The organism is Blastocatellia bacterium (assembly GCA_035573895.1).
In the GTDB taxonomy this organism is placed as follows: Bacteria; Acidobacteriota; Blastocatellia; order HR10; family HR10; genus DATLZR01.
Genome location: DATLZR010000040.1, coordinates 1 through 57,671 on the forward strand (window position 1 = coordinate 1; position 57,671 = coordinate 57,671).

A 57,671-nucleotide genomic window follows, 5' to 3' on the forward strand; every position below is an offset into this window, starting at 1 on the left:
TCCTTGGGATTGACGCGCACGCCTCCCTTCGCCCCGCCATAGGGAAGATTGACGGTGGCGCACTTCCAGGTCATCCAGGCGGCGAGCGCCTTCACCTCGTCCAGCGTGACATCGGGGTGATAACGAATCCCCCCTTTGCCGGGACCGCGGGCGATGTTGTGCTGCACCCGATACCCTTCAAAGACACGCAGCGATCCATCGTCCATCTTGACGGGAATCGAGACGATCATCTGGCGCTTGGGCGACTTCAGCAGCGCCTGCATCCCCTCATCCAGGTTGAGATACCGAGCGGCTCGGTCAAACTGAATCTGCGTGATCTCAAACGGATTGAGATTCTCTTCGACCTGCATGGCGTCCTTTCTCCTCCCCTCATGAAGGTAAGTATGATGCCCGATGAAACTCACTTCTTCCGCGATGGAGGAAAGGAGAGCACCATTTCATCCGGTCGAATCATGTGCAATTCTTCTCGGGCGATCCGTTCGATCACCTGCGGATCGTTCTTGAGGGCGTGGATTTCCTCCCGAAGCCGCTCGTTTTCTCTTTGCAGCCGTTTCACCTCGGCTTCGATCTGTTCGTACTCGGCGCGGGCCTCCCGATATTCCGCCCGCGTGCGCAGGATGGCCGTGCCACACAGACCCACGACCAGGACGATGATGAGAGCCCAGCCCAGTGTATGCAACCATGATGATGAGGACCGTTTCCGTGCGGGCTTAATCGAGCGCGAATGTCCGACCGTGTTCAAGGAGCACCTCCAGATCCGCTTCTGATGTCGCTTCCGCATAGCAACGAGCCACCGGCTCGGTGCCTGAGATCCTGAGCAGCAACCACGACTCGTCCTCGAAAACGAACTTGACCCCGTCGGTCCGATCAATTTTCACCACGCGCCGTCCGAAGACGTCTTCCGGTAAATCCCCCGATAGCTTCTTTCTCAATCGGCGTTTTGCTTCTTCATCCAGTTCAATCTCGATGCGTCGGCTGACCAGCCGTCCATCGGTGCGGTAGAGACGCTCGAGTAAGGAAGTGAGACTCATCCCGGTTCGCGCCACCGCCTCGACGGCCAGCAGACAGGCGAGGATGCCATCTTTCTCGGGGTAATGTCCGTGGATTGACAATCCGGCGCTTTCTTCGCCGCCGAGGATGATTTTCCCCTGCCGGAGAAGTTCTCCAATGTACTTGAACCCCACCGGCGTTTCATACACGGGACGCTGGCGGCGACGGGCCACCCGATCTACTTGATGAGATGTCGCCACGCTGCGGGCGACGCCCCCGGTCCAGGGTCGCGTCTCGCACAGGTAGTCAAACAGCAGGGCGATAAGTTGATTGGGCGAGATGAATTCACCCTGATGATCCACGATGCCGAATCGGTCGGCATCGCCATCGGTCGCCACACCGAGATGGCACCGATTGTCCCGAACGCAAGAGGCCAGCTCGCTGAGTCTTTCTTCAGATGGCTCCGGAGCCCGGCCTCCGAACAGAACGTCACGGGAGTCGTGAAGAACGATGACCTCCGCGCCAGCCTCGCGCAAAGCCTGATCCAGGTAATGGCGAGCCGTTCCCCACAACGGATCCACCGCGACCCGCAACTGCGCCCCGGCGATGGCGGTATAATCAATCTTCGCGGCGAGATCTCGCAGATACCCCTGGCGCGGGCTGTACTCGGTGATCCGACCTCCCGATCTCGATGGCGGGGATGATTCGCCCGCTTCCAACCGTTCAACCTCTTGTTCGATCTGGCGGGTCACCTCCGGCAGAGCCGGAGCGCCCGTCGCCGTCGAGAACTTGATCCCCTGATATTCCGGCGGATTATGGCTGGCGGTGATGTTCACCGCCCCGAGTGCGCGTTCGGCCAAAATCGCATAGGCCACTGCCGGCGTGGGAACCGGCTCCGTACAGAGAAGGACCTCAAACCCCGCGTCGGCCAGCACGCGGGCGGCGTGCGCGGCAAAGTCTTCGGCGAGAAATCGCGTGTCATAGCCGACGATCACTTTTCCCCTGCCCTCTTGCCGCTGGAGATAAACGGCGATAGCCTGGACGACCCGCGCGACGCGATCAAATGTAAAATCCTCCGCGATGATCGCGCGCCAGCCCGAGGTCCCGAATGCAATGCGGCTCCGGCTCACCGCGTCTCCTCCCTCAACAGATTGCCCTTACGGGGCCCTATGCCCCACACCGTAGGCCTCCTCGATGACCGTCATGAATCGCCGACTGATGATATGTCCTCATCTTACGGTCGGAAGCCGGGAATATCAAACGAGACGCCGAAGACGATGCCCGCGGTCGGGCTGAAGGACGTCAGTCCTTTGACGCCGGCAACGTCCCAGCGAAGTCCTCCGGCGCGGAGTCGAAGGCCGAGTCGCGCCTGTCCCTGCGATTCGGTGCCGAGCGGAGCGCGCTGTCGCGTGTTGGCGCGACCGTTGACTTCGCCGACCAGATCAACTCGATTCGTTACGGGATAGAGGCCGGCCAGACCGTAGACCAGCACGTCGTTTTGTTGAAATCGTTCCAGCGGCGCCGAGAGAATGCCCACGCCCAGATTCCCCCATATTTTCCCGCGACCCATTTGCTTCCCCACTAACAGGGCCGCGATCACATTGGTTTGATTCGTCCCGATGCCTCGGGATTGATCGGTGGTGGGCAGCTCCACACCGGCGCGAATGCCCAGAGCCGGCACGCGCGCCGTCTCGCGCCGGAGCAAAATTTTCGTCCAGAAGCTGAAATCACCGACATCATTCGTGCTTCCGGGTGAAGGGAGCCGCAGGGGAATAGCTGACGGACGGAATGACTCCTCGATGCCGAGAAAGTTCTGAATCGTTCCCTGAAGCTCAACTTCGACGTTGGATGAGAGTCCCCAATTGAGAGCAATCACGCCCAGTGCCGAGAGGTCTCCGCGCAATCCTGAGAGAGAGAACCGCTGATTCTGGAGAAAGTCAAAGCCGAGATCGAGGCGAATTCTCCCCGCCGGAACGATCTCGACATCTTCGGTGAGAAGCGGACGTTGCTGGGCACCGGCCGCACGAACCCCGCTCAGGAGCACGCCGATGAGGAGACCGAGAAGCCGACGTTGTCTGACGGGCTGCCTCATAGAGTTGCGTCCGCACCGTCCACCCGCACATCAGATCGAGCTCTCGCCTTCGAGCCCGTCGCGCCGTTGACCCTCATCACGGCGGCGGGATTCTACGCCACTTCGGTCAGCGAATCAAGGTTCCCGTTCGTCGCCAGCGGACGTGACGAAGTATGCTACTGAGGGGATTGCGGGAAAGCGCTGCCATGCGCTCGTCATAAGACCAATAGACGACCAAGGCTCGACCGACCACATTCTCTCGCGGAACCGTTCCCCAGAAGCGGCTGTCCTCGCTGTCATCGCGATTATCTCCCATGACGAAGAAGGAACCGTCAGGGACCGTGAACGGTTGCGTCACCGCATAGGTTCCACTCTCGTGAGCGCCGGACGCAAGATCGCCCGTCTCCAGCCGATAGGCGTCCCAGTAGACGCGGTACGTCGCCCCCGGTGGAGGCGGTTCATCCTTGACCAGCATCAAAGCGGAATCGGTCGCATCAATCCCGGGATTGCGGGCGAACACGCGATGTTCCGGCAGCTCCTGTCCGTTAATGTAGACGCGAGCGTTCCGCACCAACACCGTGTCCCCCGGCAATCCGATGACCCGCTTGACATAGTTGACTTCCGGGTTCTGGGGATATTTGAAGACGATCACGTCGCCCCGTCGCACTTCGCGGTAGGGGAGGATTTTGCCCCAAATGCCATGGGGCGCACCGGCAAAGATAAATTTGTTGACGAGCAGATGGTCCCCGATGAGGATGTTATTCTGCATCGAACCGGTGGGAACTTTTACCGCCTGAACGATGAAAGTCATGCCGAACAGAGCCATGATCACGGTGACGACCGCCGATTCGAAGTATTCTCGAAGAGTGGATTTCGACGGTTCGACCGAGGGAGGGGCTTCGGGAAGTGGCGGGGGCGTGTCGGGAGGAGTCTCAGATCGAGGGTCAACGATGCTCTCTTCGGTCATAGCGCGATTCCTTCCTCTTGTTTCCACTCAACATCTCGGTCGTTCGACGTCCGTGTCAGATGCGGGGACAGAGAGCGATGAAGGGAGCAACTCCTCGGTTACCACTTCGGGAGCGGCTGTCACCTGACCCTGAATCAACCATTGCTCGATCTTCTCCAGTTGGGCGAATGCCAGGCGGGCCGCCTGCTGATGAGCGACCTTCAGTGAGCGCCCTCGTCCGTAGGCGATCACCCGATTCCCCACGCTCAGGCTGATGTGAAACGTGCGGGCATGAGCCGGACCTTCGACGGAGAGGACCTCATAGGCCGGAGGCGGCAAACCCCGCGCTTGCAGCTCTTCCTGCAAGGCCGTCTTGTAATCCAGCCGCTCCGTATCTTCAGGACGGAGGCTCAACATGACCTCCTGAAACTGCTCGCGCAGGAATCGCTCCGCTGCTTCGATCCCTCCATCCAGATAGATCGCGGCGATCAATGCCTCATAAGCATCCACCAGCAAGGTGCGCTTGCGCCGCCCGCCGGTTTTTTCCTCGCCCCGGTTCAACCGCAGATAGTCGCCCAGATGAATGCGCTCGGCATGAACGTGAAGGTTGTCGGCGCTGACGAGGAAAGCTTTCGCCTTCGACAGCCGGCCTTCGGATAAGGTGGGGAAAAGTTCCAGCAACCAGGCACTAACGAGGAACCCCAGAATTGCGTCTCCGAGAAATTCCAGGGCTTCATTATCGGCGAGCGCCGTCTGTCCCATCTCATGGGCGTAGGACCGATGGGTCAACGCCCGCTCCAAATACGTGCGATTCTTGAACCGATAGCCGATGATGTTCTCCAGCTCGCCGAGGTCTGGTCGCTCACCCGTCATGATCACTCACACGGAGAGGGAATACGACAACGCCGGCCCTATGTCGTTGGCTTGTACTTCTTGATCAAATCCTCAAGACCATCAGTGGTGTTATTGTGCCGATACTTGTAGAACCCTTCGAGCGTCGCCCGGGCCACCTGCCCGAGGGCTTGAAACCGTGCATCGCTCTCGGAGAGGGCCACGACACGGGCATAGATCTCAATCATCTTGTCCACGACCTGATCCACTTCCTCCAGGAGTTTCTTCCCCGCCTCGGCTACTTTCTCCTCTGCCGTGAGCTTGTCGTAGCTTTCCTGGAGCCTTTTATATTGTCCCAGCTTATACGATTCGGCGATAAGGAACGGCGTCACCGGATCCTTCGGATCAAGTTCAGCAGCTTTGGTCAACGACTCGATGGCTGCCTCATACTCCCCCTTGTTATGCTGGAAAAGACCGAGCCCCTGATAGAGCAGGCCGAGGACTTTGGGTTTTTCTTGCTCCCATCGAGCCGGGTCAACACCGGGAGGCGCGGAACCGCCTTTGACTACATCGAGCGCTTTCTGAGCGTACAGAAGCCCCTGTTCATCGTACTTTTTGTTCCCCCCTTTAGAAGCCTCCGCTGCGGTCACGGCCAGATAGTAGGTGACACCGAAGTTATTGGGATCCGCCTTCAGAACGTCAGCGCCGATCTCAAAGGCTTTATCCAGATTGTTCGTCTGGATATACCAGAAGACCAGTTGCTGCTTGGCCCGCGGAGCCAGGACGCTGTTGGGATACTTGGCGAGAAATTCCTCAGCAATGCGAATGGCTTCGGCCAACTTCCCTTCGCCTGCCGGACGGAACATCGCGTTGAAGGCCTCGGCTTCCTCTCGTGTATAGGCGGGCTGCTGGCCACTCACACTACCGACCAGGAGCCCAACAAGGAGTAGACTCGTGACCACTGCCAGCCAAGGGTGTTGTCCCCATCGCTTCATTAGACAGTCCTCCTGCTGGTTAGGATTGGTGCAACTCTCAATGCTGTTTTTGATCAAACGCTCCCAAGCGAATGCCATTGATTCAATCGGCGGTCGGAATCAGGCACTTCATGGACCCTCTTCTGACCAACCCGGCCTGATTTTAAGACAAACCTCCAGCGAGCACAAGGGTAAGGCCGCAACCGCTCGAAGGCAGCAAATCCTGGGTAGGAATGGCCCGAGAGCGCGACAGGAACAGGCGGCAGTTTGTGTTCGCCTCCATCGGTCATCCCTCCTGCCTCTCCTGGCACAGGTCACCAAGGAAAGCCGGTACAGACCTTTCTCTCGCATACCCCTCTCACTCCACAAGATAAAAAAGCATCAGGTCTCCGCTCTGCTCCGATGCAAAACAATCGCGGTAACGACAAGCAGCAGCCCCAGGATGACTCCGGCTTCAAACCCCATATCGGTCAGGGTGAGCATCGAACGGGCGTATTGAATTTGACCCGTTGCCCCGCTGGTGGTCGCTCGTGCAAGTGCTTCCTGATAGTGGTGACTCGCGGCCAAACTGACAAAACCGAGGATGATTGTGGAAACGCCGCTCAAGACCATTCGCAAGGTTCCTCGGCGCTTCTGCGCCTCCAGCAGACGGCTGTGGCTCAGGCCATACCAGGCGTAGATCAACAATCCGACGGCGAGCCATACCCCGAATCGCACCCAGGTGATGCGGGGGAGGCTGATCATCAGATAGAGGCAACTGAAAATTCCCAGAAGCGGCACCGCGGGCACCAGAGGAGCCTTGAACGGGCGCGGCCGCTCAGGATCGGTGTGGCGAAGGATAATGACACCCGCACAAACGAGCACAAAGGCGAAGAGTGTTCCAATATTGGTCAGTTCCGCGGCATCGCCGATGTCCACGAACGCTGCCGGGACTGCGACGAAGATTCCCGTCAGGATGGTCGTCAGGTACGGCGTTTTGAATCGTGGGTGAACCGAAGCAAATCGCGCGGGCAACAATCCGTCACGGGACATGGAAAAGAAGATGCGCGGCTGACCCATCTGGAAGACGAGCAAAACTGACGTCGTCGCCATCACCGCCCCAAACGCCACAATCCCCGCAGCCCAGTTCAAATCCAGCGTCCGCAGCGCCAGCGCGAGAGGCTCGGCAACCCCAAGTTCCTTGTAGGAGATCAACCCGGTAAGAACGGCGGCGGTGACGACATAGAGAATCGTGCAAATGGCCAGCGACCCGATCATCCCCAGCGGCAAATCTCGCTGGGGATTTTTCGTCTCCTCGGCCGTGGTCGAGACGGCATCGAAACCGATGTAGGCGAAAAAGACGAGCGCTGCCCCCGTCATGATCCCCTCCCAGCCATTCGGAGCAAATGGCCGCCAGTTCTCCGGCTTGACGTAGACAAAGCCCACGATGATGAAAAACACAAGAACGAGCAGCTTCACTCCCACCATGATGGCATTGAAGCGAGCGCTCTCCTTGACTCCGATGACCAGGATCACGGTGAGCAGGGCGACGATGCCAAATGCGGGCAGATTCACAATGAGCGGCACTCCGAAAAGCTTCGGCGCATGAGCGACGATCTCCGGCCGATGGATGCCGACATTGTAACTGACCGTGAGCCACTGCCAGTTGGGGGGGATCTCCAGACCCAATCCCCGCAGAAGCTCGATGAAATACCCCGACCAGCTCACGGCGACAGCAATATTGCCGACGGCATATTCGAGAATGAGATCCCAGCCGATGATCCAGGCGACCAGCTCGCCGAGCGTCGCGTAGGCATAGGTGTAGGCGCTCCCCGAAATAGGGATGAGCGAAGCGAATTCAGCATAACACAGCGCACAAAAGCCGCAGGCGATTCCCGTGAGAATGAAAGAGACGATCAATCCCGGACCGGCTCCCGGTCGGAGGACTTCGCCCGTCACAGGATCAACCGTCCCGGCAGCCGCCGTGCCCGTCAGGGCAAAAATTCCCGCTCCGATGATGGCTCCCACGCCCAGCGCCGTCAGATCAACAGCCGTCAGCGCCCGTTTGAGCGAATACTCCGGCTTCTCGCTCTCGCGGAGGATCGAATCAACGCTCTTGACGCGAAAAAGCTCCTTGAACATGCATCCTCCAAGAGTGTGCCGCAGGCCGTCCAGCATCGCGCCGCCACGGCGAGCTGGAAAGTCTGCGCCCTCGTTTTACTGCTCCCGGACATGCCTGCACACCACGCGATGGGGCGAAAAGGAACGCTCCTCAAGACGAGTTATCGCGCTCCTCATCGCTTCCCCTCCGTCGGGACAGCGAGACGATAGCCGAGTCCATGCCACGAAGTCAAACATCCTTCCACCACTCCGTGAACACCCCCGCCTCATCCCCTGGACGGGCTGATTTCTTGTAACCAGCGCTTCCCCACGTCAGGCGCTCAACCCGATGGTGCCCCGACGCCCCTCGGGCAAAGGGAGTATTACCGGTGGCGTGCAATTCGTATCGGCTTCCCCCGCATGAGAAGGCGCGAGAATTTTTCAAACTCACGCTCGATGGAGTGTGTCTCAAATGGTGACGAGTTGCTTAGAACGAGGGGGGCGGGCCATAAGATCGGGACGATGCATGTCGGCGTTTATTCTGAGCGACCTTTCAGAGTGGGGTTTGCAGCCTGCTGACACACGCCTTCCCGTAGCATCGCCCTTCGGCCATGCGAGGGATCAGCAGCAGGGCGGACGGACATGCTCAGAAGCATGAGCTACATTTTCGGGGGTGACGATGAAAGGCCTCATTAAGCGCGACGCTGCAACACGGAAGGTCGGCTCCGGGATACTTTTTCTGTTCCTCATCGAGAGCCCGCTGGGTGGAGAGACCTTGCTGCCTCCGGGAGATGCATACGCCTTCGGCGAGACCACGGTCAACCGGCAGGGCATTTCAACGATTCATCGAGCAGAATATCGGATCTGGGCGAGCAGTATCCGGAGCGGCTGCAACCAAAGAAAGAGTCCCCCCGCCCATGAAAAGCGCCCACTGATGATTGATCGGTGGGATCCCTTCATCCCGCGTCAATTTTCTGAAGAGTTGGTCATGGTGCCGAGCAATACCAAGAAACGATTGAAAAATTCGGGAGCGCGCATTTACAGCGGGTCCGGCTTTCTCTCCCGCCGAGCACGGGAGACGTCCGCTACCGGGATATTTCTTGAGGAATCGCCCATATGCTCATGCGCGCTGCGAAGAAGGAAAAGGCGTTTACTAACGGATGAAAAGGCCAGCCGAAGAATGATCCATTGAACCCTTTCATCCGCTGGAGATGATTCCCAAGGGAGGACATTTATGAACACCCTCATGCGAATCGGTTGTCTCACGGCAACGGTCTTGTTGGGAGTACAAGCTCCGATTGTCAGCACGCGTGAAACGGGTCGCGCCGAACCCGTCTTACTTTTCGGCATCGGGATGCACATCGAGCCGCTGGGTCGAACGGCTCAAGGCTACGGCAGCGGCGGAGCCGATTATCGCCAGGGGTCGCTCTTTGAGCGCCACGTGCAAGACATTCTCACCGTAGCGAGGATGATCGAAGCCCACGGCGGGCGCATGACCGTTCAGGCGCAATCGCCGTTCACCCAGGTTGCGACCGAACGAGGCAACACCATTCTCGCCGATCTTGAGGCCCGGGGCCACGAGATCGGTCTGCACTTTCACGAGGATGCCCATCTCGGAAGGAACCCGGAGCAGCTTGCCGTCGAGACCTGGTGCGCCGTGATGCAACAGGAGATCGGACTCATTCATCAAGCGGGCGTGAAGAATCGCATTCGCTACTGGAGCGGGGGCAATCTCTATCCGGGACTGCTGGGAGCGGCATCTTGCGCCGGACTTGAAGTCAACAGCGACTGGAAGAATCCGAGAACTCAACGTACAGACCCTTCGCTTTTGGGAGTGAATCCCTGGCGTCCGACGGGCGGCCCGAGCGAGAACGACCTCTCGGCCTTTGCCACGCACAATCCCAACGGGAAGATCGTCTTCTTGCCCGAGGGCATGTATGACCCGGAGGAGTTCGCGCGCAAGCGCGAGATCATCGCTCAGGGAGGAGATCAGGCGTGGTTCGAGGTGCTGCGCGAGGCATTAGAAAGCTCGCTCGCATCAGCGAGAGCCGATCGAGTCAACGTCTTTCACTTCACGGTCCATCCGGGAGAATTTCGCGGTGATTCCAATCGTCCCTTTGGCGCCATCGAGGATTTTCTCACCCGCGTCGTAGACCCGCTCGTCGAGCAGGGACGTGTGCGCTGGGCGACGTTTTCGCAGATGACCGATGAGTTCATCGAGTGGGAAGAGACGCATCCGGGCGTTGACCCACGCTCTTCATCAGCAGCGATGGCCGCCACCGTATCCACAACCACGAACATACGGGCCACCCCCCGTGCTGTTCAGAAACAAGCCTCACCCTCACCGGCAGGCTACATAACGTTTGCCATCAACGTGCATGACTGGCGGAACATTGACGAGAGCGCCAACACGTTGCTGCGATTGATCAGCATCTTTGAAAAATACGGCGTGCGTGGGGATTTCTATCTGACCGAACCGATGGTCTACGCCTATGCTGAACGTCGTCCCGAGGTCATCACCCGGCTCAAAGAGAGTGGCATGACCATTAGCTATCACGTCCGCCCGCCGCACGCGCTTTACGTGGGGTTCGATCAGGCGTTGCGTGGGCTGAGCGGGCAGGCGTTGACCGAAGCCCTGCGAGAGTATGAGACGTACAGGCTCGATCTGGCCACCGGCGGATTACTGCGCGACCAGCCCGGCGGCTACAGTTTCGTGGCGCAAACGTTCGGTCGCCCACCGGTGGTCGTGGGCGCGCCCAACAACAATCCCACCATCAAGACGGCGGCCTTGCGAGTTTACAAAGAGCTGGGCGCGCAGATGGCCGTGATTTATCACGAATGCTGCGCTGATCCCGATCAACCGTTTGAATATCGGGACGGATTGCTTGTGCGACCGAGCGATTTCAGCATCACGCGCTGGTCGGTGTCAGGTGGGCCACAAGAGGCCTTCTGGTGGAACATGCTCCAGAGCCGCTATGCAGCCGAGTACAATCCGACGAACTATTTGAAGAAGAAGCTGAGTGAATGGAGCGGGTCGCGTCCCCCATTTATCACCGCGCTCATTCACGAGAATAATTTCTCGCGGCAAGGCCCGGAAAGCTGGACGCTCGTCTACTACGCGGATCGAGAGCGAACCCGGCCGCTCATCCCCCCGTTTGATTTGAATGCGCCGGACCTGTCTCGCCCCCGATCGCCCGAGGAACAAGAAGCAATCTGGGCGGCATACGAGCAACTGGTCGCCTATGCTGCAGCCAACCTGCGCGTGGTCACTTCGGAAGATATCGTAGCGATGGCCGATGAAAGTATGGTCAACGAGAATACGAGCAACGAGCAGGCGTTGAGCGCCCCTGCCCCTGCAAACAACGCCGCGACCGCCTCATCGAGCCAGACTCAAGCGGGCCGCGTTGATCGAGATGTCACCTATTGCACCGTGGGCGATGTGGCCTTGAAGATGGACATTTACTATCCTGCGGCCAGTCGTGGTCCGGCGCCGGTTGCCGTCTACGTCCACGGCGGCGGCTGGACGACCGGCGACAAAGCCCGCGGCGAGGGCGTGCGAGACATCCCCGAGCTTGTTGCTCGCGGTTATCTTGTGGCCGCCGTCAACTATCGCCTGGCGCCGCGCTACAAGTTCCCGGCGATGATTCAAGATGTCAAGTGCGCTGTGCGATTCTTGAGAGCGAATGCCAGGCGATACAACATCAACCCCGACAGGATCGGGGCGTGGGGTGGCAGCGCCGGTGGGCACCTGGTTGCGCTCCTGGGAACCGCCGACGAAACGGCAGGCTGGGATGTCGGGCAATATCTTGACTACTCCAGCCGGATACAAGCCGTCGTTGATATGTTCGGCCCAACAGACCTGACGGCGATTTTCGACGGAGCGAACCCGCGTCTGCTGGAGCAGGTCTTCGGCACAACGGACCGCACTTCTGAGGCGGTCCGACGCGCCAGCCCCGTGACGTGGGTTTCTCGGGACGATCCGCCCTTTCTCATCTTACACGGCGAGCGTGATCCGCTGGTGCCGCCCAGCCAGTCACAGATCTTTTACGACAAGCTTGTCCAGACGGGTGTGCCCGCCACGCTAGTCATGGTGAAGAACGCCGGCCACGGGTTCGTCCCGATGGGCGGGCCCATCAGCCCGACTCGCGATGAGCTGACCAGGATGATCGCCGACTTCTTCGATCGGTATCTGAAGAAAATGCCAGCCAGCAACGATCGGTACGGCGTCAGTCAGGGAGCCCATCGCGATAGCGTTCTCATGCCGCGCTCATTCGAGCTGGCGGCTCAGGCGGGTATCGGCTGGGTGCGCTTTGGCATCTGGTACAGCCTTGTCAATCCTAGCCCCGGCGTCTTTCGCTACGAGGAGTCGGGGTTCGATGCTCAGGTAGCAGGGGTTCGACAACGGGGCCTTCAGATTCTGGGTCAGCTCGGTTTCGCGGCTCCCTGGAATACAACGGCTCCATCCGGTTTGCCTCCAGGCGCTGACCCGCTTCACTTCCCGCCCCGCGATCTGCGAGCCTGGGCCGATTATGTCAGTCAAACCGTCTCGCGCTACAAGGACGAGATTCAATACTGGGAGGTCTGGAACGAGCCGGACCTGCGCGGATTCTGGGCGGGCACAGCAGCTCAGTACGCAGAACTCCTGGCCGTGACCTACGATGCCATCAAACGGGCCAATCCCGATGCCAAAGTGGTCCTGGGAGGGCTCGCTCTCGGTGGACCACCTCAACAGCTCAATCGAAATTTCCTGACCGAAATCCTCAACGACGCTCGGTATCCGGCTGCCCGATACTTTGACATCATGAATTTCCACCACTACGGGTCGCGGGAGGAAGCGCGACAGAGGATGGACGATGTGCGCGCGGCCCTGCGTCAGGCAGGCGCTTCAAACAAGCCCATCTGGATCACGGAGACGGGCTATTCGAGCGATCCCTCCCAACAGAACGATCCCAACTATCGGGGATTAGAGGGACAGGCTGAATGGCTTCGTGACATGATTCCCTATTTGCTTGAACTCGGGGCCGAGAAGGTCTTCTGGTATCGGCTCTACGATTACCCTGCCGACTTCAACCAGGATGTCGGCGCGCGCTACCACGGGCTGATTGACAACCAGGGGAATCCTAAGCCGGCCTACTTCGCCTACAAGGAGTTGATTCAAGCTACTACCTCGGTAACCGATTCAACAGAATCACCGCCTGGCGAGCGTCCAGGCGTTCATAATGTTGAGGGCTTACTCAGTGGAGAGGATTTTCGACTGCAGGCTGGAAGGCTGTCCAACAAAGGAAAAAGGAGGTGGAAAAAATGAGGCGGTTATTTTTTATCACGGTTGCGTTCCTTGCTACAGGGATGGTGGCAGGGTTTGCTGGCCGTGATGGATTTGCAGGCAGTGAACTGGTGCAGAGTCCCTCCTTTGCGGCCGATCGCTTTGCCATCCACCCCTTCATTCACGTGAGCTATCCGAGAGAGGCCAAAGTGTATCTCTTTGATGCGGCGCAGCGCACAGGCAAGCGGCTGATGCGGCAGGATTTTGCCCTGTATGATATTGAGCCAGAGGAAGGTCACTTCCAGTGGCGTAATCAGGATGAAAACGTGCAGATGGCCACAGAGCGAGGGCTCGAACTTCTGGGCACGTTGGGCTATGCCGCACCCTGGATTGCCGATCCGCGCAGTCCCAATCGCTACCACGCGCCCATTGATCCCGCCAAGCTTGAGGCTTTTGCCACCTACGTCCGGGAAACGGTGAAGCACTACCCGCAGGTGCGCTACTGGGAGATTTGGAATGAACCCAACCAGGAGCGCTACTACCGGAGCACACCCCAAGACTATGCCAAACTCCTCAAAGTCGCCTACCAGGCAGTCAAACAAGCCAACCCGAATGCCAAGGTGCTCTTCGGAGGTGCCTACGGGCTTGAGGTGGGAGGCCCGGACTGGGTGCGGCGGGTGCTGACCGATCCGGAAAACCCCGGACGAGAAAACTACGACATCGCCAATTTTCACCTGCGCGGTTCTTTGCAAAAAGTGGAGGCGGAACTCAACGCCATCTTGACCGTCTATCGAACCTATGGGAAGCCAAACGCCCCACTGTGGATCACGGAGTTCGGCTACCCGGCTTCCCCTCGTCATCAACAAGACCCGCAATACCGGGGGACGGACCTAGAGAGCGGCGAGCAGGCGCAAGCCGAATACTACAAGGTGGCCTTGCCCATGCTTCTTGAAAACGGCGTGGAAAAGGTCTTTGTCACCCTGCGGGATTTTGAAGCCGATGGCAACACTGTGTGCAGCATGGGCGATGTCAGTCCGTTTTGCAGTGAGGGCCTGGTGACGTTTTCGCTGCAAAGCGCTTCGGGGCGAGACCGCCCAGCCATGGCCGTCTATCAATCCTTCGGTCGAGCAAGCGAGGAGAGCAGCCCTTACGGTGTCAGTCTCGGAGCCGTGCGGGACAGTGTTATCATGCCCCAGGCGATCCGACTTGGTGCCCAGGCTGGTATCGGCTGGTTGCGCATGGGCATCTGGTACGCCTTGCTCAAACCCACGGTTGACTCGCCCTACCGATTTGAAGAAGCTGGCTACGACGCGCAAATTGCCGGGACGCGGTCTGCGGGTCTCGAGATCCTGGCCACCCTGGCTTTTCCGCCTCCCTGGAACAGCACCGCACCGCCCGATCCTCCGCCAGGCGTGGATCCTACACATTTTCCACCCCGGAACCTGCGAGCCTGGGCCGATTACGTCTTCCAAACGGTCTCGCGCTACAAAGACCAAATCCATTACTGGGAAGTCTGGAACGAGCCCGACCTCCAAGGATTTTGGCACGGCACCCCAGAGCAGTATGCGGAGCTTCTGGCTGTGTCCTATGATGCCATCAAGCGGGCAGATCCACAGGCTAAGGTCCTGCTCGGTGGGATCGCCATGAGTGAGACGGAAACTGAACCTTTCCTTACGGGGATCTTAAGTGACCCCCGCTATCCGGCAGCCCGATACTTCGACATCATGAACGTGCACAGCTACTCTCCCAAGGAGATCGCCAAGCAGAAGTTGGAAGCTGTACGTCGAATCCTGGCTGAGCACGGTGCCGCCGACAAGCCCCTGTGGATGACTGAAACGGGCTATTCGAGCGATCCGTCCTTGCAAAAGGACCCACGCTATCAAGGGCCGGAAGGTCAGGCCCAGTGGCTGCGCGATATGATTCCTTTTGCACTCAACGAACTGGGGGCTCAAAAGGTCTTCTGGTTCCAGCTCTTTGACTATCCCGATGATTTCACCGGTGACTTCCAGTTCCGCCACCACGGCCTGATTGACAACCGGGGCAATCCGAAGCCAGCGTACTTCGCCTACAAGGAGCTGATCACTGCGGGCACCGGCACGCAATCTCACAGAGAAGAGCACCATGGACGAGAGCGACGATGAAGAGACATGACGATGGCACGTGTCGCCAGCACTTGTCCCGTCCAGGTTGCGGCAACTGCTAGCACAGAGACTTTGGGAAGAAACGTCCTGCAAGTTAAAGGCTGTGCCACATCAATTGCAGACGAGGAGGTGCAAGATGATGACAAGCATGATGAAAAAGTTTCTCAATCGCATCATCCTGGTGGCGATGGTCACAACGGGAGCGTTTGGCGGGGTGCCGCAGACTTTATCCCAGTCTTCGGAACCCATCACGCCTCCGCCATACACCTACACGACCAGCCAGATTAAGCTCGAACGCACTGTCTCTGCCAATGGCTACGTCCTCGAGTGGTATCGCAACATGGCCTACACCTGTTCGCGCCGGGGCTATTACACCTTTGTGATTGCTTATCGGCAAGGAGTTCCCCCTTCGATGCCACAGGCGCTATGGGTTCGGCTGCACGGCGGCGGGCTGGGGGCCTATGGCCCTGGCGGCACGTACTTGCCAACGGCGTACTGCGCCGGACCCGGCACACCCTGCTACCTCGACGAAGAGAACCTGGAAAGCCTGGCTAGTCACCTGCAAGAACGGGGCCTCATGAAGAACGTGGCCGCGCATGGAGGCTTCCGCTTCTTAGTCCCCTCGATGTGCGATCACGACATGTACATGGGCATAGGAGATGTCGAAGAGCCGTACAATCCCAACACCGACGCCAACGGACAGCGCCCGCGAGCCGATGGCTTTCTCGCATTGCGCTCGGCGCTGGAGTACACGCGACAAAAATATGCGACGACGCACATATTCGTGCACGGGACGAGCGCCGGATCGGTGGGCGCGCTCAACCTCGCCAGTATGCTCGCCGCCGCCGAGCATCAAGCGATCAGCGGCGTGATCGCCGACAGCGGTGCAGTCAGCGATCTCTCGGACCTCTTGGCGCAAGCCGGATGTGGCGACAAATACGATCCCCAGGTGCTGGAGCTGTTCCGGGCCAAAATGGGAGCAGTTTCTGAGGCGATGATCACCCCGGATCGAGTGATCAACGCCGGGATGATGCGGACGCCCATCTATGCCTTTTTCAATACGCACGATCAGGTCTACGACTGCCCTCCCGATGATCAGGTGACGATCACCGATGCCCAGGGGCGGACCTACACGGGCAGCGGGGCGCAGCTCACCTACAGGAGACTCACTGATGCGATCAAAGGAGCCTCCACCGAGTACAAAGCAGTGGCGCGGGTGCATGAGGTCTGTGCGGGTCAAGATCGCGAGTCGTCGCTGCCGTGCAGCGTGCACATCCCGACCTTCTTCGCTAGCTCTGAGCTTGGGGGCGACCGCTATAAGAACGGCGAAGACTACAATGCCGTGATCATGCGGTGGGTAGAAGAGCGACTCCAGGATCCCATCCCGGCCAGCAACGATCGGTATGGCGTGAAGCTAGGGGCGTCGCGCGATGCTATCGTCCTGCCCCGTGCGATCCAGCTCGCAGGGCAGGCGGGCATTGGCTGGATTCACTTTGAAATCCACTACTCCCATGTGAATCCTGCGCCCGGCGTGTTTCGCTACGAAGAGTCGGGCTACGATGCCCAGGTAAGGAAGGTTCGTGAGCAGGGTTTGCAGATACTGGCAATGCTCGGTTTTTCCGCTGACTGGAACACAACCGCGCCGGATAACCCACCACCGGGCTTGGACCGCTGGGACTACCCACCGCGGGATTATCGGGCCTTTGCTGAGTATGTTTTTCAGACCGTCTCGCGCTACAAAAACGATATCAAGTACTGGGAGGTGTGGAACGAGCCTGACCTCCCCGGTTTTTGGGCGGGCACCCCAGCCCAGTACGCGGAGCTTTTGGCGGTCACTTACGATGCTGTTAAACGCGCTGATCCTCAGGCCAAGGTTTGCTTGGGGGGATTGAGCCTCGGTGGTTCTCGCGTTGACCCTGATTTCCTCACCAAGATTCTTTCGGATCCCCGTTACCCGGCTGCTCGGTACTTCGATGTCATCAGCTTTCACGTTTTCGGTTCGCCTGACTTTCGTGAGGAAGCATCCAGGAGGATGAACTACATCCGCAATGCCCTCGCCCAGGCGGGAGCTGCCGACAAGCCCATCTGGATCACGTCAGCGGGCTACTCCAGCGACCCTTCCGAGCAGAAAGATCCCAACTACCAGGGGCTGGAGGGACAGGCTCAGTGGCTTCGTGACCAGATTCCTTACCTGTTAGGCCTGGGGGCGGAAAAGGTGCTCTGGTTCAATCTTTACGACAGGCCGGACATGGAGGGTTTCCGTTACTACGGTCTCATGGACAACCAGGGCAATCCCAAGCCCGCCTACTTCGCCTACAAGGAATTGATTCAGTCAGTCTCGTTGGCGCGACCGCCCGCCGTCACAAAGCAGCAAATGTCCTTCGGAAACGATGAGACTGTGAAGTTCACCAGCGGATGAAAAGTGCCGACGGATGCTTTCGATGAAAACACGGGAGCGCCCGCCTCCGGCGGGCCTGGCCTTTGCGCCGACAAGCACGCCCAGGCGGCGCTCTTCCAGAGGGACATGAAGTCATGAAGCTGAGAATGAGAGTCACGACCCTCAGGCCCCTGGTGTTTGCCCTCGCGCTCAGCGTGGGCATCGCTCGCATGCTGAGGGGGACAGCAGTGGCTGATTTCCCTACAATCACCGTGGGACTTCGGCCCAGCGCGGAGAATGATTCCGCAACGCACATTGCGCTCGGCTCACAGCAGCCGGACAAGGATCTCAGTCAAGACCTTGAGTTCAAACGACCGCCTCTGACGGACCAGGGAGATTTTGTCAGACGCTTTTTGAAGAGGCATCGGCGGCAGACCACGGGTGATAAAGTCTAATCTTCGTTGAAGAGGTGAGACTGCGAGACAGGAAGAAGACAAGACGACATGAGGTACGCGATCAAATCATTCAGTCTTAGCCTGATGCTGCTCAACGTTGCTTTGGGCGGATGCATCAGTAGCCCTGTGGTAGGTGGAAATAACAGAGAGAGCGGAGACAGTAGCGTCTTTCCTAACCCGGCCAGGCTCTACACGAAATGGAACTCGTGGAAGGATTCGGTGGAGTGGTCTCAGGAAGACAAAGAGAATGCCGTCCGCTATACGGAAGTGATCTTTGCCGTCCCCCTCGGCGAGATCGAGCACATGCGCCAGCTCAAGCACGCCCTCAATCCAAATGTAAAACTCCTCCGCTACATCAACATCTGGCCCCGGGGCGCAGAAAAGTTAGCCGATTACACAGACCGGATGCTGATCCACCGCGATTGGCCCAATCAGAACGGCGTTATCCTTAGATTCCGAAGCCTTGAAGATGAGTGCGGTCGTGACATTGTGGATGTCTCGCGCCGGGAAACACGGGAGGAAATGGCACGAGTGATCGAGATTTTGCTCGATCCCCAGGGCGAATACCGCTACGACGGCATCTTCTTTGATCTGTCTGCTTGGGAAGCACTGTGGTATGAGGTCTCAGCTTTGGACGTGACCTTGCCCGGTGACCCGGAGTGCAAACCGATCCGCAGAAGCGACAAGAACGCTCCTTTTGTCACAAACGATTACTACCATAAGTCAGCCGATTTCCTGGTGGCGTATCACAAATTCCTCAGAGAGCGCGCCATCGGGGAGAAGATGCACATCTTCAACGGGATGCCCAATGAGCCTGACGATTGGGCTTTCGCTCCGCCAGGCTTTCAAAACAGCGACTTTTATCTGAGCCAGTATCTGGACACCGCCCGAGTGGACGGCGGGCAGATGGATACAACCTTTGTTCATGGGCAAGGTAAGGCAACGGAAGAGAGATGGCTGTTTCAGTTGGAGATGATGCGGAGATTTATCACGCACGACCCGCCGAAATACTTTCTGGCGAAGGTGCACAGTGAAGACGATGACAAGCTGGAGTATGGCTTTGCCTCGTATCTGCTCGGAACAGACGGTCGCCATGCGCTGTTTGGGGCAATGGGAAGGGCGGATTGGGACACCAACCCAATTATGAGAGCGCCCCTGGGAAATTTCGTGGGAGACTATCAGCCGATAGCAGGGCTTTCGTATGTGTTTCAGCGGCAGTTTGAAAACGGGATCGTCATCGTGAATGCCCATTCGAGTCTGGAGCAGATGGTCGTATTGCCGATAGGTCGGTATCAGGATGTGCGTCGAGGGACAATCCATCAGAGCGCCATCTCCATTCCCGCGCAGTCGGGGCGAATTCTGATAAAAATACAGTGAGAGGTGAACGAAGATGAATCGCAAGCTACCTATCTTTTTAATCACGCTGATCACTGTGGCCGTGAGTTGCGCCGTGCTAACAGTCTCGGGGTCTTCATCGGCAGCTCAGGCCACCGATGACTTCACTCCCTGCACTGGCTACGGCACTCCACCGCGCGGTGCAGCGGGCCAACTCGGCCCGTGGGCTAACCGACTCATGATTGCCTATTCCGACGACGGGCTCACTTGGACCCGCGCCAACCGCATCCTGTCGGACCAGGCCGACGTGCCCGACGCCATCGTGGACGACGACGGTGTGCTGCGGGTGTACTACGTCACCTGGTGTCCCCAGGAGGTCCACAACAAGACTGTGGTGGCCCTCTCGTCGGACGGCGGCCAGACCTGGAGATACCGCCGGGTGAGGATCAACGGGCTGGCTCCAGGCCAGCCTGACGCTGTGGACCCGGACATCGTCCGCACGCCTGATGGAAAGTGGCGGCTCTATTTCACCAGCGCGCCACCCGGCCCGGGCGGCGGCCCCCCACGCACCTACTCTGCCCTCTCCGACGACGGCTTCACCTTTCAACTCGAAGCAGGCTATCGCCTCTCCGTGGAGAGTAGGGGTGTCCTCGACCCGTCTGCGCTTTTGATCGGCGACACGTGGCACCTGTTTGCCGGGGGGCAGGTCACCACGCCCGGTGCCAACTGGCACGCTACTTCCACCGACGGCCTCAACTTCACTCGTCAGGCCGACTTCTCCACCGGCAATATGACGATGGCCAATGGTCTGGCCGTAGAGGGCGGCTACCGCTTTTACGGCTTCCGCTTGGCCGCTAACCCGCCGCCTCCACCACCAGCGATCCCACCGATGGCCATCTACTCAATATTTACCACCGATGGGGTAACGTGGAAGGTGGACTCCGAGGCGCGCTTGTCGCCGGACCCATCGGCCAGCTTGGAGGCCCTGGGCGTCAAGGACCCGGCTGTGGCCCGCTTGCGCAATGGCCGCTATATCATGATCTACGTCACCACCATCCCGGAGTACCTGGCTAACAGGTCCGCCCAAACTCAATCGTCAACATCCAATATCCAGTCTCCCTCCTTTCTCTCCCTCCACGCCTGCAACACGGTAACGACCGACGCCGCTGACCCTCGCAATCACCAGCCCTATCTAGCCCGATTGGAGGGTAGGACGAACTGGAGCCTGGTGCCTGGCCAGACGCCTTACCGCAGTAGCGTACCTGACTTTATCCGCCGGGGCAGCACAACCTACGCTTACACCCCGGGTCAGGATCCGGCCGGTTGCGCCCAGCCGAGACCACCTGTCAGACTGATTGAACAAAGGTGAAGAGTGTGATCCCGATAGCATTTCGTGGGAGGTGAGACGATGAGACGACTGCGTAGAACTCTCAGCATCGGTCTGGTGCTGCTTGCTGTGGTTTTGAACGGGGGCGGCGGGAACACAGCAAGCCAAACGGCAGGCGCGGATCGCCCGAACATCATTTTCATTCTCACCGACGATCTGGACGCCCACTCCATCGCGTTCATGCCCAAATTAAAAGCCCTGCTCATAGATCAGGGCGTGTCGTTCTCGAACTTCTTCGTCAGTTTCTCCCTCTGTTGCCCGTCGCGGGCGACGATCCTGCGCGGCCAATACGCCCACAACACGCAAATATTGGCCAATCGCCCACCCGATGGAGGCTTTGAAAAATTCCATTCCTTGGGTGAGGAGAACTCGACGGTCGCCACCTGGTTGCAGGCCGCCGGGTACAGGACGATGTACGTCGGCAAGTATCTGAACGGCTATCCTCAAGGTGTTGCGCTCACATATGTCCCGCCGGGCTGGACTGAGTGGTACAGCCCCGTAAAAGGCAATCCGTACAGCGAGTACAACTACACGCTCAACGAAAACGGCAAGCTCGTCACCTACGGCAACAAACCCGAAGACTACGGCACCGACGTCTATGCCCGCAAATCTGTTGATTTCATCCAGCGCATGGCCAAAGAAGGAAAGCCGTTCTTTATTCATTTGTCCGTCTATGCTCCCCACGGTCCGGCCACGCCCGCGCCCCGACACGAAAATATGTTCCCTGATGTCAGGGCACCGCGCACGCCCAACTTCAACGAAGAGGAGGTCAGCGACAAGCCCGCGTATATCCGCGACCGGGCACCTTTACCTTCGAGCGCAATCGCTTTGATTGATGAGCAGTATCGCAAGCGGCTGCAATCGCTACAGGCCGTGGATGACGCCCTTGCATCGGTTATTGATGCGCTCAAAGCCACCAACCAACTCGACAAAACCTACATTTTCTTCTCCTCAGATAACGGCTTTCACCTGGGTAACCATCGCTTGGCGATGGGCAAGGTAGCACCCTACGAAGAAGACATTCGCGTGCCGCTGATCGTCCGCGGGCCGGGCGTTCCTGCTGGTCGAACGATAGACCATCTGGTGGGCAACGTGGATCTGGCGCCGACCTGGGCGGAGCTGGCGGGAGCGAAAGTCCCCGATTTCGTTGACGGGCGCTCGCTCGTACCCTTGCTCGGCAAGACTCCGCCGCCAATAGAAAGCTGGCGCCAGGCTTTGTTGCTGGAGAATGGTCCCGTGAATCCTCAAAGAAGAAGGCTTCGACGGGGCAATTTCCGCACTGCGCTGAACGGTGTGCTGGAGCCGGAGGATTCGCTACCCGGTCGTCCACAGCAAAGACCACGAGGAGCAATCCCTGCCTATCGGGGCATCCGCACGCGCGATCATCTCTATGTCGAGTATGTGACGGGAGAGCGTGAGCTTTATGATCTGAGGCGTGATCCCTACCAGCTCCAGAATCTCTATTCCACGACCGATCCCCAGGTGCGGGCTCAGTTCTCGGAGTGGCTAGCAGCGCTCAGTCAATGCCGTGGAGAGGATTGTCGCACCGTGGACAGAGTGCCTCCCGGCATCCGCTCGACCGGTCGGCGTTTGCCAATCGCTCGGGAAGAGAGATAGTCGGAGTGAGCGGACAGAAGACGCAGATTCCAGGCTCATCCTCCGCCCGGCCATAAGAAGAAGTGTCGCCGATTGTCGTGCCGTCTTTTCATGGGGGATGGTGAAGACCGCGGAGCGCTCGCTTTGAGCGCGCCTCTTGATCAAAAGCAGCAAAGGGCACGCAATGTGCATGCGCTCCCCAAGGAATTTCGGAGGAGTCTTTCATTGGCGCCGGATGGCATCCGGAACCCATAAAAATTTCACCGCCAATGGACACGGATGGACACTGACGGGTATCCTCAACCGTGCTGATCCGTGTTCACAATGGTGATTTTCGGAAGGGTTTACGATGAGGAGATCGTGTGTTGCTCTCATAATGCTGCTGTCGCTGGGAGTGCCGCGAGCCGCTTTCGCAGAGCCTCCGAGCGAATACGCTGACCTGTATGCCCTCTTAGATCAACGACTAACAGCAGCAGATCGGGTGCTGTCCTCACGCTGGAACGGCGAGAGGTTTCCAGTAGTGTTCGCCGCCGAACTTCTCGCCGCCAATGGCAATCAGGGCGAGCGCCTTCTGACGGAGGAAACCTGGCAGGGAGTTCTGGTAAGCCTTGATCGGCTACAACTTTTAGGGGTGCGGGGAGTCAAACTGGCCATCGTTTATCCCATTCTCCTGCCCGGTTTCCCGCGGTCGGCGGAGTATCTGGCGTTCTACAAACGACTGGCCGAGGAGTTGCGCCGACGGGGATTGAAAATCCTCGTGGGAATGGGGCCGGCGTTTAAGCCATCGGCACTCGGAGCGCTTCCGGTGCAATCCTATTATGCCTCTCTCACATTTCAACGCTACAAGCGCGAGAAGCGTCAGATGGCCGAAACGATCATCCGCGAGATCCGACCCGATTTCCTCACTATCGAGAACGAACCTCACACGGCCTGGGAGAACACGGGCTTGCCATTCACCGTTGCCAACTTCACCGATGTCGTGCGCACGGTGCTCGATGGGCTGGATCGTTCGGGCGTGCTCGTGGGAGCCGGTGCGGGCACCTGGGACGCGCTGGCCTATTTTGAGTCGCTGGCCCGGTCAACCACGGTAGATTATCTCGACCTGCATCTCTATCCCATCAATTTCGATTTCCTGCTCGATCGCCCCTTTCGGATTGCTGAACTGGCCGAGCGTTACGGAAAACGACTGATTTTAGGGGAAGCCTGGCTCTATAAGGCGCGGGACTGGGAGCTGCTCGTCCCCGCCCTCGTCACGGCGACGGAGCTTTTCTCCCGCGATGTCTTCAGTTTCTGGGAGCCGCTTGACGTGCGCTTTGTCGAAGTGGTGGGAAAGCTCGCTCACGTGCTTCGTTTAGAACTGGCCTCATTTTTCTGGATGCGCTACTTCTTCGGGTACATCGAGTATAATGCCGCGACCAAGGGGTTGTCGGCGAGCGAGCTGTTCTCGCTGGCGAATCGAGCGGCAGCGCAAAACATGCTCCAGGATCCACCTCGGTTGACCCGCACGGGAGAAGCCTTTCACCGGCTCGCCACCGAGGCGAATGCAGCCAGGGGTCGTGCCCTCTCCAGGGCCGAGTAGACGACGCGCACGGGACGCTCGGCCGAGACCGTGCGTGTGATGAGTCCCAGGGCTTCCAATCGGCGGAGCCGTTCCGAGAGAACTTTGCTGCTGATTCCCGGTAGCGCCCGTTTCAGTTCACTCGTGCGATGAGGTCGTTGTAAAAGAAGTCCGAGAATCCTACGCATCCACTTGCAGTGTAAAACCACGACCACCGTCTCCGGCGCGATCCCGTTCTGCAGAAGGTGATCAAGCAGGGGGCTGAGGCGGCGGCCGTCGGGCGTCAGCCGATATTCCACATGACGGGGATAGCCGCCCCGCTCCCAGCGGGACACGAGACCGGCCCGTTGAAGCTCATCCAGTCGCGCGTGAAGGACTTTTGCCCGAAGTCCCGGCAGCGCCCGGAGCAACTCCGCCGTTCGACGAGGCCGCGCCCGCAACTCGCTCAGAATGTGCAGCGTCCACTTGCACTTGAAAAGCTCCAGCCACTCTCCCTCATATTGAGACGGAGCCGTCGCTACCGACGACCATCCGAACAACGATGATTCCTTCACCTCCGCTGCCATAGGGACGTAATTTACACACATCCGGTTGAATCGGCAATGCCCTCCACAATTGTACGATCTTAAAAAGCCCGAGCAGGCTGGCGCGACGTTCGACAAATTCAGAAGCTGCTTCTGCTCTCCGTCCGCGCGAGTTCGTGACCGGTGACGGCGTTCACCGGGACTCCTCGTATTTTGCGCGGCAAGATTTCTGGAGCGTGGCGTCAGGACAAGGGAACGGGTCTTCATCCGCTGCTCAAGTCGGTGAGAATGAAGCTCCTGCATGACTCTGGGGAATCACTGCCGGGAAGAAACGTCAAAAAGCCCGGGTTCCAGAAGACGCAGGGGCGGGCCGGAGTCTCGGCCATCATCGAACTACGGCTTTGAGAGAGAAGCTCACCCAGTCTTTGCTCAAAGGCTCGTCGTGCCATCGCGAGGAAGATCGCTGGCGAAGACGTAACCGAGACATTTGTAGATGAGTTTGGCCGTCGTGAAGCTGGAGGCCGTGGGACCAGCCAGGGGGCACAACTCGGTCACGTCCATTCCCACAATTGTCCTTCTCTCGGCCACCTGGCGAACGAGAGTGAGCGTCTCATACCAGGACAATCCCCCTGGTTCCGGCGTCCCCGTCGCAGGGATGAGCGACGGGTCGAGGCCATCCACATCAATCGTCAGGTAAACGTGCGAGCTTAAGCGGGCGATGACCGCTTCGATCCAATCGCGTCGGCCCACGATGTCCTTGGCGAAGAAGATCGTCACGGGCAGATGTGGCAAAGCGCGGGCTTCCTCGCGGCTGAGCGACCGCACGCCGACTTGAACGACCGGGCAGTGCTCGACCATGCGCGCCGCCACGCACGCATGATTATAGGGCGTGCCCTCGTAGGACGACCGCAAATCCGCATGCGCGTCAATCTGCAAGACGGTGAGGTCGGGATAGTGCTGGGCGAAGGCGGCGACAATGGGGGCGGAGATGGAATGTTCGCCGCCAAGCGTGCAGAGAAATTTCCCGGAAGCGAGCCATCGGCGAGATTGCTCATAGAGGCGATTCATCACTTCCTCAATCGGACCGGTCACGCACGCGGGAGGCAACGTGTGAATACCAAGCCGATAGACCTCGCCCCCCAGCTCTTCGTCATAGAGTTCGAGATGATGGGAGGCCTCGATGATGGCGCGCGGTCCCTGGGCGGTCCCCTTCAGGTACGTGGTAGTTGCTTCAAACGGGACGGGCCAGATGAGAATTCGAGCGCGGTCATAATCGGTACACTCGCCGTCAACCCCTCCGAAGTTGAAACTCAATGACGATTCGCTCATAGGGGATGCGACCCGCTGACTCACGACACCAACTCCAGGTGCCGGGCCGTGATCAATAGCTGACCTTCAGCTCACGTCCCATCGTGAAGACGGGACGACGGCGAATCTTCGCTTCCCTCATGGCGCTCTGCGTCAAGGCCGTGACCAGAAGCGGCATGGCGATCGTCGCATCGCAGTAGACCGTGACCTTTTGCGCTCCTTTAGCAATCCCTCCCCAGCTCTGGGCTTCTTCCAGCGTTGCTCCGGATAGCGAGCCGTAGTGAGGGGGTTCGGTGATGACCTGGATGGCATACTGGTGGCCTCGCACATTCGCTTTGAGCATGGCCGCCGTCGCCTGCGCTTGCAGGAGGAAATTCTTGGGGCTGCCCCCGCCAAAGCAAATGATGCCCGTCTTGGGGGCCTGCGCGACGATGTGAGCGATCTCGATGACATCCTGGATGACGTCGAACTGAAGAATGGTCTTGCGCTCCACCCGACTGACGGCCAGGCCGACTCCGATAGAGGAATCGGCAATCGCCGGACAGAAGATGGGAATCTTCGATTTGTAGGCCGAGGTGAGGATGCCATCTTCGGAAGCGATCTCGGCCAGCTCGCGCCCGAGCAGATAGAGGAATTCCCGGGGCGAATAGGGGCGACTGAGGTCCAGTTGTGCGATGAAGTTCCCGATCCATTCATCGGCTTCGCGGAATTCGATCTCGCTGGCCAGCGTGTCATAGAGGCGATCCACCATCGCCTCCTGCAATTCCACATCGTTGAGATCGGTGCTGCCGATGTAATGGTATCGGCCGAGCGTCTCGTGCAGATCGTGGAAGAGATTGGCTCCGGTCGTGACGAGCACATCAATGAACCGGTTCTTGATCAGATAGGTGACCAGACGACGCATCCCCGCCGGCACGATCATCCCGGCCAGGCCGAGGAAGATCGTGGCACTGTCGCCCAGCATTCGCTTCCAGAGATTGCGAGCGATGGCCATGTTGCGCCCCTGAAAGGAAATGCCCTCCATCTTGTCCAGCAGTCCCGCCACCGATCGGTCCCGGTCAATCTGTAACGGGCGCGTTGGCGTCGTCAAGAATTTCGTGCTTTTGGTTTTCCGTATGACCATCATAGCGGCTTAATCCAGATAGGTGTATTTGTTGACCGTTGCTTCATAGTACTGCCGCAACAGTACACTCTCGTCCTCGCTCAAGCGGTCTCGTTTGACCGCCATGGCCAGATTTCGCTCGAAGCCCTCCAGTAAGAAGGTTCGGTCATAGCGCGCCAGCGTCAGAACATCGCCCAGCGAATGGCCAGGAATGATCTTCTGCACATGGAAATCGCCATCCGTATCAATGATGATGTGCGCTTCGTTGAGGGCTCCGAAGAGGTTGTGATAATTGCCCATGGCTTCCTGGTATGCCCCTACAAGCAAAATGGCCAGATAGTACGGCTCGCGGCTGAAGGGATGGACTTCCAGCACCTCTTTGACATCCTTGAGGTCAACGAACTTATCAATGACGCCATCCGAATCGCAGGTCAGATCAACGAGCGTGGCGAACTCCGTGGGAGGTTCGTCGAGTTTATGGATAGGCATGATGGGGAAAAGATGATCGAGCGCCCAGGCATCGGGAGCGCTGCGAAAGACCGAGAAATTACAGAGATACTTCGCCGCCAGGAGCTTGCGCAGGTCGTCGAACTCCTCGTGGAAGAATTTCGACTGACGGGCGAATTGTTCGACCTTTTCGATGATCTGCCAGAAGAGGACCTCCCCCTTGGCCCGATCCTCCAGGTCAATGTATCCCAGGCTGAAAAGGGTCACCAGTTCTTCTTTGTGTTCGAGGGCATCGTGGTAATATTCGCGATAATTTTTCGAGGTGATGTTGTCGCGCAAGTCTCTCAACTCCAGGACGACCTGAGGATCGTCCTCATCCACCTCGCCCGGAGCAATCTCGTCAATGACGGTTTCGATCTCGTCCTGCACGTTGACGACCACCATCGCATGATAGGCCGTGAGAATGCGACCCGATTCGGTGACGATGATCGGCTCGGGGACATTTTCGTCGGCGCAAATGCTGGAGATCGTATAGACGACATCATTAGCGAATTCCTGCATGGTGTAGTTGGCCGAGGATTCAAAGGAGGTCTTACTTCCGTCGTAATCCACGCTCATACCCCCGCCCACATTGAGGTATTCGATCTCCACGCCGAGCTTGCGCATCTTGGCGTAGACACGGGCGGCTTCCTTAATGGCGTTCTTGATCCGCTTGATGTCGGTGATCTGGGAGCCAATGTGGCAGTGAAGCATCTTGAGCGAGTCTATCAGCCGATGCTGCTTGACCAGCTTGATGACCTCCAGCGTCTCGGTAGTCGTCAGGCCGAATTTGGCGGTCTCGCCACCCGATTTCTCCCATCGGCCGCTGCCCCGCGAATAGAGCTTCACCCGCACGCCCAAATATGGTTTATAGCGCGCGGTCTCAGCCAATCGCAGGAAGGTGTACAGCTCATTGAGCTTCTCAACGACCACGAAAACGTTCTTGCCCAAGGCCGCCGCCGCAAACGCCATCTCGATGAAGGTCTCGTCCTTGAAGCCATTGCACACGAGTAGCGAATCCGACGTTTGCTCGAAGGCCAGAGCCGCATACAACTCGGCTTTGCTTCCGACCTCCAGTCCGTAGCCGTACTTGCGTCCCTCTTGAAGGAACGCTTCGACCACATCGCGTCGCGGATTCACCTTCAGCGGATAGACGGCCAGATGGGCTCCGCGATAGTCAAACTCCCGAATCGCCGAGGAAAACGACAGATACAGCTCGCGAATTTGACTGGCTATGATCTGAGGGAAACGAAGAAGCACCGGAAGCTTGAGTCGTTGGCGGGAGATCAGGTGATCAACAATCAACTTGACATCGGCCGACCGGACATCGTTTTTGGTCGGTCGGACGATGAGATTGCCATATTTGTTGATACCGAAGTATCCCGCACCCCAATGTTCCACTCCGTAGGTTTGAACCGCCTGCTCCAGCGATGAAATTTTGCTCAATTCGCTCTGTCCTCGCCCGTGTGATCTGGTTTTTCAAGCAACGTAATGTAGCAGAGAAAGTTAGCCTCTGTCAAAAACTTTTTTTCGGGAGCCCCTCGCACGAGGCCCCTTCCGCATGAGTTTTCCGCATAACCCCTTCGTCTTGAAAAACTTGCACAGCAAAGGCGGGAGAAAGGCTGTTACGAGCGACCCTTTGCGCCCCGAGCCGGGGGCGAAGACCACCGGCGGGCCTTCGCTAAGAGGAGGGTTGCCATCCTGTTGGCAGAATGGTTTTCTCCCTCAGGACCAACTATACTGTTAGCCGATGGCATCGCTGGAATCCTTCCGGGATGGATTTCGCCGCCGCGCCAAGCGGTTGTGGGAGGAGCGGGAGCGCCTGCGCCAGCACACGCTCGCTTCCGTCGCTTGCGCGCTGCGGGAGATCGGACGGCGACACGCTGCCACTGTCTTGCGGTTTTTTGTTTTTGGTTCCCTGACCCGACCCGGATGGTTCACCTCTCGGTCGGACATTGACATAGCAGGTGAGTGGCGCGAGCGGGGAGATTACTTCGGGCTCTGGCGGGAGATCGAAGAGGCACTGGGCCGGGAGGTTGATTTCCGTGAGCTCGGTGAGGATTCCTTCTCCGAGCGCGTTCGCCAGCATGGGGTGGTCGTCTATGACGCGTGAAGCGATCAAAACCCTTCAAGCTGAGATTTGCGCTGATCTGGAGAGTGTCGAGCGAATCTTCCGCGAACTGGACGGAATTCGCCAGGAGCTACCTCCGGATCGCCCTCCTTCTCTTCGGGACAAGGCAGTCATGGGCTATCTGCTCCACAATTTGTACTGCGCTTTCGAAAATAAAAAACATTGCAGCCCTGTTCGGCAATGCACCGGCTGATCCCGAATCCTGGCACGCTTATCTGCTCAAACGGATGACCCTTACGATTGAATCGGTCCGCCCGTCTGTGATCGGATCGGAGTCTTACGAAGCCCTCGGCGAACTGCGGCGATGTGGCCACCTCTTCCGTCATGCCTATACGATGGACCTGGACTGGGAACGGATGAGCCTGGTCCTGCGCAAGGTGGATCTGCTTCTGCGGAACCGGTATCGGCAGGAACTGGCTGAGTTCATCGCATTCCTAGACGACCTGAGCGCGTCCCTGCCCTGAAACTATGAAAATTCTTTCGCGTCCTCTGGCATGCTTTGCGGGCTTGTTTGGAGGACTTGATCATGGAGTGCGAGAGGGACGCTCTGAAACGATGGGAACCTCACTGCAGATGAACACCGATGGAGGCAAAGGGGTAGGATGATCCGTCTTGATCCGCCCGCATCTACGATGAATTTGGGAGGAGATTTTTCCCGGTCAAAGATCGGGCGAGAGCGTTCGGCAGGATCCACTCCCTTTCACTGCTGCATGTGGGCAAGGAGCTGGCGGGCAGCAGCGAGGGCCTCATCCAGCGTGGCCACGCGACCATCCAGTTGAAGTTCGTAAACGGCCTTGAGAATCCGACCCATCTGCGGACCCGGCTCAACACCGAGACCAAGCAAATGCCGTCCCAAAAGGATGGGCTTGGGCGGTTCGTGCTGGACGCCGAGCTGACGCGCGCGCTCGATGAACCACTCTTCGGCTGCGGATTCGGACGCCGGCCCTCGCGCCAGCGCATCTGCCTTAGCCACAAGGTAGAGAAGTTCCAGATCGCACTTAGCCGCCAGACGACGAAACGCCCCGTCGCTCACGCGCTCACGATCTTTGTAAAACTGTGCCGGTTTGAGATGATGAGCCACCAGGGCCAGCACCTGAGCACGCACATCATAGCCATGAAGCGTGTGGATGTTGAGCCGGTCGAGCACGCGCCGGGCAGGAGCAATCCCGGCCTCTTCGTGACCGGGCGTGCGGATGCGCCCGTTTTCGTAGACGAGCGTGAGCGGCTTACCGATGTCATGAAGGAGCACAGCCAGCATCACCGTGATCTTTTTCTCCAGCGACAACTCCGTGGTGAGTTCCACGGCCTTATCAACAGCGAGCAACGTATGCACCCAGACATCGCCTTCGGGATGCCATTCGGGATCCTGGGGACAGCCCACCAGCCGTTCCATGTCGGGCAGCAGTTTCTCAATGATGCGTAACCGGAGGGCAGCATCCAGCCCCAGCGACGGTCGGCGGGCCCGCACAAGCAGCTTCTCAAATTCGCCCCAGATGCGCTCGGCGGGCAAATCGCTAAGATCAATTTGACGACACAGTTCTCTGGTCTCGGGCTCAATCTCCAGCTCAAAGCGGGCCACCAGTTGCATGGCGCGGAGGACCCGTAAGCTGTCTTCGGCAAATGTCCTTGGGTCCACTACCCGCAGCAACCGCCGCTGGAGATCGGTCCGCCCACCAAACGGATCAATAATTTCGTCATCGAGGGGATCGTAGAGAATGGCATTGATGGTGAAGTCGCGCCGCCGCGTCGCCTCCTCAATCGGGAGAAAGGGATCGGCGGTGACGAGAAATCCTCGATGTCCCCGCCCCTGTTTCGACTCTCGTCGCGGCAGGCTGACATCAATGTCGAGCTTCTCACGGGCAGATAGCCGCAGCGCGAGCTTGTAGACGGTGAAACTCTCGCCCACCGTGTTGACCTCGCCGAACGACTCAAGCAGCCGCCGCAGTTCCTCCACCCGAATACCGTAGACTTCCAGGTCCAGATCCTTCCACGGCTGACCGAGCAGGAAGTCCCGCACGCAACCGCCGACGAGCAGAGCCCTTCCGCCCGCCTGCCTGATAGCGCGACATACGGCGAGGACCTCTGATGGGAGTGCCTCCATGAATGTAAATCCTCAAACAGTCATCAGGAGCCGGCGGCCCCACGGAACTCCGCCAGGAGGTATTCCTTGAGTCGTTCGATGGGAATGCGCACCTGTTGCATGGTATCGCGATCCCGCACCGTCACCTGCTTGTCTTCGAGCGATTGCACATCCACCGTCACGCAATAGGGGGTGCCGATCTCATCCTGCCGCCGATAGAGCCTCCCAATCGAACCCGTATCGTCGTAGACGGTGCGCAGCGTCCCCTGAAGATCGCGTTTGATCTTACGGGCCAGCTCCACGATCTCCGATCGGTTCCTGAGCAGCGGCAGCACGGCCACCTTGATCGGAGCCAGCTCCTTGTGGAGCCTGAGGACGACGCGCTTTTCGCCGCGCACGATCTCCTCGTCGTAGGCATCCACGAGAAACGCCAAAAGCGACCGATCCACACCCGCCGACGGTTCAATGACATACGGTGTCAGGTGCTCGTTTGTCTCCGGATCGAAATAGACCAGATCAGCCGTCGAATGTGCATTTTCGGGGTTAGATTTGCTATGCGCCCGAAGATCGAAATCCGTGCGATTGGCGATCCCTTCGATCTCTCCCCAGCCCATCGGGAAACGATACTCGATGTCCACAGTCCGCTTGGCATAATGGGCGAGCTCACTTTTATCCTGCTCCCGGAGGCGGAGATTTTCCCGCCGGATGCCCAGCCGCAGATACCACTGGAAGCGCTCCGTGACCCAGTGCTCGAACCACTCCTCGTCGGTTCCCGGACGAACGAAATATTCGATCTCCATCTGCTCGAACTCCCGGGTGCGAAAAGTGAAATAACGGGGCGTGATCTCGTTGCGGAAAGCCTTACCGATCTGCGCGATCCCAAACGGCAGCTTCCGTCGTGCCGTCGTGAGCACGTTGGAGAAGTTGACAAATATCCCTTGCGCCGTTTCCGGTCGAAGATAGAGGAGCGCAGCCTCCTCTTCCACTGGTCCGAGAAACGTTTTGAACATGAGATTGAACCGGCGCGGGGGAGTGAACAACCCAACGGCCCCACAGTGAGGACAGCGAACCGCCTTCTTCTCGTTCAAGAGGACGAAAAGCTCGTTCCACGAGGCCCGCACCACTTCGGTCGTCCAGGGTCGGTAGGCTACGATCGCCTGCTGAAGGAGCTGACTGTCGGACTCATAAGTCCGCCCGAAACTCGCCTCGATGATCCGGATTGCGGCTAGCCGCTCGTGAAGGCGCGGCCGGATCTGTTCAAGCGCTTCTATCCACGCCCTCATCGGACCGGAATCCATCACCGGGAGTCGTGTCGAGAATTCCTGGCCTCGACGCCGAAGCTGCTCCTGAATCTCAGGGCGCTGCAGCGCTTCGGCGACTAACGTCCATCGGTTCGGATAGACGCGCCCGCGTTCCCTCTCCTGGCGCTCAAGCTCATCGAGGAACGCCCCGATCTCTTCGCCAAAGCGCGAGAACTCCTTGACAGCATCGGCCATCGTTTGCTCCACGGCGCGGTTGAGGGATTCCTCCAGGAGAGCGTCGGCGCGGAAGCGACGCTTGCACTCCTGGCAATCCACCAGCGGATCGGAGAATGTCTCCTCGTGACCGGAGTACTTCCACACCAGCCGGTTCATCAAAACTCCCGCATCCAGACCCTCGATGTCGTCCCGCTCGTAGACGACGGCTCGCCACCAGGCCCGCTTGATGTTGTTTTTCAGCTCCACGCCGAGCGGTCCGTAATCCCACACACCCTCCACTCCTCCATAAATCTCCGACGACGGAAAGATGAATCCCCGTCGCTTGCATAACGATCTGATAGTTTCCATGTCCGCGGCCATAGTGTTCAACTTCTTCTCCTCAGCGATTGTCACCTGCGTGAACCCGATATGATAGCAGACCAAAGGAGAAACTTCACCGCTCAGCTCGTCATCGGTGATGTGACGAAGAGCTTCAGCCTCAGTCGCATCCGTGCCCTCCCCTCACGATGCCGGGATCAAAATTTTTGTCGCCGAAGGTGATTCGGCCAGAGCGGGGATGGCGCACGACCTAAATTCTAGGGATGCCGGAAGACGATCAACCGGTGGTCAACTCCGGAAGGGGTGACAGAGGTGGTCTGCTAGAAAGGCGGACCGTATGGCCCTGGCCTCAGGCAGCGGCAGCTGGCCGGCCCTCGGGGCTGAGCCTGACGCTCCTTGTCTGCACCCCCTAATCCTGTGATGTCCTTGACAGTTTTTCGTCGAGCACGCTACCATCGCCCGTCCGCAGTAAAGGAGGGCAAGCAATGATGCAACTTACGCGCCGTTCGTTCACGGCTCATCTTTTATCGGCGGGAGCCCTGTCGCTCTGTCGGCATCGGGAAATCAGGGCGGGTTCGATGGTTCCCCAGACCGGCCTCGGTGGACTGACCGATGTCGCCGGGATCAAAGTCGGTCACTTCACTCATCCCAAGCGACCGACCGGGTGCACCGTCATTCTGGTCGAAGAAGGAGCGGTCGCGGGCGTTGATGTGCGAGGATCGGCTCCCGGCACCCATGAGACGGATCTGCTGAACCCGATCAACACGGTTCAGATGGTTCATGCCATCGTGTTATCGGGAGGCAGCGCCTTTGGCCTGGAGGCGGTGGCCGGCGTCATGCAGTATCTCGAAGAGAAGCGCATTGGATTTGATGCAGGCGTCGCGCGGGTGCCCATCGTTCCGGCAGCCATCCTGTTCGATCTCGGTCTGGGTGATGCCCGCATCCGCCCGGATAAAGAAGCGGGGTATCGAGCCTGTCAGGCCGCCTCCACCGGCCCCGTCGCCGAAGGTAATGTCGGCGCGGGCGCCGGCGCAACCGTGGGAAAGATGTTCGGCCTCTCCCGCGCCATGAAAGGAGGACTCGGCACGGCCAGCCTCCGCGTGGGGGATGTCGTAGTGGCCGCCCTCGTGGCCGTCAACGCGGTCGGCGATGTGATTGATCCCAGGACGGGGACGATTCTGGCCGGAGCGCGCGGAGCCGACGGAAAACGGCTGGTCAACACAATGGACGTCCTCAAACGCGGCATCGAACCCTCACCCGGTCGAGCCGGAGAGAACACGACGATCGGAGTCGTAGCAACGAACGCGGCATTCGATAAAGCCGGGGTGACCAAGATCGCTCAGATGAGTCATGATGGACTGGCCCGCACGATCAATCCCGTCCACACACCGTTTGACGGAGACACCCTGTTTGCTCTTTCGACCGGGCGCGTGAAAAACGCGAATGTGGGCGTCGTTGGCGCGCTCGCCGCAGAGGTCGTCGCCGAGGCCGTCGTCCGCGCCATCAAGATGGCCGAGGGATTGCCGGGACTTCCCGCCTACCGGGACCTCCAGTCACAGTAATCGCCTGCCATGAACGGCTACGTACTGGTGCTCATCGCCTATTCCCTGCTTCTTGTCGCTGTTGGGTTTGTGGCCTCGCGGTCGGTGCGAACGGCATCGGATTTCTTTGTCGCTCGCAGACGCCTGACGACGGGACTGCTGTTTGCCACCCTGCTGGCAGCCAATATCGGCGCGGGCTCGACCGTCGGTGCTGCCGGTCTCGGTTATGAGCTTGGGTTGTCAGGATGGTGGTGGGTCGGATCGGCCGGCATCGGCAGCATCATCCTCGCTTTCATCGTGGGACCGAAGCTCTGGCGGCTGGCCGCGCAATACAACCTCTACACCGCTGGCGATTACCTGCAAGCACGCTATAGTCGCCGGGTGCGGGGGCTTGTCGCCGGGCTTCTGTGGTTGGGGACGCTGGCCATCCTCGCCGGTCAATTGATCGCCATCGCCTGGATTCTCAACGTCGTGGCCGGTTTGTCGAAACCTCTGGGGTGCATCCTGGGCGGCATCGTCACCATGAGTTATTTCACGGCCGGAGGGTTGGTCTCGGCGGCCTGGGTCAATTCCCTTCAGGTGATCGTGAAACTCAGCGGCTTCCTCCTGGCTTTGCCCGTCGCGCTCGATCGCGTTGGAGGCTGGGACGGACTCAGTCTTCACATCAGCCGGCAGGTGCCCCACGCCGATCAATTTCTGAGCCTCACGGGAATCGGGTTGAGTCGCATACTGGCCTTCCTCACGCTGCTGGCCCCCTCGTTTATCGTCTCTCCGGGATTGATTCAAAAGGTCTACGGAGCGAAAGATGTCACAGCAGTACGGGTCGGAGTCGGGCTGAACGCCTGCGCCCTGCTCGGTTTCGCGTTTGTTCCGGTTCTTCTCGGAATGGCAGCAGCAGCGGTTCATCCGGGACTTCCCAATCGGGAACTGGCGTTGCCTACGGTGATGGTGACGATGCTGCCCTTCTGGCTGGGAGCGCTGGCTCTGGCAGCCGTCTTTTCGGCGGAAGTGAGCACGGCTGATGCGCTGCTCTTTATGCTGGCGACCTCACTCAGTAAAGACCTCTATCAGACTTTCCTTCGCCCCGATGCCACAGAGAAAGATCTCCTGCGGGTGGGACGCTGGGCCGCTCTCGCTGGAGGCACGGCAGCGGTGGGGTTGGCCATCGGGCTTCCCTCGATCATCGCCGCTTTGAGTATCTTCTATAGTCTCGTCTCCGTCGCCCTCTTTGTCCCCATTCTGATGGGGCTGCTTTCTCGCCGGTCGCTCGCCAACACCGCCTTCACTGCGATTGTCGTATCGGTGGCGGCGACGGCCTTCGTTCACCTTGGGACATCGGGCGCAGGATTTGCCGGAATTTCACCGGTGGCTTTGGGGATTCTGATCTCACTGGTGATCATGATTGCGGGATTGATCATCGAAGGCCGATCCAATCGAAAGTGATTCTTCCGGCGGACCAAAGACGGCAGGCCCGAAGACCTCCTGGACCTTCGTTAAAGGGGAGATGGTGGACCGCATCGGATTCGAACCGACGACCTCCGCGTTGCGAACGCGGCGCTCTCCCAACTGAGCTAGCGGCCCACACCCGAGAAAGCGACTCGATCATAGCCAAGCGGTCCCGGAACTGTCAAGCACATCGAAATCCCCGATCCTCTCAAAAAGACGGCGTATTTCTGCCCTGGCAACGTCCAGCTCCAAGGCTGAATTCCATCAAGCAGCAAAAGGGAGTCAGAGCCTCTCGAATCAATTACATCCGAGGTCTCGTCCGGAGCACCATGGCCATAGAGCAACGTGAGTCCTGCAAAAGGACGGGGAGACTCCCCCGTCGTTCCCTTCAGGAGCGTGCTCCCGGCCAGGAAACACGCGCTCAGTCCGAATCATCGCGTTATGGAACCAGGCGCGTGAAAAGAGACTCGGGATCGCAAGTGAGGCATCGAGCCGGTCAAAAGAGTTTCTTAACCGCTTTACCGGCGGAGGTCACGCCTTTGGCCGTACCTTTTGCGGCAGCGGTTGCTCCCTTGGCCGCCCCTTTCCCTGCTGCAGTGGCACCTGTCGCGGTTGCCTTGGCAGCCGTGGTCGCTCCTTCTGCTGTGGTTTCACCTACCTTCTCTGATGCCCCGGCGGTGGCTTTGCCCGCCGTGGTTGCGCCCTTAGCCGTGGCTTTGGCCGCCGCCGTGCCGGCTTTTGCCGTCGCTTTCCCGACCGTAGTGATGGCTCTGGTCAGCAGTCCGCGACGCTTCTTTTTCTCGACCTTGACTTCCTGGCTTTCCGAACTCTGGCCTTCTGACCAGACCGCAGATGCGGCGACGAAGGTCACCGGTGACAGAGCAAGCGTCACAATGCCCGCGACAATCAGAGACTGCCTTATTCGGTTGCCCATCATCGTTTACCTCGCGTCATCGTTATGCCAGAATGAACAGGGACAGTAACTGTAGCCCATGGCGTGGACGAATTCAAATCGCTGGCAGGGGGTAGGCGAAAAGCTGGTGGGGCTGGCTCTCGTGGTCGTTCTGACAGCCAACGGCCGCGCGCACCCGCTCCAGCAAACGTCCCGCACGCAGGAGCAACGGGGTGATGTCATCGAGTTGCGCTCGGATCTGGTCTCCTTCACCGTCTCGGTCGTTGGCCCTCGCGGAGAGAGCCTCACCACACTCACGCCGGAGAATTTCACCGTCTACGAAAACGGCGAGCGACAGCAGATCTCTCACTTCGCCACGGTTGATGCCCCGGTGGATGTCGTGCTCGCCATTGACGTCAGTGGGAGCATGCGAGGTGATCTGGAGACGGTGCGAAAGGCGGCCATCGGTTTCATCGAACGCCTCCGACCACAGGATCGTGTTGCGGTAGTCGAGTTCAGCCGGGATGTGAGTTTGCTCCAGGATTTCACCCGCGACCGCAAGAAAGCCAAAGAGGCCATCAAACGTCTGGCGCCGGGAACGGCGACGTCTTTTTACGATGCCCTCTACGTCACTGCCGATGAACTCCTCAGGGACGCTTCTGCGCGCAAAGCCATCATCGTTCTCAGCGACGGCGTTGACTCCGCCAGTTTTTACGATTTCCCTCAAGCCGGCGGCAAACTCGAGCGGGCCGGCGTGGCCGCTTACTTCATCGAAATTGACACCGAAGAGTATACCGTCAGTAGAGTACGGCGCGGGCAGCTCACTCTTTCGCCCGAACAGTTAGAGCGTTATCGTCGGATCTATCGTCCCGGAGATCTGCCCGTGCGTTATCGCAATCCCTATTTCTTCACCGAAGAGGAGCTGGCTGAGATCACGCGCGCTCTCTACCGTTTGGCCCGAGAGGAGATTCGCCAACTGGCCGAGCGAACCGGGGGACGGGTCTATCCGTTGCGGACACTGGCTGACCTCAACGCCATCTACGCCCGAATCGCCGCCGAACTGGGAACCCTCTACAGCATCGGATACTACCCGACCAATCAAGAACATGATGGAACCTGGCGCTCGCTTCGCGTCGAGGTCAATATCCCCGGAGCCCATGTGACCGCCCGCTCCGGCTACTGGGCACCCAGCAGAAAACCGAGAGGTTAACGCATGAGAGAAAACCATTCGCGTTCAGCCGCCACCGGTCGGCGCTCCCGACTGACGCTCATCGGTTTGATCGCCATCCTGAACGTTCTCGGTACGAGTCCACTCGTTCGACCTCAAACGGAGCCGCCGCGCCTGACACATGGTCAGGGGAGCGGAGATGTCACAGCGACGACCGCCATCATCTGGGGACGGGCGGATAAAGCCGCCCTCATGCAGGTCGAATATGCGACCACGGCGGATTTCGCCGATTCACGTCGAAGCGAGACGCTCATCCTGAAGGCCAGCGATGACTTTACCGGCAAGATCACTCTCGGTGATCTCACTCCTCGGACGCGCTATTTCTATCGCATCCGGCTGGCCGACGTTGGCGATCCTTCTCTGGAATCGGTAGGCGGGACCGGAACCTTCGTGACCGCTCCGGCTGAGGATGATAGGGCCGATGTGACATTTGCCTACAGCGGTGATTCGGGCGAGCAGTACCAACCATTCCGCGTCTTCGAGGCGATGGCCGAGATGCGCCCCGATTTCTTCCTCTATCTCGGCGACACGATCTATTCGGACCAGGGACCGGCTCCGGCCCGCACCGTCGAAGAGTACCGGGCCAGATACCAGGGCAATCGCCGCGATGCGGCACTGCGGAGATTGCTCTCACTGACGTCAACCTACGTCATCTGGGATGATCACGAGGTGGCCAATGATTTCAATCGCACGCATCCCCGAATTCCCATCGGTCGGCAGGCATTTCGTGAATACTGGCCGATCACCGAGTATCCACAGGATCCGACGCGCCTCTATCGCTCGTTTCGCTGGGGGACATTGGCCGAACTCTTCATCCTCGACTGTCGTCAGTATCGCAGCCCGCAGTCGGCGCGAGACGATGCCACCAAGACCATGCTCGGCGACGAGCAGAATGCCTGGCTGAAGCAAGCACTCCGATCTTCACCAGCCATTTTCAAGTTCATCGCCACGACAGTCCCTCTGCGCTATCACACGAACGATACATGGGAAGGGTATCGTACCGAGCGTCGTGAGCTGTTCGATTTCATCCTTCAGAATGGCGTGAGGACGGTCATCTTCCTCTCGGCCGATGTGCATTATCCGGCGGTGATCAATCATCCCGAAGGGTTCAAAGAGGTGATCGTCGGTCCCATCGCTCAGTTTGCCTCGCCCGTTGCATTCGCTCGGCTTTTAGGCGGGACAAGGGTGGAGTTTGCCGCCACCAATGTCTTCAATTACGGCCTGGTACGGGTGCTGGGCGATCCCACGCCGCGCGTGGAAATTTCCCTCTTCGATCAGCGGAATCGGCTGCTGCATACCACCGTTGTCGAGGGAGAGGAAAGGTCACATTAAGGAAACTTGAGCGAGCAAGCGACACCCGCTCGAAGTCGGGTCGTCGTGGATGAAAAGGGCGTAGACCGCTCGATCTCCGCCGGTAGGCCCATATTTCCACGCTTAAGGGGACCAGGCAAGGCTAACGGGAGTTTCGAGCACCGCCGCAGACGATTATCAGGGAAAATTTCCCTGCATTCCCTGCTCCGGAGGACCCCGCCGATGGCGCCTGCCGGTGCAACGGGTTGAGAAAGGAAAGGTTAGCACGGAGGGCCGATGCGGCACGTCGGTTGCTACTAGTTTTTCGGAAACGAGAGGGCTGGCAGCAACCAGCATCTCGATTCCAACCAGGCCAGGTGGCCTTGGGCCGTGATCAGTCGTTTGACAATCGAACAATCTGGAGTAGCAGAGCCAAGCCGACGGAGGCAAGAAGCTGAACGCAGCTTCTTGCCTTCCGCTCTCACCGCAACTGCTCGCTTATGAACCGGGCCACGAAAGTGGACAGCGAGGGAGCGTGTGGGGTCTTTGGCGCGCGCAGATTTCTGGCTACCGACCGGTGACATGCGTCTGAGTCACAGGCACATCGGAATCTCCTCCTTTGGCAAGAGACAGTCCCTCATGCTCTGGTCATCCCCCTCGAGGGAGAGCCGATTCCGACCGCCTTTTCTTGCTGACACCGAAGAAGGAACCACCCATGTGAGTCGGCTCTCCCGCTTGTTCCAGGATCCTGCTCGACGGGGCTCACATCCGGCCAGCATCTCAGCGGTCCACCCTCGGCAAGAGTTCGTATTATCAACCAGCCTCCTCACCAGCGGAGAGTTGAGGGGACATCGCCATTTTTGTCACCCGTGGTCAATGGCCCGGCTCGTGGCAACAATGGAGCCTCCCATCGGCTAAAACGCCCATCCTCCTCAAAACCACCCTTTCCCCTCAACTCTCCGGAATCCTCTATACCTCTCACAGCCAGCCGACCAGGCACGCGGGCGGGGAATGCTTCCTCCTCGAATGAAAGTCTCGCCGCAAGCAATGGAGCAAATTTTTCTGCTCAAGCGGGTGCGGGGAATGCGCTGGCTTTTCCTCCGGGTTGACTTTTTGTCGTGCGTCTGCCAATCTATCCGCCTTTTGTCGCGCTCTGTTTGAGCGCGTCACCACACGACACAGAAAGGAGGAGGCAAAAAATGGCGAGATTGTCGGCCAAGCCGGTACGACTCATCTGTCCCAAATGTATGGCTGCTTTCACTATCGTAGCGTTCATCTCCAAAGGCATCGACAAGGAAGCTTACTACAGGGAGCGTGCGGCCGAGCATGATTGCGCCGCCCACGCACAAAGACAGAAAAGCAACGGCTTCAAAGATCCCCTGAAGGCGTCCAAACAAAAAGCCCGCGAGCGCTGATTCCCCGGAGCGACCCTTTCCGAAAATAGTGGGAGACTGAATGGGGACCCCACCAGAAGCGGGGTTACTGGTGGATTCACTCCCGGGCTGCGGGAAACTGACCGCCGGCTGAGACTCGTGTTCCTGACGCTGTCAGGTTTGTAACAGAGATCGCGTCTGAAAGGGGTTGTGCCTCAGCTCGGTTTTCCCGCGCATGCGCCCGTGTCGGGCAGCGGACTAATTTTTGGCTGTCTTCTGAACGGCTTGCAGAACGTCAATGCGGCCGCTGCCAAGCTTCCCCCAGTATTTGGGGGGATTGATCGAATCAATCGGCGCTGTGGCCGCTTTAATAATAGGGATGACCCGGCGGCGCGCACTCGTACTCCGTTGCACCGCTGGCGGAAGAGCCGATAAAATCAAGGCGGCTTCACCACTGACCAGTGCTGTGGCAAACGAGGTGCCGCTCCACCAGGCAAATTTGCCGCCGGGATAGGCGCTGTAGAGGCCCACGCCCGGAGCCGATACGTCAATGTGTCCCCCGTAGTTGGAGAAGCTGGCCTTCACATCAGAAGCATCGGTTGCTGCTACAGCAACGACATCGGGATCGTTGGCCGGATACTGAGACAGTTGCAGTCCCTCATTGCCCGCCGCTGCCACTCCGGTGACGCCGAAAAACTCAGCGTAGCTCAGCGCTCGATCCAGAACAATAGAGCGAGTATCCATGCCGAAACTCATGTTGATGACGCGAGCTCCGTTATTCGTGGCAAAGACGATGGCCTTGGCGATGTCAAACGTCGTTCCTTCACCGGAGGCATTGAAGGCACGCAGGGCCATGATCTTGGCCCGCGGCGCGACCAGGGCGATGAGGCCCGCGACAAACGTCCCATGACCGAAGCCGAGGCCCCGACCGGTCTCCGAGGGATCCGGGTCATTGTCAACGAAGTCGTAAAGGGTTTGGCTTAACCGCCCCTGGAAGGCCGGGTGTCTGAGATCAATTCCGGTGTCAATGACGGCCACTGTGACGCCTTCTCCTCGAGCCGCTCGCTGAGCCTGTTTCAGGTTGATGCGGTCCAGCGCCGACTGATCGAAGTAGTTCGGCGGCGACGATCCGTCCACAAATGCAGCTCCCTTCTGATCCACGAAGGCAGCTCCTTTCTGTTCGACTTCAGGCATCTGCAAGATAAAGTTCGGTTCGCTATCGGCAATGTCAGGATCGGATCGCAACTGGGCGAGGACCTTATCCACCGTCGTTCCTGCCGGAATCTTGACTCGATAGAAGTTGGTGTTCTCGATGCGGTCGAGAACCTGCAACTGGTAGCGACTGGCGATGCTGGCAATCGGCACCGGGCCGGCGATCTCGATGATGACTTCCTCGTCATGGGATCGTCGTCGAGGAGTGGTTTCCACAGCCTCTTCGAGCAAGTCCTCAGCATCGTCAGCTAAATCCTCGGCCCGATGCGCAAGGTTCCGGGCAGCGGTAAAGTCGCCGGCGGCAAAGGCCGCTTTGGCTCGGCTGAGGACCGCTATCGCCTCATTGAGTGTCGCCTGAGCCGCTTGAACGTTGATCCCCTCCGACTGGAAGCGGGTGATCTTGGCTTGCACCTCCTCAATGGCGTGCTGAGCATCAGCGATAGCCTCTTCCGCTTCCTGGCGACTGCGGCTGGTGTCACTAATGGCCTCCTCGGCCAGCACGGCGGCCTCCTCGGCTAATTCCTCGGCCTCTTGAGCCAGTCGTTCTGCCGCCGCGTACTCGCGCAGGAGAAAAGCTGCTCGAGCCTCCGTCAACTTGCTCTGTGCCTGATTGAGTCTGGCCGAAGCAGCCGAGACATCAGCTCCCACGGCAAGCGCTTCGTTAATGGCTTCCTGCGCTTCCTCGATGGCCTCGGCGGCCTCCTTCAACGCTTGCTCCGCTTGTTCAGCGGACTCGTTCAGAGACTTCAGGACGCCTGCCTGTCCAGGAGGTCCCTGATGCGTTCCCGGAATGCCCTCTTGGGGCAGAATCGCGAGCAATCCGATGACACCCACGCACGCGCCGCAGACAAACCGACGGAGAGTCGAGCGCATTGGTCGGCGACGCCTTTCATCTGCCTTCCTCATAAGCCCCCCTTTGCCCGATGACTCTTTCACTCAGGGCTCCCCATGATCACGAAGGGCGCCCAGTAGTAAGGATGTGCGTACGCCTCGCGCGTCTTCAGTTGCGCTTCGCGCAGAGCCTGCCTCTTCGACCGTCCCTGGCGCAGTTTATCATAAAACTCGCGCATGAGCAGGGTCGTCGAAGCGTCATTGACAGCCCACAAACTGACCACCAGTGAGGGAACCCCAGCATAGAGGAATCCCCGCATCAAGCCGATCAATTCGTCGCCCGGGCAAATCTTATTCACCCCGGTCTGGCAGGCGCTCAACGTGAGCAGGCGGGCTTTCAAGCCCAAGTTCCAGATGTCGTAGAAATTGAGCCAGGAGTTTTGCAGCCGGAGCGAGGAGAAGATGGGATTGTCGTGACGAAAGACCGCATGACAGGCCAGATGAATAAGCGAGGATTCTTTGGCGTAGGTTGTGACGTTGTGACTGGTGGCATCCTCGCCAAGTAACACACGAGCATTGGTGAGCAACTCTCTCACGGCCTGAACTTCTTGCTCGATGGCAGGCGCCGAGCGATCCGGCACACCCACGATGAGAGGGCGTGCCGCGCGATCCCGGGCATCGTACGTGCGACGACGGCTTCGTTCGAGGCACAGACGATAGACGGTGGCGCTCGGACAATACGACACCTCGTATTCGTCAATCAGGCAGCGCTCGCCATCGGTGAGAGCATGAAAGGGAATGTAATGGAGGAAGCCGTGAGGAATGATGATGAGTTTGCGCCGTCTGAGGAGAAATGGGCGCACAGGAGCGACGAGTTCCCTGTAAAGCGCCTTGAGATATTGTTCCGTGCAGTGGGCGAGCGCCTGCCACCGCGTGCGAACATAATCGCCGTTGAAAACCTGCTTATCCAGATGAAATCGGAGATGCCGCAACAACGGATGCGCACGGGAAACATCGGACAGGGCGCGTACGGCCCTGACCCCGTCACGGTCCAGGATGAAGGCCGCGATCTCCCCCTGTGCCATGTAGTATTCCACCACGGCTTCATCCTCGGCGAGTTCTCCGGCCAGTTCCTCCGGCAGAACTTGGGGCACACCTACCGGAGAGACGCCTCCTTCTTGATGCCACTGGATGGTGCGAAGCAGCTTGTTGAGTTCGGACTCGCGGATGCGAATCTCACCCTGAATCTGCAGGGCCAGGTCACGGCGGGTGGCCCCTTCTTTCTGCTCCAGATGATTGAGCGTGCTGTAGTACCAGTCGAGTTCCTCACGGAGTCGTTTCCATCGTTCGAGCAACTCAGGGTCGAGAGAGGCCGTCGTGTCGGATTCGATCCCGAGGGCCGCCCCGAGCAGGTCAGCCAGGGCCCGTGATTTCGCCGCTTCGGTATAAGCGAAGGCTTGCCGGATCTTTTCCGGTGAGCCCTCGGCCAGGCAGAGGGCGACCATCCGTTCGTAGGCTTTCAGCTTGTCCGAAAGGAAGCTGGCCTTCATTTCATCCACGCGGATGCGGCTGCGCAGGGATTCGATCAGTTCGATGGCGCGGGCATACTGGTCGGCGGCGGCTTTTGTATCTCCCGATCTCTCCAGAAGTGTTCCAAGCAGGTAGTTGCATTGATACTTCAACCAGGGTGCGTCCACCGACTCGATGCGGCCGAGAGCCCGCAGGAGGCGCCGTTTCGCTCGATTGGTCTGTCCCCGGGCGGCGGCCACGCGAGCCACCAGCAGTTCAGCAAATGCTTCCTTCGTCTCCAGCCGGCACTGACGGAAGAGGCAAGCGGCCTGCTCGGCTCTCCGGCCGGCGTCGCGCCATTTTTTCTTCTGAGCCAGAAGCTCGGCCAGGTAGAGGTCGCACAACGCCGTTGCCACCCGATTCTTTTGACGTCGAAAGGTACGTCGAGCCTGCCGCAAATCTGCGGCCGCATGATCCCACGCCCCCAGATGCAGGCGGGCGACGCCGCTGAGCATCTGCGCCCGGGCCTGCTCGGTCCTCATCCGCAACCGGGCAAAACCACGACGGGCAGCTTCGGCGGCCTCCAGCACATCCTCGTAGGCATTCAACTGAAGGTACAGCTCGGCCATGTCGAGATCGCAGAGGACCTCAAGCGACTCCTCCCCAACAGCGCGAGCGGCGGCTTTCACGGCTGTGAATAAGCGAATCGCTTCGTCGAATTTTCCTCGCAGGAATTCGAGATAAGCCAGATTGTATTCGGTTTGAATGACCATCAGCGACAGGCCGAGGGCCTGGAACATCTCGCGCGCCTGTTCGAACAGCCGGGCCGATCGGTGATAGTCGCCCAGGCAGGACCACACCATCGCCAGATTCATCAGGACATGGGCCAGCGCTCGTGAGTCGCCGCCCGGCTGGAGAAGCGCCTGAGCCTGCTCGAAGAAGCGACGGGCCTTGTGGTATTCATCCAGGTGGTGATAGATCAAACCGACATTGGATTTGAGTTCCGCCAGCAGGTGCGTTTGCTTGTGGGCTTCAAAGATTGTGCTGAGGCGGTCGGCCAGTTCAAGGGCTTCCTCGTACCGATTGAGATACATGAGAGCGACGATCTTGGCCCGCCCGACGCGTGCCGCTTCCAAGACTTCGCCCTGCTCGGCATAGAGGATCTCGGCGCGATCAAAGAGTCGTAATGCTTCCTGGTTGCGCCCCAGGCGGTAGGCCACCATCGCCCGTGCATGAGAGGCCAGAGCCCGGCAGATCGGATCCCGCGTCTGCCGGGCGACGACGCGACACACGTCGGCCAGACGCGACGCCAAGGCCACATCTGCATGAAGCGCCTGGGAAACGCGATTCTTCAGTTCCAGACAGAGAGCCCGCCCGATTTCACCCTTTTGGGACTTCAGCAAGGATTTCGCGCGATCCGGAGCTGTGGACGCCGCCAGTTGCTCGACCAGCCGTCGCACGTGGTCGGAGATATCCCAGGCTCCCCCCTTAGTCTGTAAGCGCCCTGACTTCAAGCGGCGTAATCCATGCCTCCTTTCCCTGGAGTTCGATTTTCAGCTCATATACCCCAACAGCAATGCGCTCGAAGGTGAATTCGCCGAGATGGTTCGTCACCGTCTGCGCGACTACTTCTTCTCCCCGTCGCAATTGAACCGGCACACCGCTCACTTCCTGGAAACTATCCGAGGGTCCGAGGATTTGACCGGTCAGGGTGACCCGGTCCGTTCCATTGGCCGGTTCAAATGACAGATCAATATCGTAGCCTTCCCACCGGTAGAGGCACTGTCGCGTCGCCACGCCGAGCGAGCGCACCCCGACAAGTCCTGGCTGGACCGCCGTATCGAACACAAGCGTCGCGATAATCCGCGACACCATGCCCGGCCGCGGCGACGGGCCATACCGGGCAAACAGATCAACAGCCTGCTGGATGACCCAGGAGGGCGGATCAACCGAATCATCCGTCGTCATCAACGGGATGACCGTTTCCAGCCACTTTAATTCCCTTTGGCATCGTCGGCAGCGACCGAGATGATTGCGGATAGCGTGCGCCTCTTTGTCGGCGCATAACTCCTGATAAAACTGGAGGAGTTTTTCCAGACTGTAGCACGTCATGATCGAGCCTCCTCATAGACCCTGTCGAATTCCCCACGGACGACGGAAAAGACCGGGATGAAGCATGGCCAGCCGGCACGGCCATCGAGGAATCATCCCCCGGTCCTCCCATCGTTTATCCCCCTGCACGAGGCGGCTTCTGGGTCAGAGCCCGGCTAAGGATTGCGCCAGCCGTCGTGGCCTCTCCCCGGTCGCCTCCTCTCGGTATTATCTTCCGCCACTATTGTGGAGCCCTCCGATTGCGGAAAAATACATGTCTGCGCCTGTGACCGACGGCTCTTCCCTTCTCCGGGGATCACTCCCGGAAGCCTAACTCTTCCAGAATCTTCCTGAGTTTTTGCAGGCAGCGGCCGCGGGTCGGACCGATGCTGGCTACCGGCATGCCCAGTTCGCGCGAGATCTGTTCGTAGCTCCACTCGTCCTGCTCGTAGAAAAGCATCTGGAGCAATCGCCGACAGCGGTCGGGAAGCCGTTCCATTCCCAGGCGGATCAGATGCTGCTTCTCCCATCGTTCGACCAGTTCATCGAGCGGCGGGCTCTCATCAGGAAGATCCACGGGATGTCCTTCCTCATCCTCTAACGGCGTTGTTTCCACAGGATCCCGCCGCCGAAGTTTCCAGCATTCGCGGAGCGTCGTCGTGATCAGCCAGGAACTGAGCTTGCTGTGATCCTTCAAGCCGTCAAGCCCCTTGAGCATGATGAGGCACACCGACTGAAAGACATCCGCCGCTTCATCGGGCGTGAACTGATACCTTCGCGGGATGGAAAAAATCAGCCGTTTATAGCGATGAATGAGCGCCTCCCAGGCGCGGCTGTCCCCTTTCAAACAGCACGCCACAAGCTCGGCATCCGTCATTCGGGCGTAGGTCTTCATTCCAGATAAAGTTCCTCCGCATTCCACAGCAGTGGATCCTGGAGCAGGCCGGGTTTGAGGTTTCTCACCGTCGGTTTGGCGGCGACGATGAGGTCACGGGCCACCAGGTAGATGAACGGGACCTGCTCGCTCAAAATCATCTGCACCTCATCGAACAAGGCCTTTCGTCGCTTCTGGTCAGCCGCGGTCAGAAACTCGTTGAGCAGCTCGTCCACCCGCTTCTCCCAATCAGTGGCGGGCCGGGGTTGCTGAGGATTCCACCAGTGATTGGCCCCGCTGCTGAGCAAAAAATTCCTGAGCGACGAAGGATCGGTATCGCCCGCCGCAATCGCCAGCAACCCCGCTTCGTAATCCGTTCCCCGCGCGATCCGTTCGAGCATCGTCTTCGTTTCGATGGGCGCGAAAGTGACGCCGATGCCTACTTTTTTCAGGTCCTCCTGGATCATCAAGCCCATCCGTTCCCGAATGGCATTTCCGGCATTGGTCATCAACGTGAAGGTCACCCGGTTCCCCTGCCGATCCTCCAGGATGCCATCGCCGTTGCGGTCGCTAAATCCCGCTTCCGCCAGCAGTGCCTTCGCGCGATCGGGATCATACGGATAGGTTTTCACCTGAGGATTAAACCACCGACTCGTTGCCGGGACCGGTCCCCATACGGGCGCAGCCTTTCCGGCGAACACCACGTCAATGAGGGCTTGACGGTTGATCGCATAGGAGACGGCTTGACGAAATCTTGTGTCCTGGAACCAGGCGAGCTTGGTCGGGCTCAGTGAGCGCGCGCGAGGATTCAAATTAAACCACATCACTTCCGAGATGAGGCTGGGACCGAGATCGTAAATGCGAATCCGATTCGTCGCCACCTGGGGTTGAAGCGTCGCCACTTCGTCAGGGGTCAGCGGTGAGAGCATGTCGAGTTCCCCCTGCTGGAACTTCAGTACTCGCGTGCTCCGATCCGGCACAATGAGCAAAATGATCTCATCCAGATAGGGAAGAGGTTGACCACTGGGGTCTCGCTTCCAGTAATGGGGATTGCGCACGAGAATGGTCCTTTCGCCGGGCACATATTCCTTGAGCCGAAACGGTCCCACCCCAACGATCTGATCCGGCGGTGTTGAAAGATCCCAGAGCGAAGCAAATCGCCCTGCGCGGTAATCGGCCTCCAGCCGATGGCGGGGCAAAATGTGAATCGAATCGAGCAACCGCTCGCTCGCCGCTACCGGTCGGGGAAAAGTAAGAGTCACCGTGTAGGGATCGCGTTTCTCGACGACGATCTTTTTCCCGTCCACATCCAGTAAATCGCGGAGGGAACTCCTCAGCGCCGGATCGTATATCACCTCAAACGTGAACAGAACGTCATCCGCCGTCAACGGATGGCCGTCAGAAAAGGTAACCCCCTTACGCAATCGAATCGTCAGGACCGTGTGGTCCGGCGAATAGCTCAGAGATTCCGCCAGTTCGGGTTCGGCCTCCCCCGTCTGCCGGTTGATGCGCACGAGCACCGACATGATGCAGTTGAGGATGGCGAGCGTATCCGTATCGGTCGCAAACAGGGGATTGAACGTTTTTGGCCCCGAGGACTGAGAGACAACCAGTCGGCCTCCCCGCGCCGGGGCTGACGGAGCCGTCGAGCGGCGCTCGCAGCCCGCCGTCCCCGCAAGAAGCGACAAAAAAAGCCACAGGCCGATACCCAACCGGACCCGGTGCTTCATCGCCGTAAGACCTCCTTGCCAACGAAGATGGTGTTAGATTATAAGCTATGACTCTTTGGACTCAAGGTGATTTCGTCTGTGACTGAAGCGACAGTTCGTTCATTGCACCGGGAGCTGCTCATGGAACCCTGGCTTCTCCCCGGGTACCGGTGAAAAATGCCTGCGGATGAGTGATCCGCGGGAGCCTTTCATCCGCAGGCAGGATTTTCCGAGGCGTTGTTCGTGGGACGGGAGCCCCGCCGAGAAACGATGAAAAGTAGCGCGGACTTTTCCATCGGCGAAAACGCCACAGGCTAGACGACCTGCGCTATTCGAGGCCTAGGCGGGGAAGACGGCGCCGCATGTTCTGAGGCCGATGGTTCGCCTTTTTATTCGACGACTGGCCCAAGCCGTACCACTTGTGCTCGCCATCTCGATGGTGACGTTTGTGGCCGTCCATCTGGCTCCCGGCGATCCCCTGACGGGGCTCCTGGAGAATCCCCATATCTCCCCGGAGACGGTAGAGGCAATTCGTCACCGGCTCGGACTGGATTTGCCCCTGTCAAGGCGCTACCTTCGCTGGCTGTCTCACGCCCTCCAGGGGGACTTCGGTTACTCGATTGAATATCTGACGCCGATTTCCGCCCTGCTGCCAACACGAATACTCAACACGCTGATCCTGTCCCTCACGGCCAGCGGCATCGCCTGGGCAGTGGGAGTCCCCCTGGGGATCATCGCCGCCGTCGGACAGAACCGGTGGATAGGACGCGCTCACACCCTCTTTGTCACGCTGGCGCTGGCGACGCCGCGAATCTTTCTGGCGCTTCTGGCGCTCGGGCTGGCCGCCACAACCGGCTGGTTCCCCATCGGCGGCATGCGTGCGGTCGCCGGCGAGGCCGCTGACTGGATGTCCCGGACAGCCGACCTTCTCCACCATCTTGTTCTTCCCGCGCTGGTGCTGAGTCTCTCACCCATGGCGATGATTTCCGGTCATCTACGGGCGGCGCTATCTGAGGTCGTGTCCCTTGACTTCATCCGCACGGCTCGAGCCAAGGGGCTCCCCCGGCGCGTCATCCTCAGGAATCATGCTCTGCGAAATGCGCTCGGCCCACTCCTGATGCTCCTGGGCTATTCGATCGGGAATTTGCTCAGCGGGTCGGCCGTCGTGGAAACGGTGATGGCATGGCCAGGGATAGGTCGCCTGACGGTTGAAGCCGTTTTCGCCCGTGATAGCGATTTGATCCTGGCGACGGTTGTGCTCGCGTCGGTGCTGCTGATTGTGGGAAATTTGATCGCCGATGTGGTGCTATTGACCGTGGATCCGCGCGTGCGCATTCGCGCCTGATGATGCCGGGCGCACTCGTTTCTGACTATGCCGACGAGGACGACAATGTCATCCGCTCTCACCAACCCGGTCCGGTCAACCCCACGGCCAACGCACGTCGGGCGCATCTGGTCCGACAAGCCTCTCCGATGGCTCTTCGGCGCGATCGCGGCACTTTCTCTTGTGGCTCTCCTGGCAGGGTTCATCGCCCCTTACGATCATCGCAGCCAGGATCGCACGGCCATTAAAGCTCCACCGACTCGCTTGCACTTCATTGATGCCGAAGGCCGATTCCATCTGCGCCCGTTTATCTATCGGTCCCGGCTGGTGGATCGAACCACCTGGCGTTATGAGGAGGATACTCGATGGCGCTATCCGCTGGTTTTCTTCGTTCGAGGGGATCGCGTTGAGCTATTTCCGGGAGTGACGACCTCGCTACACCTGTTCGGCGTCGGCGAAGCAGAGCCCCTCACGTCGGCTCAACGAGAAATTCACCCACTCCAGATGCCGACGGGATCCAGAGGTGAGAGCCCGCTGGCCACGCCGGAGCATCCCCCTTTGCCGCCGCGACTCTACCTGCTGGGTGCTGACCACCTTGGTCGAGACGTTTTCTCACGCCTGCTTTTTGGTTGCCGACCGTCTCTTATCATTGCTCTGGCCAGCGGATTGGGAGCATTGATCATCGGGTTGGTGCTGGGGTGCCTGGCCGGGTATTACGGAGGAGTGGTGGATGCTCTCTTGATGCGTCTGAATGAGCTGATCGAGTCCATCCCGGTGATTTTCTTCATCTTTGCCCTGCGGTCAGCTCTTCCTCTGGAACTGTCGCCGGACACGGCCCTGGGCATGCTCGTCGTCATCTTCGTTGCCATCAGTTGGACGACTGTCGCTCGCATCACGCGTGGGGCAGTCCTGTCGCTCGCCGGCCAGGAATTCCTTCTGGCAGCGCGTGCCGTAGGCGCCAGTGAAGGGCGCATTCTCCGTTGCTACATCCTGCCCCATGCCCTGACCCCCGCACTCACTCAAGCGACATTGACGGTTCCGGCCTTTCTTCTGGCCGAAGCCACTCTGTCCTTTCTGGGCGTGGGCATCTCAGAACCCGAACCGAGTTGGGGAAACATGCTAGCGGCGGCACGCGATCTGTCGGTGCTGACGGCTCAGCCGTGGATGCTCAGTTCCGGTCTCGCCCTTGCGGCAACCGTCGCTTTGTTCATCGTCACGGGACATGCGCTCCGTCGCGCCCTTGATCCCCAGCGCCAGACGTCAGCTCCCGAATGGCTGTAAGACGCAGCCAGCACATCCGCACCAAGCTCATAATCACCTGCCGAAGTAACAGGTCCCTCCTCAACAGGAGATCGTCACGGAGGCGGTTCGCTCTTGCAGGACCGCCGGATGAAAATACTCCCTTCGCCGGATGAATCAAAAGCCAGAGGCCGACGCTCTATTGTGGTGGGAGCAGGTGTATGGCTCAGGCTGACCAAAAGAGGACGCGGCGTGATCGAGGAAGCATTCTCGTCCTCGTCACCGCCGGAGTTGTCGTCTTTATCGGTGCCACTGCCCTCGCCGTTGACGTGGGTTATCTCTACGTTGTGCGGAATCAGTTGCAGAATGCTGTTGATGCAGCAGCCCTGGCTGGAGCGCAAGGACTTCTGGTTGATCCGACAAACCACACACCCGACGGCCAGGCCACGCGCTGGGCCATCGAATATGCGGCGAGGAATCGAGCCGACGGCGTCCCCGTTCAACTCTCGCCGGAAGAGATCACATTTCCCCGGGCCAATGTCATCCGGGTGCAAAAGGTTCAGCTCGTGAGAACATTTTTCGCCACGATCTTTGGTCTCCGCCGCGTCCCTGTGAGCGTGCAGTCGGCAGCCGTCGCCACTCCGGCCAGCGGAGGCAGCGGGGGATGGAGGCCCTTTGCGCCACCCGATCAGTTCGCCCATGGGAGTCAGTGTGTAACGCCGACGGATGAGGATCACGGGCCATACAATCCTGACATCCACACATGGAACGGCATTCCGGCACGAGATTACTATAAGTCACCCTACGACCCCGAGTTCGAGAACTGGGATCTCAGCGGATTCCGCGATTGTTCTCTGGGCAATCCCACGGGATTCATCACTCCCCGGGATGAGGATGGACGAATGATCGAACTCAAGACGGATCGGCCGGCGTTCCCCGGCAACTTCTACCCGGTCAGTCTTGGGGCGAGAGGAGCCGACACTTATCGGCATAACATCGCCTATGGCTGGAATGGGATGCTGCGGGTGGGAGACGTCATTGATACCGAACCCGGGAATATGGCCGGTCCGACGATTCAAGGAGTCACTCAGCTTATCGCTCAGGACCCGACGGCGCATCTGGTGAGAGTAAACGGGAACTGGGTTGTCAAAAGCACTCAGTACGCCGATAACGAAAGCCCGCGCATCGTCCCCATTCCGCTCATAAGTCCGGTTGAGGCCGGTGCCGGTCGGACATCGTTTCGCATCGTCAACATCGGTTCATTTTTCATCATCGGCACACGGGGGAAATCGGTCATCGGCTATTTCATTCATCGGCGATTGCCGCAAGCGACTGCCGCATCTCCCCCGCAGTACGGTCGAGGAGAACCCAGTGGCGCCAGCGGGCGATTTCTTGGAACGGTTCAATTGACTGACCCAGCCCAATACTGACCCATAACCCGGCACAACCCCCCTGGGAGAGCGGATCCTCCCACCACCAGGTCCGCTCTCCCCCCCTTTTCCAGACATGATCCGCTACTCCTTGCATGTCCAGGAGACTATTTTTGCTCCCCCCGACAGAGCGACTCGGGCTGGGTTTGCGGCCTCGTACCGGGAATTATCAGGAGTAAGGCCAGGGGCCACACCATTTATCGGAGACGCGACGCATTCACCCGCAGGTGTGTCAAGCGCTCGCCTCATCTGAGTAAACGATCTTTCCCCCGACAATGGTGAAAATGACCTTCGCCGTCCGAAGTTCCTCCGGAGGGAGAGCGAAAATATCTCTGGAGAGAACGACGAGATCGGCCAGTTTCCCCGCTTCGATGGAGCCTTTCTCGGCTTCGGCAAATTCGGCGAAAGCATTCGCCAGGGTGTAGGCGTGGACCGCTTGCTCGACGGTGATCTTTTCCTCCGGGATCCAGCCCTCGGGATTTTTGCCATCGGCCGTTTGCCGGGTCACCGCCGCAAAGATGCCGAACAGAGGATCGAGCGGGGCGACCGTCCAATCCGAACCGAACGTGACCCTCACACCGGCCTCTAGGAGTGACCGGAACGCATAGGTCGTGCGCGCGCGCAGTCGCCCGATGCGCTTTTCGGCCCAGCAGCCGTCATCCACCAGATGTGCCGGCTGGACCGACGCGATCACACCGAGTCGAGCCATCCGATGAATGTCTTCGGGTCGAAGATGCTGCGCGTGCTCGATGCGGAAGCGGCGGTCGCGGCAGCCATTCTCGGTGACCACCTTTTCGAGAATGTCGAGGATGAGGGCATTGGCTTTGTCCCCAATAGCGTGAATCGAGCATTGAAGACCGGCGCGGTCCGCCGCAACGATGCGCTCGCTCATGATCCCTTCGGGAAACATCTGATCGTGCAGCAGGCCGCAGGTGTGAGGAGCATCCGAATAGGGCTCAACAAAAAGGGCCGTGGCCGATCCGAGCGATCCATCCACGAATCCCTTCACTCCCCCCAGTCTCAACCAGGCATCTCCCGCACCTTCGCGGGCGATCCAATCACGCTGTTTCTCCCACTCGGTGATAGGCGTACGAGCATAAATCCTCACGGTCAGTTCGCCACGTTGATGGCAGCGCCGATAGACCTCCCAGTGTTCCCACAACGTAATGTCGTGGACGGAGGTGATGCCGACGCGGGCCAGCTCCCGCAGGGCGGCGTGCAGGGCTTCCTCTTCATCCCGTGGCGACGGCGGAGGGATAAGACGTTCGACAAGTGCAACGGCAGCATCTTTGAGAATGCCGGTGGGCTCGCCGGTGGCCGGGTCGCGCACAATCTCGCCGCCGGGCGGATCGGGCGTCTCCCGCGTAATCGCGGCGCGTTGGAGCGCAAGACTGTTGACCAGAACCGAATGCATATCCACCCGGCGAAGAAAGACCGGCGTCGTCGCTGTGACGGGATCAATCATCTCCTTGCGTGGAAGGCGGGCCTCGGGCCATCGTTCATGATTCCAGCCTCCCCCCACTACCCACTGGCCGGGAGAGAGCCGCGCCGCCTGCTCGGCCACGCGCCGAATCAATTCCCGTTCGTCGCCCACATCGCTCAGAGACAAACCCCGCAGTTGAAATCCCCCCGTCATCAGATGAACGTGGTTATCAATGAAGCCGGGAAGCACCAGACAGCCTGTGCAATCGAGAACACAGGTGCGAGGACCGATCATCCTCCGGATGTTTGCCTCAGGCCCCACAGCAGCAATTCGATCGGCGACGATCGCTACGGCTTCGGCCCAGGGCTCAAGCGAACTCCCGGTCCACACCCTCCCACCACGCAGAACGAGATCGGCTTCGCCTTTGGAGTGCGGTGTCTTGTCCGATGATGGCCACATTGTTCCCTCCGAAAATGCTGCGGGAGCGCCCCCAGCCAGCGGTCCCCGACACGACGGAAGCGGGCGCTCCGAGTTTCGTCTTCTCACGGTGGGAACTACCACCGCATGAAGGAACTCCTCCGGAAATCCCCTGCGAAACACGCGAAATGACGCGAAAATCTCCGCCCATGGATGAGAGGTCCGCACGCATCACTCATCTCCGACCATTTTTCATCCATGGGCGATCTTCTCCTTTTCTCCGAGATCTCACCATCTGATGGACACCGATGAATACGGATCATCTGCCCACGTCCGGATCATCCGTGGTGAGATGTCGTCCGCACCCATCGAGGAGGCTACTTCTTCGCCTCGGATTTTGCCGCTTTGGCGAAATCGCCTGCCTTCACGATGGAGATCCTGGACGGATCAATATGACGACGCAAGGCAGCCACGATCTCTTCCGGCGTCAGCGCCTGAATCTTCTTCTCCAGCTCGGCATCCCAGGCCAGCGTGCGATTGAGGAACAAGTACATAGCCAGTCGTCCCACGAGTTCCCGCTCCTGAGCGCGACTCACCTCTTGTGCCTGCAGCCAGCCTGTCTTGGCGGCCTTGATTTCATCGGGGGTAAAACCCTCACGAAGCGCCCGTTCGATCTCCTCCTTGAAGGCGGTTTCGAGCCTGGCCACATTCTGCGGCGCGTAGATGGCGTAGCCGAGGAAGATACCTGCTTTGTCTAACGGATCAGCCTGCAATTCTGAACCAGCACCATAGCTCAATCCCTCCTTCTGTCGCAGGCGCACCGCCAGGCGCGAGTTGAGGAATCCTCCTCCGAGCAGGTAGTTCCCCAGCACGAGTGCCGGATAATCGGGATCATCCTGACGCACGTTGAGGTTCATCCCCGCGAAGAAAAAGGCGTTGGCTTTGTCGGGCGTCTCAAAGGACTGATTGATCGCCGGGACATCTCGATAAACGCTGACGATCCGGCTAAAGGGGCGAGGATTCTTCCACCTGCCGAACAGCTCGCCGAGCAGCGTCGCGATCTCTCTGTCATCGAAGTCGCCGACGACGGCGATCTCACCGTACTGTCCTCCGTAGAAGTCGGCGTAAAACTTCTTCACCTCGTCGAGGGTTACCGCTTTCAGCTCCTCGATCTCCTCGTCAAGCGTGGAGACATAACGCACATCCCCTCTGGGATAGGGGCTGAGATGTCGCCGAAGTGCACGGACAGCAACGGCTCCCGGCTCGCTCCGTTGCTGTTCCAGACCTGCCAGTAGCTCTTGTTTGAGCAGGTCGAATTCCGCCGCCGGGAAAGAAGGCTCCCGCAGAATCTCGGCCACCAGTCGAAGGACGGCCGGAAGATTCTCACGGATGGTTTCCACCGACGCGCGCACGATTGTCGGGCCGCCAAAGATGGAGATGCGCGCTTTCAGCCGATCGAATTCATCCTGGATCTGCTGGCGCGTACGTCGAGTCGTTCCGCGCATGAGCATCTGAGCGGTCAGCTCGCCGGCCAGCCGCCGATTCATCAAACTTTTTTCGTCGCCGAGGTGGAAGACGAGCGTGGCGAATACGGCATTGCCTCGGGTCTTCTTCGGCAGCATAGCGAGCTTCGCTCCGCCCGGCAAAGTCGTTCGGATCGTTCGAGCCTCAATATTGGCCGGCGAAGGATCAAAAGCTTCTCCGGCAGTGACAGCCTCACCTCCTTTGTAATCCTTGAGCAAAGCGGCAATGTCGGGTGTGGCCGGAATCTCGGCGCGATCGGGCGCGGGCGTGGGATAGAACAGACCCAGCGTTCGATTGGATGGCTTGAGATAAGCCGCTGCCACCCGTTGAACGTCCTCCGGCCTGACCCGACGCAATCGGTCCCGATGGAGAAAGAGCAAGCGCCAATCGCCCATCGCCGCCCACTCGCTCAGTTCGATTCCTACCCGATCCGGCGAATTGAGGTTCAGCTCGATCTGCTTGAGGAGCTGGGTTCGGGCGCGCTCGACCTCTTCCGCCGTCGGTGGTGTTTTGGCGAACTCCTCAATCGTTTGGAGAAGGGCGTCGCGGGCGGCGTCTAACGAAGCATCCTGCCGCACCTCGGCTCCCAGCAAAACCACTCCCGGCTCCCGCAACTGAAAGGCGAAGCCATAGACGCGGGTCGCTTTTTTCGTCTCCACAAGCGCCTTGTAGAGCCGGCCCGAGGGCGTGTCGCTGAGAATTTGCGTGAGGATATCCAAGGCGGCTGAATCCGGATGCGCTCCCGCCGGGATGTGATAACATGCTCCCACAAGCTGGACATCACCCACGCGCCGCAGCGTCACCAGCCGCTCGCCGTCCTGCGTCGGCTCTATGGTGTAAAACGTCGGCAGCGTCCGCGTGGGTCGGGGAATCGGGCCAAAATATCTG

Annotated in this window: 41 protein-coding genes and 1 tRNA gene (1 of these 42 running past the window's edge); 19 read left to right on the forward strand and 23 right to left on the reverse strand. The window is 59.2% G+C overall.

The annotated features are described in order from the left end of the window. From VNM72_04350 to VNM72_04385, 8 genes are all read right to left on the reverse strand, one after another. Nucleotides 1-350 (reverse strand): Glu/Leu/Phe/Val dehydrogenase dimerization domain-containing protein (locus VNM72_04350; protein HXF04630.1); only part of this gene is annotated, 350 nt, incomplete at its 3' end. Nucleotides 351-400: 50 nt separating this feature from the next. Beyond that, complete coding sequence (ftsL, locus tag VNM72_04355) at nucleotides 401-679, reverse strand: cell division protein FtsL (GenBank protein HXF04631.1); 279 nt, start codon at nucleotides 677-679, stop codon at nucleotides 401-403. A 31-nt stretch (nucleotides 680-710) separates the two neighbouring features. After that, on the reverse strand, nucleotides 711-2,120 hold the full coding sequence (locus VNM72_04360) for a phosphoglucomutase/phosphomannomutase family protein (GenBank protein ID HXF04632.1): 1,410 nt from the start codon (nucleotides 2,118-2,120) through the stop codon (nucleotides 711-713). Nucleotides 2,121-2,224: 104 nt separating this feature from the next. Then, on the reverse strand, nucleotides 2,225-3,082 hold the full coding sequence (locus VNM72_04365) for a hypothetical protein (GenBank protein HXF04633.1): 858 nt from the start codon (nucleotides 3,080-3,082) through the stop codon (nucleotides 2,225-2,227). Nucleotides 3,083-3,188: 106 nt separating this feature from the next. Then, on the reverse strand, nucleotides 3,189-4,028 hold the full coding sequence (gene lepB / locus VNM72_04370) for a signal peptidase I (protein HXF04634.1): 840 nt from the start codon (nucleotides 4,026-4,028) through the stop codon (nucleotides 3,189-3,191). Nucleotides 4,029-4,055: 27 nt separating this feature from the next. Then, nucleotides 4,056-4,880 (reverse strand): ribonuclease III, encoded by an 825-nt coding sequence (gene rnc, locus VNM72_04375; protein HXF04635.1) that lies wholly within the window; start codon nucleotides 4,878-4,880, stop codon nucleotides 4,056-4,058. Between the two features lie 38 nt (nucleotides 4,881-4,918). Further along, nucleotides 4,919-5,833 (reverse strand): hypothetical protein, encoded by a 915-nt coding sequence (locus tag VNM72_04380; protein HXF04636.1) that lies wholly within the window; start codon nucleotides 5,831-5,833, stop codon nucleotides 4,919-4,921. 360 nt (nucleotides 5,834-6,193) lie between these two features. After that, on the reverse strand, nucleotides 6,194-7,933 hold the full coding sequence (locus VNM72_04385) for an amino acid permease (GenBank protein HXF04637.1): 1,740 nt from the start codon (nucleotides 7,931-7,933) through the stop codon (nucleotides 6,194-6,196). A gap of 631 nt (nucleotides 7,934-8,564) precedes the next feature. Between VNM72_04385 and VNM72_04390 the strand changes: the two genes are divergently transcribed. From VNM72_04390 to VNM72_04430, 9 genes are all read left to right on the forward strand, one after another. Next, nucleotides 8,565-9,083 (forward strand): hypothetical protein, encoded by a 519-nt coding sequence (locus VNM72_04390; GenBank protein ID HXF04638.1) that lies wholly within the window; start codon nucleotides 8,565-8,567, stop codon nucleotides 9,081-9,083. Nucleotides 9,084-9,125: 42 nt separating this feature from the next. Further along, nucleotides 9,126-13,196: an alpha/beta hydrolase fold domain-containing protein gene (locus VNM72_04395; protein ID HXF04639.1), complete on the forward strand. Its 4,071-nt coding sequence runs from the start codon at nucleotides 9,126-9,128 to the stop codon at nucleotides 13,194-13,196. Next, entirely contained in the window at nucleotides 13,193-15,295 is a 2,103-nt protein-coding gene (locus VNM72_04400; protein ID HXF04640.1) for a glycosyl hydrolase, read from the forward strand. The genes VNM72_04395 and VNM72_04400 overlap by 4 nt, the downstream gene beginning before the upstream one ends. A 136-nt stretch (nucleotides 15,296-15,431) precedes the next feature. After that, nucleotides 15,432-17,714 (forward strand): glycosyl hydrolase, encoded by a 2,283-nt coding sequence (locus VNM72_04405; GenBank protein ID HXF04641.1) that lies wholly within the window; start codon nucleotides 15,432-15,434, stop codon nucleotides 17,712-17,714. 125 nt (nucleotides 17,715-17,839) lie between these two features. Beyond that, nucleotides 17,840-18,127: a hypothetical protein gene (locus tag VNM72_04410; protein ID HXF04642.1), complete on the forward strand. Its 288-nt coding sequence runs from the start codon at nucleotides 17,840-17,842 to the stop codon at nucleotides 18,125-18,127. Nucleotides 18,128-18,175: 48 nt separating this feature from the next. Continuing rightward, nucleotides 18,176-19,504 carry a putative glycoside hydrolase gene (locus tag VNM72_04415; protein HXF04643.1) on the forward strand — a complete coding sequence of 443 codons (1,329 nt, stop codon included), beginning with the start codon at nucleotides 18,176-18,178 and terminating at the stop codon, nucleotides 19,502-19,504. A 13-nt stretch (nucleotides 19,505-19,517) separates the two neighbouring features. Then, complete coding sequence (locus VNM72_04420; protein ID HXF04644.1) at nucleotides 19,518-20,831, forward strand: hypothetical protein; 1,314 nt, start codon at nucleotides 19,518-19,520, stop codon at nucleotides 20,829-20,831. 39 nt (nucleotides 20,832-20,870) lie between these two features. Continuing rightward, entirely contained in the window at nucleotides 20,871-22,466 is a 1,596-nt protein-coding gene (locus VNM72_04425) for a sulfatase-like hydrolase/transferase (protein ID HXF04645.1), read from the forward strand. 328 nt (nucleotides 22,467-22,794) lie between these two features. Then, nucleotides 22,795-24,024, forward strand: coding sequence for a hypothetical protein (locus VNM72_04430; protein ID HXF04646.1), 1,230 nt, complete (start codon nucleotides 22,795-22,797; stop codon nucleotides 24,022-24,024). On the opposite strand, the gene VNM72_04435 is transcribed toward VNM72_04430, so the two are convergent. From VNM72_04435 to speA, 4 genes are all read right to left on the reverse strand, one after another. Then, entirely contained in the window at nucleotides 23,964-24,590 is a 627-nt protein-coding gene (locus VNM72_04435; GenBank protein HXF04647.1) for a helix-turn-helix domain-containing protein, read from the reverse strand. The genes VNM72_04430 and VNM72_04435 overlap by 61 nt on opposite strands. Before the next feature lie 366 nt (nucleotides 24,591-24,956). Then, on the reverse strand, nucleotides 24,957-25,856 hold the full coding sequence (gene speB, locus VNM72_04440) for an agmatinase (GenBank protein ID HXF04648.1): 900 nt from the start codon (nucleotides 25,854-25,856) through the stop codon (nucleotides 24,957-24,959). 52 nt (nucleotides 25,857-25,908) lie between these two features. Continuing rightward, nucleotides 25,909-26,961: a deoxyhypusine synthase family protein gene (locus tag VNM72_04445; GenBank protein HXF04649.1), complete on the reverse strand. Its 1,053-nt coding sequence runs from the start codon at nucleotides 26,959-26,961 to the stop codon at nucleotides 25,909-25,911. Between the two features lie 6 nt (nucleotides 26,962-26,967). Continuing rightward, the gene (gene speA, locus VNM72_04450) at nucleotides 26,968-28,869 is read right to left on the reverse strand and encodes a biosynthetic arginine decarboxylase (protein ID HXF04650.1); all 1,902 of its coding nucleotides are present in this window, start codon (nucleotides 28,867-28,869) and stop codon (nucleotides 26,968-26,970) included. A gap of 304 nt (nucleotides 28,870-29,173) precedes the next feature. Between speA and VNM72_04455 the strand changes: the two genes are divergently transcribed. Both VNM72_04455 and VNM72_04460 read left to right on the forward strand, forming a co-directional pair. Continuing rightward, nucleotides 29,174-29,536: a hypothetical protein gene (locus tag VNM72_04455; protein ID HXF04651.1), complete on the forward strand. Its 363-nt coding sequence runs from the start codon at nucleotides 29,174-29,176 to the stop codon at nucleotides 29,534-29,536. Nucleotides 29,537-29,580: 44 nt separating this feature from the next. Beyond that, nucleotides 29,581-30,018 (forward strand): hypothetical protein, encoded by a 438-nt coding sequence (locus VNM72_04460; GenBank protein HXF04652.1) that lies wholly within the window; start codon nucleotides 29,581-29,583, stop codon nucleotides 30,016-30,018. A gap of 236 nt (nucleotides 30,019-30,254) precedes the next feature. Here the strand turns inward: VNM72_04460 and VNM72_04465 are convergent, their stop codons facing one another. Then, the gene (locus VNM72_04465; GenBank protein ID HXF04653.1) at nucleotides 30,255-31,655 is read right to left on the reverse strand and encodes an HD domain-containing protein; all 1,401 of its coding nucleotides are present in this window, start codon (nucleotides 31,653-31,655) and stop codon (nucleotides 30,255-30,257) included. 23 nt (nucleotides 31,656-31,678) lie between these two features. Next, nucleotides 31,679-33,472 carry a glycine--tRNA ligase gene (locus VNM72_04470; GenBank protein ID HXF04654.1) on the reverse strand — a complete coding sequence of 598 codons (1,794 nt, stop codon included), beginning with the start codon at nucleotides 33,470-33,472 and terminating at the stop codon, nucleotides 31,679-31,681. A gap of 536 nt (nucleotides 33,473-34,008) precedes the next feature. On the opposite strand from VNM72_04470, the gene VNM72_04475 reads away from it, so the two are divergent. Next, nucleotides 34,009-34,992 carry a P1 family peptidase gene (locus VNM72_04475; GenBank protein ID HXF04655.1) on the forward strand — a complete coding sequence of 328 codons (984 nt, stop codon included), beginning with the start codon at nucleotides 34,009-34,011 and terminating at the stop codon, nucleotides 34,990-34,992. A 9-nt stretch (nucleotides 34,993-35,001) separates the two neighbouring features. Beyond that, nucleotides 35,002-36,414: a sodium:solute symporter family protein gene (locus VNM72_04480; protein HXF04656.1), complete on the forward strand. Its 1,413-nt coding sequence runs from the start codon at nucleotides 35,002-35,004 to the stop codon at nucleotides 36,412-36,414. Between the two features lie 62 nt (nucleotides 36,415-36,476). Here the strand turns inward: VNM72_04480 and VNM72_04485 are convergent. Both VNM72_04485 and VNM72_04490 read right to left on the reverse strand, forming a co-directional pair. Further along, a tRNA-Ala gene (locus tag VNM72_04485) sits at nucleotides 36,477-36,552 on the reverse strand. Between the two features lie 361 nt (nucleotides 36,553-36,913). Continuing rightward, nucleotides 36,914-37,354, reverse strand: a complete 441-nt coding sequence (locus tag VNM72_04490) for a hypothetical protein (protein HXF04657.1) — start codon at nucleotides 37,352-37,354, stop codon at nucleotides 36,914-36,916. Between the two features lie 55 nt (nucleotides 37,355-37,409). Here VNM72_04490 and VNM72_04495 point away from each other — a divergent pair, with 55 nt between their 5' ends. The 3 genes from VNM72_04495 (at nucleotide 37,410) to VNM72_04505 (ending at nucleotide 41,242) form a co-directional block, all read left to right on the forward strand. Then, nucleotides 37,410-38,519, forward strand: coding sequence for a VWA domain-containing protein (locus VNM72_04495; GenBank protein HXF04658.1), 1,110 nt, complete (start codon nucleotides 37,410-37,412; stop codon nucleotides 38,517-38,519). Nucleotides 38,520-38,522: 3 nt separating this feature from the next. Next, entirely contained in the window at nucleotides 38,523-39,869 is a 1,347-nt protein-coding gene (locus VNM72_04500; GenBank protein HXF04659.1) for an alkaline phosphatase D family protein, read from the forward strand. A gap of 1,157 nt (nucleotides 39,870-41,026) precedes the next feature. Continuing rightward, nucleotides 41,027-41,242 (forward strand): hypothetical protein, encoded by a 216-nt coding sequence (locus tag VNM72_04505; protein ID HXF04660.1) that lies wholly within the window; start codon nucleotides 41,027-41,029, stop codon nucleotides 41,240-41,242. A gap of 216 nt (nucleotides 41,243-41,458) precedes the next feature. Here VNM72_04505 and VNM72_04510 read toward each other — a convergent pair whose 3' ends face one another. The 5 genes from VNM72_04510 to VNM72_04530 form a co-directional block, all read right to left on the reverse strand. Continuing rightward, entirely contained in the window at nucleotides 41,459-43,285 is a 1,827-nt protein-coding gene (locus VNM72_04510) for a S8 family serine peptidase (protein ID HXF04661.1), read from the reverse strand. Between the two features lie 59 nt (nucleotides 43,286-43,344). Continuing rightward, nucleotides 43,345-46,212, reverse strand: coding sequence for a CHAT domain-containing tetratricopeptide repeat protein (locus VNM72_04515; protein ID HXF04662.1), 2,868 nt, complete (start codon nucleotides 46,210-46,212; stop codon nucleotides 43,345-43,347). Nucleotides 46,213-46,240: 28 nt separating this feature from the next. Then, nucleotides 46,241-46,864 carry a carboxypeptidase-like regulatory domain-containing protein gene (locus VNM72_04520; GenBank protein HXF04663.1) on the reverse strand — a complete coding sequence of 208 codons (624 nt, stop codon included), beginning with the start codon at nucleotides 46,862-46,864 and terminating at the stop codon, nucleotides 46,241-46,243. 295 nt (nucleotides 46,865-47,159) lie between these two features. Next, nucleotides 47,160-47,738, reverse strand: a complete 579-nt coding sequence (locus VNM72_04525) for an RNA polymerase sigma factor (protein ID HXF04664.1) — start codon at nucleotides 47,736-47,738, stop codon at nucleotides 47,160-47,162. After that, nucleotides 47,735-49,447, reverse strand: coding sequence for an ABC transporter substrate-binding protein (locus VNM72_04530; GenBank protein ID HXF04665.1), 1,713 nt, complete (start codon nucleotides 49,445-49,447; stop codon nucleotides 47,735-47,737). The genes VNM72_04525 and VNM72_04530 overlap by 4 nt, the downstream gene beginning before the upstream one ends. Before the next feature lie 355 nt (nucleotides 49,448-49,802). Between VNM72_04530 and VNM72_04535 the strand changes: the two genes are divergently transcribed. The 3 genes from VNM72_04535 (at nucleotide 49,803) to VNM72_04545 (ending at nucleotide 53,419) form a co-directional block, all read left to right on the forward strand. After that, complete coding sequence (locus tag VNM72_04535; protein ID HXF04666.1) at nucleotides 49,803-50,771, forward strand: ABC transporter permease; 969 nt, start codon at nucleotides 49,803-49,805, stop codon at nucleotides 50,769-50,771. Between the two features lie 45 nt (nucleotides 50,772-50,816). Next, nucleotides 50,817-52,031, forward strand: coding sequence for an ABC transporter permease (locus VNM72_04540; protein HXF04667.1), 1,215 nt, complete (start codon nucleotides 50,817-50,819; stop codon nucleotides 52,029-52,031). Nucleotides 52,032-52,210: 179 nt separating this feature from the next. Then, nucleotides 52,211-53,419, forward strand: a complete 1,209-nt coding sequence (locus VNM72_04545; protein ID HXF04668.1) for a Tad domain-containing protein — start codon at nucleotides 52,211-52,213, stop codon at nucleotides 53,417-53,419. Nucleotides 53,420-53,651: 232 nt separating this feature from the next. Here the strand turns inward: VNM72_04545 and VNM72_04550 are convergent, their stop codons facing one another. Both VNM72_04550 and VNM72_04555 read right to left on the reverse strand, forming a co-directional pair. Beyond that, on the reverse strand, nucleotides 53,652-55,301 hold the full coding sequence (locus tag VNM72_04550) for an amidohydrolase (GenBank protein HXF04669.1): 1,650 nt from the start codon (nucleotides 55,299-55,301) through the stop codon (nucleotides 53,652-53,654). A 335-nt stretch (nucleotides 55,302-55,636) separates the two neighbouring features. Further along, a protein-coding gene (locus VNM72_04555; GenBank protein ID HXF04670.1) for a pitrilysin family protein crosses the window boundary here: on the reverse strand, nucleotides 55,637-57,671 show its 3' portion. 773 nt of this gene lie beyond the right edge of the window; the window shows 2,035 of its 2,808 coding nt (coding positions 774-2,808); its start codon lies beyond the right edge, outside the window; it ends in the stop codon at nucleotides 55,637-55,639.

What these genes read in the sequence shown, in the direction of transcription:
- VNM72_04365 (HXF04633.1), bottom strand. Translation starts at nt 3,082, where the DNA reads ATGAGGCAGCCCGTCAGACAACGTCGGCTTCTCGGTCTCCTCATCGGC.
- lepB (HXF04634.1), bottom strand. Translation starts at nt 4,028, where the DNA reads ATGACCGAAGAGAGCATCGTTGACCCTCGATCTGAGACTCCTCCCGAC.
- rnc (HXF04635.1), bottom strand. Translation starts at nt 4,880, where the DNA reads ATGACGGGTGAGCGACCAGACCTCGGCGAGCTGGAGAACATCATCGGC.
- VNM72_04380 (HXF04636.1), bottom strand. Translation starts at nt 5,833, where the DNA reads ATGAAGCGATGGGGACAACACCCTTGGCTGGCAGTGGTCACGAGTCTA.
- VNM72_04385 (HXF04637.1), bottom strand. Translation starts at nt 7,933, where the DNA reads ATGTTCAAGGAGCTTTTTCGCGTCAAGAGCGTTGATTCGATCCTCCGC.
- VNM72_04395 (HXF04639.1), top strand. Translation starts at nt 9,126, where the DNA reads ATGAACACCCTCATGCGAATCGGTTGTCTCACGGCAACGGTCTTGTTG.
- VNM72_04400 (HXF04640.1), top strand. Translation starts at nt 13,193, where the DNA reads ATGAGGCGGTTATTTTTTATCACGGTTGCGTTCCTTGCTACAGGGATG.
- VNM72_04405 (HXF04641.1), top strand. Translation starts at nt 15,432, where the DNA reads ATGATGACAAGCATGATGAAAAAGTTTCTCAATCGCATCATCCTGGTG.
- VNM72_04410 (HXF04642.1), top strand. Translation starts at nt 17,840, where the DNA reads ATGAGAGTCACGACCCTCAGGCCCCTGGTGTTTGCCCTCGCGCTCAGC.
- VNM72_04415 (HXF04643.1), top strand. Translation starts at nt 18,176, where the DNA reads ATGAGGTACGCGATCAAATCATTCAGTCTTAGCCTGATGCTGCTCAAC.
- VNM72_04420 (HXF04644.1), top strand. Translation starts at nt 19,518, where the DNA reads ATGAATCGCAAGCTACCTATCTTTTTAATCACGCTGATCACTGTGGCC.
- VNM72_04425 (HXF04645.1), top strand. Translation starts at nt 20,871, where the DNA reads ATGAGACGACTGCGTAGAACTCTCAGCATCGGTCTGGTGCTGCTTGCT.
- VNM72_04430 (HXF04646.1), top strand. Translation starts at nt 22,795, where the DNA reads ATGAGGAGATCGTGTGTTGCTCTCATAATGCTGCTGTCGCTGGGAGTG.
- VNM72_04435 (HXF04647.1), bottom strand. Translation starts at nt 24,590, where the DNA reads ATGTGTGTAAATTACGTCCCTATGGCAGCGGAGGTGAAGGAATCATCG.
- speB (HXF04648.1), bottom strand. Translation starts at nt 25,856, where the DNA reads ATGAGCGAATCGTCATTGAGTTTCAACTTCGGAGGGGTTGACGGCGAG.
- VNM72_04445 (HXF04649.1), bottom strand. Translation starts at nt 26,961, where the DNA reads ATGATGGTCATACGGAAAACCAAAAGCACGAAATTCTTGACGACGCCA.
- VNM72_04455 (HXF04651.1), top strand. Translation starts at nt 29,174, where the DNA reads ATGGCATCGCTGGAATCCTTCCGGGATGGATTTCGCCGCCGCGCCAAG.
- VNM72_04465 (HXF04653.1), bottom strand. Translation starts at nt 31,655, where the DNA reads ATGGAGGCACTCCCATCAGAGGTCCTCGCCGTATGTCGCGCTATCAGG.
- VNM72_04470 (HXF04654.1), bottom strand. Translation starts at nt 33,472, where the DNA reads ATGGCCGCGGACATGGAAACTATCAGATCGTTATGCAAGCGACGGGGA.
- VNM72_04475 (HXF04655.1), top strand. Translation starts at nt 34,009, where the DNA reads ATGGTTCCCCAGACCGGCCTCGGTGGACTGACCGATGTCGCCGGGATC.
- VNM72_04480 (HXF04656.1), top strand. Translation starts at nt 35,002, where the DNA reads ATGAACGGCTACGTACTGGTGCTCATCGCCTATTCCCTGCTTCTTGTC.
- VNM72_04490 (HXF04657.1), bottom strand. Translation starts at nt 37,354, where the DNA reads ATGATGGGCAACCGAATAAGGCAGTCTCTGATTGTCGCGGGCATTGTG.
- VNM72_04495 (HXF04658.1), top strand. Translation starts at nt 37,410, where the DNA reads ATGGCGTGGACGAATTCAAATCGCTGGCAGGGGGTAGGCGAAAAGCTG.
- VNM72_04500 (HXF04659.1), top strand. Translation starts at nt 38,523, where the DNA reads ATGAGAGAAAACCATTCGCGTTCAGCCGCCACCGGTCGGCGCTCCCGA.
- VNM72_04505 (HXF04660.1), top strand. Translation starts at nt 41,027, where the DNA reads ATGGCGAGATTGTCGGCCAAGCCGGTACGACTCATCTGTCCCAAATGT.
- VNM72_04510 (HXF04661.1), bottom strand. Translation starts at nt 43,285, where the DNA reads ATGCGCTCGACTCTCCGTCGGTTTGTCTGCGGCGCGTGCGTGGGTGTC.
- VNM72_04520 (HXF04663.1), bottom strand. Translation starts at nt 46,864, where the DNA reads ATGACGTGCTACAGTCTGGAAAAACTCCTCCAGTTTTATCAGGAGTTA.
- VNM72_04525 (HXF04664.1), bottom strand. Translation starts at nt 47,738, where the DNA reads ATGAAGACCTACGCCCGAATGACGGATGCCGAGCTTGTGGCGTGCTGT.
- VNM72_04530 (HXF04665.1), bottom strand. Translation starts at nt 49,447, where the DNA reads ATGAAGCACCGGGTCCGGTTGGGTATCGGCCTGTGGCTTTTTTTGTCG.
- VNM72_04535 (HXF04666.1), top strand. Translation starts at nt 49,803, where the DNA reads ATGGTTCGCCTTTTTATTCGACGACTGGCCCAAGCCGTACCACTTGTG.
- VNM72_04540 (HXF04667.1), top strand. Translation starts at nt 50,817, where the DNA reads ATGTCATCCGCTCTCACCAACCCGGTCCGGTCAACCCCACGGCCAACG.
- VNM72_04545 (HXF04668.1), top strand. Translation starts at nt 52,211, where the DNA reads ATGGCTCAGGCTGACCAAAAGAGGACGCGGCGTGATCGAGGAAGCATT.
- VNM72_04550 (HXF04669.1), bottom strand. Translation starts at nt 55,301, where the DNA reads ATGTGGCCATCATCGGACAAGACACCGCACTCCAAAGGCGAAGCCGAT.